Below are 52,554 nucleotides of genomic sequence, written 5' to 3'. Positions count from 1 at the left end.
TCCCGGGGTGAAGGTGGCGGGCAGGTGCTTCATGCCCTGGATGACGCCGATCGTCTCGTAGTGCTCGGTGCCGTCGGGGTCGCAGACGTAGTCGGGCATCCGGTCGAGCACGGCGGTCAACATCGACTTGAACACCGTGCGGGCCACGTTGGACCCCACGCAGCGGTGCACGCCGATGCCGAAGCTGAAGTGCCGGTTGCCTTTCCGGTCCATGATCAGCTCGTTGGGCTTGTCGAACACCGCAGCGTCGCGGTTGGCCATCGCCCACGAGATCCACAGACGCTCACCCTCCTTGAACCGGGTGCCCTCGACCTCCACGTCTTCGGAGAAGGTGCGGCCGTCACCAGGTGCGGGAGTGTAGAAGCGCAGGAACTCCTCGGTCGCGGGATTCAGCAGGGTGTCACGCTCGCGGCTGAGCAACTCGCGCTGGTCCGGGTGCTCCGACAGCCACTCCAAGGAGTGCGCGGTCAGCGCGGTGGTGGTGTCGAACCCGCCGCCGATGATCAGTCCGAGGTTGCCCAGGATCTCCAGATCGGGAGCGGGCTCGCCGTCGATGCGCAGTTGCAGCAGCGCGTTGACCAGGCCGGGGCGCGGGTTCTCCCGGATCTCCATCATCGTGTTGATCATGTCGATGCCCATCTGCCGGTTCATCTCGGCGACGCGCGCGGCGTCGGGCGAGTGCTCCGGAGTGGACACCGAGAGGTGTGCGGGCTCGCTGTAGACCGGCCACTTCGCCAGTTCGATGCCCATCATCGCGAGTGTCAGCACCGCAGGCACGATGTTGGCGAGGTCGTCGACGAAGTCGATCCGGCCCGACTCGATCTTCTCATCGAGGGCGGCGCGCACGATCTCGTCGACGAACGGCTGCCAACGTTTGATGGCGGCGGGGGAGAGGTAGGGGTTCAGCGCCCCGCGGTACAGGCTGTGCTCGGGCTCGTCCATTTCCAGGATGCCGCCGCGCACGACGGTGGCCCGTTGAGCTTTCGGAATCGTGATGCCCTGATATCCCTTGCGTTCACCGTTGATGTCGTGGTCGTTGGACACTGCCGGACAGCGCGCAAGCTCGAAAACATGCTTGCTGTCGGCGGCGACCCAGTGCCCGTTGTAAGCCTCGGTCCATGCCATCGGGCACTTGGCATGCATCTCCTGGGTGATCTCGTCGAACTGCATCCGGTACTCCGGCGTGTGCCGGTCGAAGTGGTATGAGTTCTTCTTGCGGGCATTGTCGGCGGCTGACCCTCCGCCGATGTGCTCGACGGTGCTCAAAGCGTTGTCTCCCTCATTCTTCGATCGAGATGGCCTGCTCGGGGCACGAGTGCACGGCCTCGCGCACCGCATCCTCCTGGTCGGCGGGAACAACTTCGTTCACCGGCGACGCAGTGCCGTCAATGTCGCTGAGCTCAAACGATTCCGGCGCGATCATCGCGCACAGGGTGTGCCCCTGGCAGCGCTCCGAGTCGACGAAAACCTTCACTTCAGACCTCCGTTAGACGTGGTAGTCGTACCACTTCAGATAGCCGCCCGCGTCAACGCGCTGTTGGGTGCCCGTGATGTAGCGGGCCTCATCCGATGCCAGGAACAGCACCATATTGCTGATGTCCTCGGGCTCGACCCACGGGATCTTCATCGCCTGCTGTACGTAGAACACCGGTTCGGCGTCGGCCTGCGTCGGATCATCCAGGTCCGGCCGGAAGGATTTGTACATCGGTGCACTTTGCAGCATCGGCGTATTGGTATTCGTCGGGTGCACCACGTTGGCCCGGATGCCCCGCGGTGCGAGCTCGGCCGCGAGGTTGTGCACGTATTGCGACAGCAGCCTTTTCGAGTGCAGGTAGGCGGCACCGCCGGGGTCGGTACCCGGGTTGTCGTTCTTGGCGACGTCCATCAACGCCGCGGTCGAGCCGGTGGCGATGATCGATGCGCCGTCGCTCAGATGTGGCAGCGCCGCATGGATGGCGTTGATCGTGCCGATCAGGTTGGTGTTCATCACGTCGATCCAGGCGGGTAGGTCGGCCGATCCCTTCATGCCCGCGATTCCGGCTGCGGTGACGACGATGTCGAGCCTGCCCAGCTCCGCGATACCCGCCTCGAGGGCCGACTTCAGCCCGCCGCCGTCGGCGACGTCGACCTTCGCCGTGACGATGCGCTGCCCCGTCTTCTCGACGAAGTGGGCGGTCTCCTCAAGGTCCTCCGGCGTCGCCATGGGATAGCCGACGGTGGCGAAGTCCTCGCACCGGTCGACGGCGATGATGTCGGCGCCCTCTTCGGCCAGTCGGACCGCATGGCTGCGGCCCTGCCCGCGCCCGGCGCCGGTGATGAAGGCGACTTTCCCCTGAACGCGTCCCATCGAAACGGTGTCCTTTCGTTACTTGTCTTCAGGTGTTGCGGCCACCGTTGACCCCGAGGATCTGGCCGGTGATGTAGCCGGCCTCCTCGGAGATCAGGAAGGCGCACGCGGCGGCGATGTCTTCCGGCGTGCCGACCCGGCGTACCGGCGTTCTGGCGATGTGGTCCTGCACGGTTCCACCGAGGCGCCCACGCTCCTCGGACTTGCGCAGCATCGGGGTGTCGATGAAGCCGGGCGGCACGGCGTTGACCGTGATGCCCATCGGTCCGTACTCGAGCGCCAGCGACTTGGTCAGCCCGTTCACCGCCGCCTTGGCCGCCACATATGCCGACATGTACGGCTGCCCGGACTGCGCGCTGGACGAGGAGATGTTGACGATCCGGCCCCAGCCGGCGTCGATCATGTCCGGCAGCACCGCCTGCACGCAGTGGAAGACGCCGTTGAGGTTGACGTCGATCACATGGCTGAAGTCGTCGAAGGTGAGATCGGTGAACCGCTTGAAGCGTTCCATCCCGGCGGCGTTCACCAGGATGGTGACCGGGCCGAGTTGTTCGCGGACCGTGTCCAGCGCCGCGTCGACCGCGGCGCGATCGGTGACGTCGGCGGTGTGCGCGAACTTTTCGTCGGAAGCGACGAGGTCCACGGTGGCGACGTGATAGCCGCCTGACCGCAGCCGGTACGCGACAGCCTGGCCGATGCCTGATCCACCGCCGGTGACGAGTGCCGTCTTCACGCGGCGGAGCCCGTCTCAATCATCAAGAATCAACCTTTCCGAATATGAGAACCGTACTCTCGCTGTACGCAGTATCGCAAGACAAACCAGACCGAATTGTCGCATGTGCTTGTTGCCTCGACTTTGTTATCAGGGCACATGACTAGGCCATCTTCGTTTTCTTGAGTTCTCGTGCGGCGAATGTATGATTCGCCGAAGATGAGAATGAAGTTTCCATCACATAGAGGGAGGGTGGATGACGGAAGCGTCAACGATCACGCGTGAATCATCTGAGCAGGACGCCGATCGGCGGATGTTGATCGACGGTGCTCTGGTCGATACGCCGCGGACGTTTCCCTCCATCAACCCTGCCACCGAAGAGGTCGTCGGCCACGCTCCGGATGCGTCGGTGGCCGACGCCGAGGCGGCGATCGCAGCGGCGCGACGGGCCTTCGACACCACAGACTGGTCCACCAACACCGAGTTTCGGATCCGCTGCCTCGACCAACTTCACCGTGTTCTGGTCGACCATCGCGACGAGCTCGCCGAGCTCACCGTCGCCGAGGTCGGCGCCACGCACGCGATGTGCGCGGGCGCCCAACTCGACGCGCCGATCGCGATCGTGGCCTATTACGCGGACCTGCTGAAGACGTATCCACTGACTGAGGATCTCGGCAACAGCGAGAGCCACGGCATGCAGCACCATCGCTGGGTGGAGAAGGAAGCCGCCGGGGTGGTCGCCGCGATCATCGCGTACAACTACCCGACGCAACTGGCCCTGGCGAAGCTGGCGCCCGCGCTGGCGGCAGGATGCACCGTCGTGCTGAAGGGCGCGCCGGATACGCCGTTGATCACGCTTGCGCTCGGCGAGCTGATCGCCAACCACACCGATATCCCTGCCGGTGTGGTCAACGTGCTTTCCGGTACGGACCCCGAAGTCGGCGTCGCGCTCACGACGAGCGCCGACGTCGACATGATCACGTTCACCGGCTCGACACCCACCGGGCGGGCCATCATGGCCGCGGCCAGCGAGACGTGCAAACGCGTCTTCCTCGAACTCGGCGGGAAGTCGGCCGCGATCGTGCTCGACGACGGCGACTTCGACATGGCTGCGCTCTTCACCGCGTTCGCCACGGCAAGCCACTCCGGTCAGGGCTGTGCGATCACCACTCGGATCCTGGTGCCGAGCACCCACCACGACGAGATCGTCGAGAGGTTGAAGAACAACTTCGGGGTGGTGAACTACGGCGACCCTGCCGACGACGGCACCTACACGGGTCCGTTGATCAGCGATAAGCAACGCGACAAGGTCGACGGCATGGTCAAGCGCGCCGTCGAGGCGGGCGCGACTCTGGTGACCGGCGGCGAGAAGGTGAGCCCCGGCTTCTTCTATACGCCAACGCTTCTCACCGATGTCGACCCGGACAGCGAGATCGCCCAGGACGAGGTGTTCGGGCCGGTGCTTGTCGTGATCCGATACGAGGACGACGACGACGCCGTGCGCATCGCCAACAACTCCATCTACGGCCTGTCCGGCGCGGTGTTCGGCAGCGAGGACCGCGCGCTCGCGGTGGCGCGCCGGATCCGCACCGGCACCCTCTCGATCAACGGCGGCATGTTCTTCGCACCCGACAGCCCGTTCGGTGGCTACAAGCAGTCGGGGATCGGCAGGGAGATGGGCGCCGCCGGGCTCGAGGAGTTTTTGGAGCGCAAGACGATCGCGACGGTGGTCTCGTGAGTACACCCCCACTGGACGGTATCCGTGTTCTAGAGGTCGCGATGTACGGCTTCGTTCCGTCGGCGGGCGCGGTGCTCACCGAATGGGGTGCAGACGTCATCAAGGTCGAGCACGCGATCACCGGCGACCCTCAGCGCGGGTTGCGTCAGACCGGCTTGTTGCGCGTCGAGGGAGACCCCAACCCGAACATCGAGCACGCCAACCGCAACAAGCGCAGCATCGGGCTGGACATGTCGGTACCCGAGGGCAAGGAAGTGCTCTATGACCTCGCGCGGCGCAGCGATGTCTTCCTGACCAGCTTTCTGCCGGGGCACCGGACGAAGTTCGGCATCGACGTCGATGACATCCGCGCCGTCAACCCGAAGATCATCTACGCCAGGGGCAGTGCACTGGGACCGCGCGGCGAGGAAGCGGTGAAAGGCGGCTACGACATGACCGCCTTCTGGTGCCGCGCGGGTACCGCCGCCACGATCACCCCGCCCGGCATGCCGGGAATGATCGGACCGCCCGGGCCCGCCTACGGCGACACGATCAGCGGCACGAACCTCGCGGGCGGCATCGCGGCGGCACTGCTGAAGCTGGAGCGCACCGGCGAGACGTCGATCGTGGACGTTTCGCTGCTGGGCAGCGGGTTCTGGTCGATGGGACACACCGTGGCGCTGACCAAGCACCTCGGCCAGCGCATGGAGGCCTTCCCGCCGGGAGTGCACGGCTCGCCGATCAATCCGCTTGTGGGGCTGTACCCCACCGCCGATGACCGTTACATTTCCTTCGTCATGATGCAGCCCACCAAGTTCTGGGCCGACGTGTGCAAGCACATGGATCTCGATGAGCTCGCCGACGATCCTCGGTTCGCGACTGTCGAGTCGATCGCCGAGAACACGGCCGCGGCGGCGGAGATCCTCACCGAGGCCATGGCCAAACGGCCGCTTGCCGAATGGAGCGAACGGTTCTCGAGCATGCTCGGACCGTGGGCGCCCGTGCAGGACACCCTGCAGGCCGTCGAGGACGCACAGATCCGCGCGAACGAGTATCTGGTGCAGGCGGGTGAGCTCGAATTGGTGGCGAATCCGGTGCAGTTTGATGTCAGCGCACCCCAATCCGGACCGGCACCGGCATTCGCCGAGCAGACTGACGAAATCTTGCTCGAACTCGGTTTGGATTGGGACCGCATCATCGAACTCAAGACGGCCGGTGCCGTCACCTGATTACGAAGGATCACATGCCCAACCACGAGGTCGCCCTCACGCTGTCCACACGCCTATATGCAGTGGCAGCAACGACTCGTTGTCAGGTTGATGTGACGGAAGTTCACGATTTCTTCACGGCGAGGTCCTCGATCAGCTATGAAGGGCGAGGATTCGCCGAACAGTACGGGGACTGCACATCGTCGAAGCCGAGGTCACATCGATCGGCAGGCAGTTGGCAGTGAACACACGCGACAACTTGAAAGCTCGGGGGCATCCACCGGTGGCAACGAATGTCGCCCAGTACGCTCCAGTGCCCAGTATCGGGGGGTCTGCTGTGGTGTCCACGGTTACGAGTTCAGAGGGGCCGGTTGCTCATGGCGGATAGATGGACGACAGGAGTGTCACTCGGCAAGGGCCTCTCCGGTCCTATGCAAGCCGTTGGAGGACTTTTCTCCATGGCTGCCGACGCATTCATGTTCATTTTCCGCCGGCCCTTCCAGTGGCGCGAGTTCCTGGAGCAGGCGTGGTTCGTGGCGCGGGTGTCGATGTTGCCGACTTTGTTGGTCGCCATCCCCTTCACGACCTTGGTGTCTTTCACGCTGAACATCCTCCTGCGTGAACTCGGCGCGGCCGACCTCAGCGGTGCGGGTGCCGCGTTCGGCGCGGTGACACAGCTCGGTCCGCTTGTGACGGTATTGATCGTGGCGGGGGCCGGGGCCACGGCTATGTGCGCCGACCTCGGCTCGCGCACCATCCGCGAGGAGATCGACGCGATGGAGGTTCTCGGTATCAACCCGGTTCAACGACTGGTCACGCCGCGCATGCTGGCTTCGGGCCTGGTCGCGTTCCTGTTGAACAGCCTGGTAGTCATCATCGGCATTCTCGGTGGCTACGTGTTCTCGGTTCTCATCCAGGACGTGAACCCGGGTGCATTCGCCGCAGGGATCACGCTGCTGACCGGCGTGCCCGAGGTGATCATCTCATGCGTGAAAGCGCTGCTGTTCGGTCTGATCGCGGGTCTGGTGGCGTGCTACCGCGGTTTGACGATCACCGGCGGCGGCGCGAAGGCTGTCGGTAACGCCGTCAACGAAACGGTCGTGTACGCGTTCATGGCGTTGTTCGTGATCAACGTGGTCGTCACGGCCATCGGCATCAGGCTGACGACGGGATGACGCGATGACTTTGAAGGCCGTTTATCCACGTGCTTTCCGCCAGGCGCAGCGCCCGGTGGAGTTCTTCAGCCGCATCGGTGACCAAGTCCTGTTCTATGGCAAGGCGATCCGCGGCGTGCCTCACGCAACCGTGCATTACCGCAAGGAGATCATCCGTCTGATCGCCGAAATCAGCATGGGCGCAGGCACATTGGCGATGATCGGTGGCACGGTGGTGATCGTCGGCTTCCTCACGCTGGCTACCGGTGGCGTGCTGGCGATCCAGGGCTACAGTTCATTGGGCAACATCGGCATCGAGGCATTGACCGGATTTCTGTCGGCGTTCATCAATGTTCGCATCGCCGCGCCCGTGGTGGCGGGGATCGGGTTGGCGGCGACCTTCGGCGCGGGTGTCACGGCCCAGTTGGGAGCGATGCGCATCAACGAAGAGATCGACGCCCTGGAGACGATGGCGATCCGGTCCGTTGAGTACCTGGTGTCCACCCGGATCGTGGCCGGGCTGACCGCGATCACCCCGTTGTACGCGATCGCGGTCATCATGTCCTTCGTGGCCAGCCAGTTCACCACGGTGTTTCTGCTGGGGCAATCCAGCGGCCTGTACTCCCACTACTTCGACACCTTCCTCAACCCGATCGACCTGCTGTGGTCCTTCCTGCAGGCAATCCTGATGGCGATAGCGATCCTGCTGGTCCACACGTACTACGGCTATTTCGCGTCCGGAGGCCCGTCGGGCGTCGGCGTCGCGGTGGGCAACGCGGTGCGGACTTCGCTGGTCGTCGTGGTGACCGTGACGCTCCTGGTGTCGCTGTCGGTCTACGGTTCCAACGGCAACTTCAACCTGTCGGGTTAGGAGAGTGATGAAGAGCAGTGCGGTGCGCCCGCTGGCCGGCTTGGGCCTGGTGCTGGCGGTTGTGCTGATCATTGCGCTCGCAATCGCGCTGTTCCGTGGAACCTTCACCACATCGACTCCGGTCACGGTGATCTCGGACCGGGCTGGTCTCGTGATGGACAAAGACGCCAAAGTGAAGATGCGCGGCGTGCAGGTCGGCAAGGTGGAAGACATCGAGGAGCGGCCCGATGGAACCGCGGCGCTGCACCTGGCAATGGAACCGTCGCAGATGGCGCTCATCCCGGCGAATGTTCTCGTCGACATCACGTCGAACACGGTGTTCGGCGCGAAGTACGTCCAACTGAACCCGCCGCCGGACCCGTCGTCTCAGGCGTTGCGTGCCGGCCAGGTGATCCAGAGCCAGCACGTGACCGTTGAAGTCAACACAGTTTTCCAGCAGTTGGTCGCAGTGCTCGACAAGATCGACCCGGCCAAGCTCAACGAAACGCTGGGTGCGATCTCGTCGGCCTTCAACGGCCGTGGCGAGAAGTTCGGCCAGACCTTGTCCGACCTCAACGCTCTGCTGGCCAAGATCGAGCCGAGCCTGCCGAACCTGACCCGTGACATCGAGGCCGCCGCTCCGACGCTCAATGCCTACGGCGACGCTGCGCCGGATCTGCTGTCCACGATCGAGAACACGACTCAGGTGAGCAATTCCATCGTCGATCAGCAGCAGAACCTCGACGAGTTCCTCGTCAGCGCAATCGGTTTGGCTCAGGCCGGCATTGAGGTCGTCGGCGGCAATCGGCAGGCGCTGACGGATTTGCTGCACGTTCTCGTGCCGACCACCGACCTGCTCAACAGATACCACACCCAGCTCGGCTGCGGCGTCGGCGCCCTCGTGCCTCTCACCGTGTCGCCACCGCAGTCTCCGGGAATCCTCGTCAGCGCGGGCCTGACTCTCGGCGTTGAGCGATACCGCTATCCGGGCGATCTGCCGAAGGTCGCTGCCACGACCGGCGGTCGCGACCTCTGCAAAGAGCTGGGTCTGCCGGAGGTTTCACCTGGCTTCAGGTCACCGTTCGTCGTCTCCGACGTCGGCTCGAACCCGGCGCAATACGGCAATCAAGGCATTCTGCTGAATTCCGAGGGCCTCAAGAACTGGTTGTTCGGACCGCTCGACGGACCGCCGCGCAACACCGCACAGGTTGGAATGCCAGGATGACGCGATCAACTCGCACTCTAATCAAGTTCACCGCCTTCGCGCTGGTGATGGCGGTGCTTACCGCGTTCCTGTTCTTCATCTTTGCTGAAACGAGAACCGGTTCCACCAACGGGTATTCGGCCGTTTTCAACGACGCGTCGCGACTCAAGCCCGGCGATAGCGTACGAGTCGCGGGTATCCGGGTCGGCACAGTGAAAGACGTTCAACTAGCGGCTGACAGGAAGGTCCTTGTCGACTTCGACGCCGATCGTGACGTCAAGCTGACGACGGGCACCAAGGCCGCGATCCGCTACTTGAACCTTGTCGGCGATCGCTACCTCGAACTCCTGGACGGACCGGGGTCAACGAGGATCCTCGCGGCAGGCGGACAGATACCCATCGACCGAACGGCGCCCGCGCTCGACCTGGATCTCCTGCTCGGTGGGCTGAAACCCGTTATCAGGGGCTTGAACCCAAAGGACGTCAACACATTCACGAGATCGCTGGTCGAGATCCTGCAGGGCCAAGGGGGCACGCTGGACTCGCTGTTGTCGAAGACGTCGAGTTTCACGAACTCGCTCGCAGACAACAGTCAGGTCGTCGAGCAGTTGATCGACCAACTCAAAACGGTGCTCGATACGCTCAACAGAGACGGTGACCAGTTCTCCGGCGCGGTTGATCGGCTCGAACAGCTGGTCACCGGACTTTCCCAAGATCGCGAGCCCATTGGGACGGCCATCGAGTCGCTGAACAACGGAACCACCTCCCTTGCAGATCTGCTCGGTCGAGCGCGAGAGCCGTTGAACGGCACAGTCGATCAGCTCAACAGGCTGGCTCCGATCCTCGCGAATGACAACCCGCGCCTCGACGCCACGCTCCAGCGTCTGCCTGCCATCTACGCCAAGCTCGCACGAGTCGGCTCCTACGGGGCCTTCTTCCCCTACTACATCTGCGGGATCAGTTTCCGTGCCAGCGATCTGCAGGGCCGCACCGTGGTTTTCCCGTGGATCAAGCAACTGCAAGGAAGGTGCGCGGAGTAGTGCTCAAATACCACGGATCGAAGCTGGTGCGGGCGGGGGTGATCGGCGTTGTGCTGGCCATCCTGATCATCACTGTCGGATTGCAGCCCGAGCGACTGGTGGCATGGGCGACTTCGCTGCGCTACAGCGCACTGTTCTCCGAGGCCGGTGGGCTCGTTGCAGGTAACGACGTGACAGTATCGGGCATCAAGGTCGGCTCGGTCTCATCGATCAAACTCGACAACGGCGACGCTCTCGTCGGGTTCACCGTCAGCGGCAAATACTCGCTCGGCAGTGACACCACCGCACACATCCGCACTGGCACCCTGTTGGGCGAGCGAGTGCTCGCGCTGGAATCGGCGGGCAGCGGGACGTTGTCGCCCAACGCGGTCATACCACTCTCACGGACCACGTCGCCCTACTCGTTGACCGACGCAGTCAGTGAACTCACCACAAACACGGCCGGTACCGACACCGCATCGCTGAACGAATCGTTGGACACCCTGTCGGCGACGCTCGATCAGATTGCGCCGCAGCTCGGCCCGACGTTCGACGGTCTCTCGAGACTGTCGAGGTCCCTCAACAACCGCAACGAGAGCCTGGCCGAGCTGTTGAAGACCGCAGGCGACGTGACCGGCATCCTCTCCGAGCGCAGCACGCAAGTGAACACGCTGATCCTGAACGCCAACGACCTGATCGGCGTTCTCAACGACCGTCGGTACGCGATCACCAGCCTGCTTGCGAGCACGTCGGCTGTGTCGAAGGAGCTGACCGGCGTGGTCGCCGACAACGAGAAGGAGCTGAAACCGACGCTGGACAAGCTGAACTCTGTCCTCGCGGTGCTCCAAAAGAACCGGGACAACTTGTCGAAGATGCTGCCGGGAATCAAGAAGTATCTGGTGACCCAGGGTGAAATCGTCTCCAACGGTGCCTACTACAACGCGCTTATCCCGAACATCTCACCTGCCCAGATCCTGCAACCGTTCCTCGATTACGCATTCGGCTTCCGGCGCGGGGTGAACGCCGGACAACCGCCGGACAACGCCGGTCCGCGAGCAGAGCTACCGTTCCCGGTCAACAGCATTCCGCAACCGGGAGACCTCCCTGACGATGGGGATCCGGGTGAACCGCAACCGTAAGCGGTTAACCACGCTGGCGGCGGTCGCCTTGGCCGTCGTGTTGGTGGCCGGGACCGTCGTGCTTGTTCGGCAGGCGTTTTTCGGACCGACGACCATTACCGCCTATTTTCCGACCACGACGGCGATCTACGCCGGCGACGAGGTCCGGGTGTCCGGCGTCAAGGTCGGAAGCATCGACTCGATCAAGCCCGATGGCACCCAGACGAAGATGACGCTGAAGGTTGATCACGGTGTTTCCGTCCCGGCTGACGCCAAGGCTGTGATCGTCGCGCAGAACCTGGTCGCCGCGCGCTATGTCCAGCTCACGCCCGCATATCGGGGCGGAGGCGGGCCGACCATGCGCGACGGCGGAGTCATACCCGCTGACCGAACCGCCGTCCCCGTCGAATGGGATGAGGTCAAGGAACAGTTGATGCGCCTGGCGAGTGAACTGGGACCCAAGCCAGGCTCAGGCGTTTCCGATACCTCGGTCTCCCGATTCATCAACAGCTCTGCTAACGCACTCGGCGGTAACGGGGAGAAGCTTCGACAGACTCTCGGCCAGCTTTCCGGTGCCGCAAGGATTTTCGCCGAAGGCAGCGGAAACATCGTCGATATCGTCAAGAATCTGCAGATCTTCGTGGCCGCGCTACGAGACAGCAAAGAGCAGATCGTCATGTTCGAGAACAGGCTGGCGAGCCTCACCAGTGTCGTCAATGACAGCAGGTCTGATCTGGATGCGGCGCTGTCGAACCTGTCGGTGGCGATCGGGGAAGTGCAGCGGTTCGTCGCGGGCACTCGCCACGAAACCGCCGAGCAGGTGGCCCGACTGGCCGACGTCACGCAGGTGCTGGTCGACAACAAGATGTCCCTCGAGAACATCCTTCACGTGGCGCCAAACGCGCTCGCCAACTTCGAGAACATCTACTACCCCAACGGTGGTGCGGTTTCCGGCGCCTTCTCGCTCGTCAACTTCTCCAACCCGGTCTACTTCTTCTGTGGGCTGATCGGCGGGATCGCGAACACCACCGCACCGGAGACGGCGAAACTCTGCGCGCAGTACCTCGGCCCGGTGCTGCGTCTGCTGAACTTCAACAACATCCCGTTGCCGTTCAACGCTTACCTGCGCCCGTCGATCAGCGCGGACCGGATCGTTTATACGGATCCGAAGCTCGCCCCCGGCGGCGCCGGGCCCGGTGACCCGCCCGAGCCTCCGCCGACGGTCTCCGCCTACACAGGGGCGGGGGACATACCGCCGCCGCCTGGGTGGGATGGGCCGCCCGGTCCGCGGGGCCTGTATACGACGGACAATGACGCACCGCGCACACCGTCGCCCGCGCTCTTTCCCGGTGCGGCCATCCCCGGCCCGCCCAATATTGTCTCGAATGTGCCTGCAGGCCCGCCGCCCACCGTCGACGGGATGCTTCTACCCGGGCAGGGGCCGCCGCCCCCCGGACCGCTTTTGCCTGCGGAAGGAGCGCCGCCGTCATGATGCGTACGATGAAGCGGTTGACGATACTGGCCTGCTGTATTGCGCTCTCTTCGACGGGTTGTGCGTTTCAGGGTTTGAACTCGCTGCCGTTACCCGGCGCCGTGGGGCGGGGTCCGGGCGCCACCACCTACCATGTCGAGCTCGCCAATGTGGCTACGCTGGAGTCGAATTCGCCGGTGCTGATCAACGACGTCGTCGTCGGCAGTGTGGGCCCGATGAAGGTCGACAACTGGCACGCCGACGTCGAGATCTCGGTGAAGCCCGACGTGGAAGTGCCAGCCAACGCGGTGGCCACGGTCGGTCAGACCAGCCTGTTGGGATCAATGCATTTGGCGCTCAATCCTCCGCTTGGTGAAAAGCCAAGCGGCCGAATGCAACCGGGTGCCACGATTCCGTTGAACCAGTCCGCGACCTACCCGACAACCGAACGGACATTGTCGTCTCTTTCGGCGGTGCTCAACGGCGGCGGCCTGGGGCAGATCGGCGACATCATCCACAATGCCAGCGTTGCCGTGTCCGGACGCGAACCCCAGATCCGCGAGTTGCTGACGCGCCTCGACAACTTCATCGGCGTCCTCGATCAGCAACGCGACGACATCATTACGACCATCCAGCAACTCAACCGGGTGGCCGGAACATTCGCCGGGCAGCGTGAGTTGATCGACCGGGCGCTCAACGAGATCCCGCCGGCATTGGACGTGCTGATCAAAGAGCGCCCGACACTGACGACCGCGCTCACCAGGCTTGGCGAATTCAGCGACATCGCAACTCAACTGGTCAACGACGCGGGCGACGATCTGGTGACCAACCTGCGGAACCTCGATCCGATCCTGAAGTCGCTTGCCGACATCGGCCCGGACCTGTTCAACGCGTTGATATTTGCCACGGCGTTCCCGTATGGCCCGACCTTCGCCGACAAGATCACCAGGGGCGACTACATCAACCTGTATGCGATCTTCGACCTCACCTATCCGCGGCTCAAGAGGACGCTGTTCCTCGGCACCAGGTGGGGCGACGAGAACGCGAAAATGATTCCCGCCCCGGGCGATCCCTTCTACCTCACGTACTCCTACGCCCCCATGAACGTCGGCGTTGCTCCGCCCCCGGAAGAACCTCCGCCCCCGCCCCAGACGGCTTCAGGAGAGCCGATGCCGCCGGTCACCGGACCGCTGCTACCGGTTTCGCCGCCGCCGACGATGCCGGGCGCGGCTGCGCCGGTGTCGACGGCGTCGCAGATCTTCGCGGGCCCCTACGGCCCAGGATCGGCGGCACCGCCCGCGCCGGCGGCATCGCCGACCAACACACCACCCACACCTGAAGGGGGTGGCTGATGCTGACGCGCTTTGTCCGCAACCAGCTGATCGTCTTCACGATCGCCTCGATCGTGGGTGTGGGCGTCATGTTGTTCACCTACATGCAGGTGCCGACGCTGCTGAACCTCGGGCGTATCAACGTGACGATGAATCTGCCTGCGGCGGGCGGCCTGTACAAGTTCTCCAATGTGACGTACCGGGGGGTGCAAATTGGCAAGGTCACTGACGTCAAGCTGACCGGTAATGGTGCCGAAGCCACTTTGACACTCGAAACATCGCCGAAGATTCCCGCTGATCTCGAGGCTGACGTCCGCAGCGTCTCTGCCGTGGGCGAGCAGTACGTCGACCTGCGTCCACGCACCGATTCGGGCCCCTACCTCAAAGACGGCTCCGTGATCACCCAAGAAAACACGTCGATCCCGCAGGCGGTCGGTCCGGTGTTGGATCAGCTCAACTCGTTGGTGGGCAGCATTCCAAAGGACAGGATCTCGGACCTGCTCGACGAGACCTTCAAGGCATTCAACGGGGCGGGCCCCGACTTCCAGTCGTTGGTCGACTCGGCTTCCACGGTGACCAAGGACGCCAACGGCGTCTCGGACCAGTTCAAGGCGTTGGTCGACGACAGCGGGCCACTGTTGGAATCCCAGGCCGAAACGACTGAGGCGATCCGGACGTGGGCGCGCAGCCTGGCCGGAGTAACACAGCAGCTCGCACAGGACGACCCGCAAATCCGCGCGATACTGCAAAAGGGACCGGGATTCGCCCAAGAAGTCACTCAGCTGCTGAACCAGGTGAAGCCGACGCTGCCGATCATGCTCGCGAACCTCACCACGGTGGGCCAGGTGCTCCTCACCTACAACCCGGCCATCGAACAGGTGTTGGTGGTCCTTCCGGCCGCGCTCTCGATGGAGCAGGCCTTCGGCATCCCGAAGAACAACGTCAACGGTTTGCCGCTCGGTGATTTCGCGTTGACCATCGGTGACCCCCCGTCATGCACCGTTGGCTATCTACCGCCGTCGTCGTGGCGATCACCGGAGGATGCGTCGATCATCGACACCCCTGACGGGCTGTATTGCAAACTGCCGCAGGATTCCCCCATCAACGTGCGTGGGGCACGCAACTACCCGTGCATTGAGCACCCGGGGAAACGCGCGCCAACGGTCGAACTCTGCAACGACCCCAGGGGATTCATCCCGACAGCCATCCGCGAGCACTCCTTGGGGCCATATCCATTCGATCCGAATTTGATCTCGCAGGGCATTCCCCCTGATGACCGCACCGATTTCAACGACCGGATCCACGCGCCGACACAAGGCACGCCCCGGCCTGCTGGCGCGGTGCCCTCCGGAACACCGCCGGATGCGCCGCCCCCCGGCGCGCCCCCGCCCGGACCGGTCGCCCCCGCGGAAGTCGCGCCGGCGCCGCCCGGCAATTCGCTCAACGGTGCGCCGATACCTGCGGAGCCTGCGCCGCCTCCGCCCGACGGTTTCGCCCCGCCGCTACCCGCTGACGGCGCAGTCCCGGCGGCGCCAAGTGCCTTCAACGGCAACGCAACTGGTGGACAATCGGTGGCGATCACCCACTACGACCCACGCACGGGGAATTACATGACTCCCGACGGTCAGCTGCAGCAGGTGCAGAATCTCGCGGCGGGGGGAAGCCCGAAATCGTGGAAGGACCTGCTCCCGATCTGACGCGCGCCAGGCGACCGGCGGCACTAGGACTAGACCGTATGGGGTGGCTGGGGCCTCGCTCACAAACGGTCAGGGCGCCGACGCGGCCATCGCGCGTGAACTCGCCGGCCAGTGCTGGTCGTTAGCACTACTCGACGCTGACACCCGCAGCTGTCCAGATGAACTCTCCATAGGTGTTGTCAGCAAGCATCTGGGAGTGACCCGCGAAAGCTCTATGAGCGCGGTCACGACGACGGTCGTGGCCGCCGCTTCACCCTGCCCCATTGACAAAACGCCTCCCATATCAGAGCTTGTCGAGCCGGATGGGCAGTTCGATTTGGAGGGACTTGTTGATGCCGCAGGAACCCGACGCGGACATCGTGATGTTGCGGCCGCCGAGGAGGTTTGTGAAAATCGGTCGGCGTTCGTTGGACACGGGATCAATACCCCAGAAAATGATGTTCTGTGCGCCTTCGGCGAAGGTGCCGTCGGGACACGGCTCCCAGTTGGGAACGACCCGCCTGACGTTCCACACGTCACCGTCGTAAGTGATCGGAGCTGTCCAGCCCCCCGAACTCTTCACCTCACCTGTGCACTCGATGGGGCTTTTACAGGTCGTGGCAATGTCCCAGGTCTCGATAACAGTGCGCTCGTCCTTGAAGACGTCGTTGGTTCTGGCGAACTGGCCGTTGGACAGCGCTTGGTAGGCCCCGTTGAGGTTGGGGGCTTCTGCCTGCGCCGGCGGTGCGGTGCTCAGCGCTCCGACCGCGATTGATGCCGTCGCCACAACGCTTCCGATGACCTGCACTCCGCCCATGCCGCCAGCCTAATGCCGGTTGGAGTACTGCTCTCCGAAAGCGAGAATTTCGTTCTGACGCTGTGTGAGAATAGCCGGTGTGCGATCTCTCCTCGCGGCGCTCGCCGGGGCAATGACGGCCGGATTGCTGGCCTGGTCTCCACCTGCTGCCGCCGATGAATGCAACTACCCCGACTGCACACCGGGGATAGCGCCGAACATCGTGCTCGGCTCCTACTGCGACAACCCCACCTACTACGCGTTCGGTGTCACCGACTGGGGCAGGCTGGTGTTCTGCGGGTCGCCGAGAAGGTACGAACCCCGGTGGTTCCGTTCGCCGGAGATGCACGGCGTCAAAAACGAAGGAGACCTCTGCGGCGCGCTGGACGGCGAGGTCGCCCAAGCGCCCGACGGTCTCTTCCTCACGTGTAACGCCCGTAACGGGGCGAGCCGGTGGGAGCGCGGCGACCTCTAGTGGCTCACTGCGCCGGGGTGAACCTGACGTTGATCTCGGTCAACCCCCGCAAGATGAACGTCGGCTCGTAGTTGTACGCGCGCGCGTCGGCAGGTCCGTGCTTCTCATCGTCGATTGAGATGTCGGCCAGCCGGTCGAGAATCCGTTCGATGCTGACCCTGCCCTCGACGCGGGCCAGCGGCGCGCCGGGGCAGGAGTGGATGCCGCGGCTGAACGCGATGTGCTCGCGCACGTTCTTGCGATCAAGCGAGAACTCGTGCGGGTTGTCGAAGCGATTTGGGTCCCTGTTGGCCGCTCCCGGGCTGACCATCACCGTCGTGCCAGCAGGAACTGCGGTGTCGCCCAGCGCCGTTGACTTGCGCGCCATCCGGAACACGCTCTTGACCGGGCTGTCCATCCGCAGGCACTCCTCGATGAACACCGGGATGAGGCTGCGGTCATCGCGCAGCTGTTGCTGAATGTCTGGCCGGTCACCGAGCACCCGAATCGCGGCGCTCAGCAACTTGGCGGTGGTCTCCTGGCCTGCGCCGAACAGGAAGGTGGCGGTGCGGACCACGTCGACCACCTCAGGCGTCGACCCGTCCGGGTAGAGCGCGGTGGCCAGGCCGGTGAGCACGTCGTCGCGGGGGTTCTCGCGGCGGTCCTCGATGTAATGGGAGAATTTCTCGTCGGCCCATTCCAGCGGATTGGCCGCGATCGGTTCGTGGTCGAGCCCGCCGATGCTGGTGCCGGGCCGCTGGGCGCCGAACGCCTCGCGAAACTCTTCGTGGTCTGCTTCGGGGACACCCAGCAGGTCGGCCACCACCAACAGTGAGAATGGCCGGGCGTAGGCGGCGAGGAACTCGCACTTGCCGTCGGCGATGAACTCGTCGATGTGGCGGTCGGCCAGCCGCCACATGAAGTCCTCGTTCTCCTTGAGCCGCTTAGGGGTCAGCAGCCGGCTCAGCAGTGAACGCGCATCGGTGTGGTACGGCGGGTCCATCGTGACCATGTGCTCGTACATCGGGATCTCAGCGCGATGCTCCACGAGCTGTGCGCAGATGTCGTCGCCCTCGGGGGTGAACGGGATCGGGGTGAACGGCCCCGCCACGGCGACGCAGGATGAGTAGTTCTCGGTGTCCTTGTATACCGCGTTGGCCGATTCCCAGCCGGTGACGGCCAGCACCCCGTTGCTGATGGGGCAGCCCGTCGCACCCTTGGTCCGCAGATGGTCGAAATACGGGTGCGGGTCGGGCACGAGAGACGGGTCGGTGAAGTAATCCACCGAATCAAAGTCTGTGGTCATGTGCTGTGTGCCTTCCGGGCCGGAACGGTGATCGTCGTCGAATGACGCAAATATGCTGAGCACCTGCTTAGCATGGCGCTAAGGTCAGGGTCAAGGCGACAAGCCCGGTCGCGGCTACCATCGGCGTTTCGGGCGGTCAACCTGCGGGTTGGCAGTGAGGAAGGCGAAGAACTCAGATGGCTTCGGAGCGCAGGATCGGAGCGCCGGACGCGAAGAATCGCACCGTGCTGCTCGACGCCGCCGAGCGGTTGATGCTCGAAGAGGGCTACGGCGCGGTGACGTCGCGGCGCGTTGCGGAGAAGGCGGGGCTGAAGCCGCAGTTGGTGCACTACTACTTCCGGACGATGGGAGACCTCTACCTGGCCGTGTTTCGCAGGCGAGCCGACCAGGGGCTGCAGGCGCAGGCCCTGGCGTTGGAGTCGGCGCAACCGCTGTGGGCGCTGTGGCGATACAGCTCGGATCCAAGGATCACGGCGTTCACCGTCGAGTTCATGGCGTTGGCCAGTCACCGAGACGAGTTGAGGGCCGAGTTCGCGCGCTACGGCGAATTGTTCCGCCAGAGAGAACGTCAGGTGCTGGCCGAGACGCTGCAGCGTTACGGCATCGACGCGACCGACGTGCCGCCCGTCGTGTGGGCGGTGTTTGCGACGAGCCTTTCCCGCATCCTCGTCATGGAGACGGCCCTGGGCATGTCGACGGGGCACGCCGAGACGCTGGAGTTCGTCGAGACCTGGCTGCGGCAGCTCGAGGGGGAGCCGGCCGAGGCTGCGGCGACTGTGGCGACCGCACAGAGCTGACCCCCTCACCAGGGGCGGATCGAGCAGAGCGCTCCCTTGGGCCCCTGCGCCGTCTTGACGACCACGCCGTCGACCGCGAGCACGCAATGGAAGTTCGGCTTCGCCGTGGAATCTGACGCGGTGGTGGCGATCACCATCGCCCACGAATCCGGGTTGGCCAGATACACGTCGAGGTTCCACTTCTGGTCGGGTCCGACCTGGGCCTCCACGTTGGGGCTGAAGAGATACGGATTGTGGCTGTATTCCGCCCAGTTCGGCGGGTCGGTGTCGCGGTAGTAGATCTCGCCGTTTCCGTAGGGCTGCTCCGTCCAGATCGTGTACTGAACGTGGCGCAGCGGCGGGGGAGGCGGATCTGCGGGATCGGCACGCACCACCGAGTTGGGAACCGCAATTGCGGCCGCCATCAGCATCGTGAAAACTGCTATTCCGCTGAGCACCCGGGCGCGCAGCGTCGCACAGCCTGCCGGAAACATCATTTCCGGATTTTAGAACAAGATTTCCGCGAGGAATAGCGAATCATCCAACCGACGGTATCCGGCACGGGCAATCAATACAGCTAGATCGCCAGGATCGTCACTGGGAGGCCGTGCGCGAGTGCACACAACCCGCGGACTCGGGGTCGCCGACCTCCCACGCGACCGGCAGTGAGACAGAGCCCCAGCAGGTCTCCTGGACAAGGTCCATCTGGTCGTCGTAGGTTCCGCTGTCGGGCGCCGCTAGAGCAACGGTGCCACCCGCGAAGCCGCCGAAGCCGGCCAGGCAGATTGCAAAAACGGAGAATGTAAGCAGCTTTTTGATGGTGTTCATGGCCTTCCCTTTCGATGGGTGTCGCCTCGATCGGCGTCACTACATCGGAAGCTTCGGCGGATCTCCGCGTATCGGACCAAGTAGTCCGGCACTCGTTTTCATCACGAAATCGCGGTCGGCCTATACCTGGTGGCGCGAAGTGGTACTCGCTCAGTACAGGTAGATCGCCAGGATCGTCACCCAAAGTACGACCAGCCAGCCGTCGGTGGTGACCTTCAGCCATCGCGGCGCGGTGCGGACCTCCATGAAGTACCGAATGATCATCCGCCCCTTGACGAAGCCGAGCAGCATGACGGCGACGGTGATCGGCACGCTGGCCACCGCCTGCCCGCCGGAATGGCCCGGCGCCAGCCACCAGGAAATCACCGTGATGGCCGACAGGATGAGCCATACGTAGGTGGCGGTTCTGGCGGATCGGGCCGCTGGCGCCACGGTCGCGGTCACTTGCTCACCTCATCACGTACAAGAGTCCGAAGATGACAATCCAGAGCAGGTCGACCATGTGCCAGTAGGTGGCCCCGGACTCGACCATCGAGACGCGGCGCTTGCGCGGGTTGCGCAGTTCGCGTACCACGATCCCTAGGATCAGAAGGCCGAGCCCGACGTGGAACAGGTGCACGCCGGTGAGCATGTAATAGAACAAAAAGAACTCGTTGGCCGGCATGGTGTGGCCCGCAGCGATTTCCGCCGACCACTCGTAGGCCTTGATCGCGATGAACAACACCCCGCAGGCGCCACCCAGATAGGTCAGCCGAACCGCCCCCTGGTAATCGCCGGACCGTGCCGTCGCCACGCTGCGGACGATGAACCACGAACTAGTAAGCAGTACAAGGGTATTGACCACACCGATGGTGAGGTTCAGGTGCTGCTGGGACTGCAGGAACAGCTCGGGCGCCATCGCACGATGCACCATGAAGATGATGAAGTAGGCGCCGAAGAAGACGAAGTCGCCGAGGACCATCACCCACATGGCGATGTCGCCCGGCAAGTGCGCCGTGCGTCCCGTCGATTCTGCGGGAACCGCGATATCCACGTCGGTCACGGCAGCGGCGCTTCGTCGCCGGGCTGGAGTTCGTTCGCCTTCTTCAGTAGGACGATCAGGCACGAGATCCAGATGCCGAAGATGACGGTGCCCTCCCAGAAGGCGATCGACCCGTTCCATGCGAACGGCCCTGCCTTGGAGATGAAGACCGGGATAGCCATGACTTCGGTGACGATCTGCCAAACGGTGACGTAGGCGAACCATTTCGGAAAGATCTGGTTGCGGTCGTACAGGATCGCGATCGCAAACGCGATCCACGCGGTGGTGAAGCAGCCGAGCGATCCGACGTAGGACAGCAGCCCGAGGTCATAGAGGAGGGCCATCAGCTGCGGGTCGCGGTCGGGACGGTAGACGGCGACCAGAAAGCAGAACGCGACAAGTAGGCAGCCCGGAAGTGCGCCGATGGCAAGGGAACCCATATACGCATAGCCCAGCACCGAACCGACCGTCATGCGCTTGATGTGGTACATGACGATGCCGTTGGCCACCCCTGCGCCGCCGACGATGAGGACCAGGATGCCGAAGCCGATCTTGATCGTTGTGGAGTGCTGGTGGAAGAAGTCCACCATCTGATCGGTCGTGACATCGGGCCGCGGCGGCGGCATTACCCGCGCCAGCGCGAAGAAGATGACGCCGAAGGCCGTGTAGAACGCGGGCACGATCCAGAACACGAGCCAGACGTCGCGCTTGCCCGCGTGCGGCGGCCGCTGCGCGTCAATGGGTCCGGTGGACTCCTCGGTGACCGCGCTGCTCACGCAGAAACCTTTTCGTCGGCGGCCTGCCGATGGAGCACGCCCCTCAGCACAAAGAACATCACGAGCACGAACAGTGCGAATGAACCGTTGCGCAGCCAGAACGATACGGCGCCGTCCCATGCCAACGGGCCGGACATGAAGATGGCCGCGCCGACAGCAGGAGCCATGGCAAGCCCGGTCGCCAGTGAGTAGTAACCGACCCACCGCGGAAAGACGCGATTCGGCCCGTCGTCGAAACCGATGGCGACAGCCAAGATCAGGTTCATCGCGACGAGCGCCCCGACGGGGGCGATGAAGATGATCCAGGCCATGTCGTTGAGCAACATCACGAGTTCGGGGTTGCGGCCCGGCCGGAAGGTGGCGACGAGGAAGAAGATGTCGGCGAGTGCGAACAGGGTCGCGCCACTGACGGCTGCGGTCAGATAGCAGTACGCGAAGACGTGGCTCTGTGTCGCCATCCGCTTCATCTGGACCACGATCACCATGAACAGCGGCAGCAGCATCATGCCGCAGATGTTGAAGGTGATCATGGAGAACCAGATCATGCCCCTGTTGTCTGCATAGAACGCCGCGACCTGATCGGCGCTCATCTGCGGGGACATCGGCGGGAAGAAGCCGGGAAACGCCAGAAACGCGACCAGGAGCACAGCGCCGAAGACCGGTACGGTCCACAGGCTGATCAGTTGCGTCTTGACGTTCGCCGTCTTCGGCTGGTCTTCGGCTTCGGCAAGAATCTGCATAGCCCTCCTTCGAGCTGACTAGCCGATCGGCTACCCAGTCGACAGTAGCCGATAGGCAAACGCCGATCAACGGTTGTTCGGCACGGCCCAGAACGCTCGCATCGAGGTGATCCGGGCCTGGTCATCGAATGTCATAACGTCGATCCCGTCGATCCGGGTCGCGACTTCGCCGGCGATGACGGTCAGCCGCGCCAGGAACGCAGCCTCATTGCCGTTGACGTGCATCGACAGCAGTTCGACTGTGCGGTCCTGCTTTTCGACGCCGCGATACAGATCGCGGATCTCGTCGTGACCGCGTCGCACACCGGTTCCGACCGGGTCTTCCACCGTGGCGTCCGATGTGTAGAGCGCCGTCAGCTCGTCGGCGCTGCCCATGCCGAGCAGCTCGACGTACCGGTTGACGGTGTCGGCGACGGTCGGCGTGGCCACGGCCGATGTAGCGCCGGTCAGACCGACAGGATCGTCGCCGACGCCGTGCCCGGCGCGCCGTAGACCTGGGCCAGACCGACCTTCGGTTCGCCCGGCACCTGGCGATCGCCTGCCTCACCACGCAGCTGGCGTACCAGCTCGTGCACCTGCCGCAGACCGGAGGCGCCGATCGGCTCGCCGTTGGCGATCAACCCGCCGTCGGTGTTGACGGGCATCGTGCCACTGATCTCGGTGGCGCCGTCGGCGAGCAGCTTGTCCTGTTCGCCGTCTGCGCACAGCCCGGTCTCGGCCATGTGGATAACCTCGGCACCCGCGTCGGTGTCCTGTAGCTGAGCCACGTCGACGTCCTCGGGCCCGATGCTCGCCGCCTCGTAGGCGGCCTTGGCTGCATACACGGTCGGTGACGCGTCCTCGTCGAGGGGGGCGAACGTCGCGTGCACCTCGTAGGCGCCGAAGGTGCGCGTCCGGATCTCGGTGGCCTTCACATACACCGGCTTCTTGGTGAAGCGGTGGGCAATATCGCCGCGGCACATGATCACCGCAGCCGCGCCTTCGTCGGGCGTGCAGAACATGTACTGGGTCAGCGGGTAGTTCAGCACCGGCGAGTGGAGAATTTCTTCTTCAGAAATCGGCTTGCGGCGGAACGCATTCGGATTTCTCTCTCCGTTGCGAAAGTTCTTGGCGGCGACCTTGGCCAGCGTCTCCTGTGAAATGCCGTGTTTGTGGAGGTAGTGATTGGCCTTCATGCCGAAGAACTTCGTGGTGACGAATTGGCCGTTCTCGGCATACCACTGAGGCAGCGCCAGCTTGGCCGGGTCGTCGGTGAACGCGCCGCGGGGATGCTTGTCCAGACCGATGGCGATGCCGATGTCGTACTTGCCGAGGCGGATGGTGTCGGCTGTCTGCGCGATGGCCGATGCAGCGGTCGCGCAGGCGTTGAAGACGTTGGTGAACGTGATCCCGGTCAGGCCGACCAGCCGCGTCACCGCGTCGGGGTTCGACACCTCGTGGCTGCCGCCGAAGCCGAACTGGATGTCGCGCCAGTCGACACCCGCGTCGTCGAGCGCGAACTGAATTGCCTCAGCGCCCATCTCCATCGCGGTCTTGTCGAACCGGCCGAAGGGATGCAACCCCACTCCGATGATGGCGACGTCGTTCGTCACAGCTGTTCCTCTCTAGAGCGGCTGGAAGGCGAAGGTGACGAGTTCGTTGCCGTCGTCGTCGGTGGTGAACGGAATCATGGTCAGCTCGACGTCCATGCCGAACTGGAGTTTCTCCGGATCATTCTCGGTGAGCCTGCCCTCGACGCGGATGACGTCATCGAGTTGAACGAGCCCTACGCCGAACGGCACGAAGTCCTTGCCCGTGGGGCCTTTGTAGGGCGCGCCAGGCGGAAAGCCCTGCGTCGTCCACGCGACCAGGGTGCCGCGACGGGGAAGGTCCACGTTGGACATCTCGCCGGCACTGCATCTTGGGCAGCGCTGCTGCACGGGGAACGTGGTGGCGCCGCACGCCCCGCAGCGGCTACCGATCAGCTGCGGGTTCTCGTCGGGCCAGGTAGAGATCTCGGGCGCGAGCGCCTTCTGGGGTGTCGACACCCCGCCGACACTAATCGGAAATGACATTCTCGTCTAGAGAGAACACGCGGTCCACGGCCCGCCAATCGGCTAGTCTTCCCCGCGTGGATGCCGACAACGTGCAGATCACCGAGCTGCTCCTTCGCTATGCCACCGGAATCGACTCAAAAAACTGGCCGCTGTTCCGCAGCTGCTGGGCCGACGAGATCGACGCCGACTACGGCGAGCTCGGGACATTCGCGGACCCCGGCGCGTTGACCGAACTCTTCGCCCAGATCCACGGCCCGATGGGACCGACTTATCACCGGCTGTCGAACTTCGCCATAGACGTCGACGGCGACATTGCGACGGCGCGGACCTACGTGCACGCCGTACTGATGGTGACGCCCGATGACAACGGCCCATGGGTCGATGCCATCGGCCACTACGACGACGAGTTGGTGCGCGGGCCCGACGGATGGCGGATTCGTCAAAGGACGGCTCGAACCCCCCGAATACTGACAGGAGGCGGCGGCTCGTGACGACCGGCGAGTTCGCGCAACGCTACGGTCCGTGGGCTGTCATCGCAGGCGCCTCCGAGGGAGTCGGCGCCAGTCTGGCCGACCAATTGGCCTCGCGCGGACTCCATCTCCTGCTGATCGCACGCAATGAAGCGAAGCTGAAACGGCTCGCGGCCGATGTGCGCGAGCGCCACCGCGTCGAGGTGCGCCCCGCGGTACTGGACCTGACGGTGTCGGACGTCTCAGAACGCGTGGCCAAAGCCGCGGATGGCCTCGAAGTCGGGCTCGTCATCTATAACGCCGGCGCGGCGAACCGGACGGTGGAGTTTCTCGACGAATCGTTCGACGACTCGCTGCAACAGATCAAGCTCGCATGTATCGGGCCGGTCGCGCTTGCACGGCATTTCGCCCCCGCGATGCGCGACCGCGGGCGCGGCGGCATCGTGTTGGTGGGGTCGCTGGCCTGCCTGTCCGGAGCCTCGCTGCTCGCCGTGTACTCCGCGGTGAAGGCGTTCAACGTCAACTTCGCCGAAGGTCTGTGGGCCGAACTGCGCCCCCACGGGGTCGACGTGTGCTGCACACCGCTCGGCATGACTTATACCGAAGCCTTCCAGCGGATGGGAGTCCCCTTCGACCCCGACACCATGATGCTCTCCGAGGACGCGGCCCGGGAGATCATCGAGAATATCGCGAATGGCCCGACTTACCCTGTGGGAGAAAGCAACCGGAAGATGGCTTCGATGATTTGGACTGCCGATCGCCGCACCCTTGTCGAGCTCACCAGCGCCGCCTCTCGTGATTTCGCCGCCAGGCAGGGGACTGCGAGCTGATGCGCGCGGTGGTGCTTCGCGACGGGGAGCTGCACGTGCGCGAGACGGCCGACCCGGTGCCTGGTAACGGCGAACTGCTGATCAAGCCGCTGAGTGCGGCGATCTGCGCGTCCGATGTGCACTACATGGACCATCCGGACTCGGCTGACCGCTTCGTGTGGGATTCCGACCGTGACACGGTCATGGGCCACGAGTTCATCGGTGAGGTCGTCGGCCACGGTCCGGACTGCTCGGGCGACATCCCGATCGGCGCGCGCGTCACCAGCCTGCCGATCATGATCCGGCACGGCGAGCAGCCACTCGTGATCGGGCACAATCCGGATGCACCAGGTGCGTTCGGTGAGCTGATGCTCGTGTCGGAGGTGATGGCACGGCAGGTACCCGACGACGTCCCGAATGACTCCGTCGCGGTGGTGGACGCTTTCGCGGTGGGCGAGTTCTACGTTCGCTGTTCGGGGATCAAGCCTGGCGAGCTGCCTCTGGTCATCGGCGCGGGAGCGATCGGCCTGTCGACCGTGGCCGCCCTGACCGCGCGCGGCGTGGCCCCGATCGTGGTGTCGGACTACAGCGAAGACCGGCTCGCGTGCGCCAAGAAGTTCGGGGCCGATATTCTCGTCGACCCGTCGTCGCGTGACCCGTACGAGGTCTGGCGAGACACGTTTCGCATCAACAACTTCCAGACGACCCAGGTTATCTTCGAATGTGTCGGACGCAACGGCCTGCTGCAGAGCATCGTCGAGCAATGTGAGTTCATGGCGCGGGTTTATTCCGCGGGTGGGTGGTACGACGCAGGCACGATCGACTGCACCGCTGCTACGCACAAAGGCATGACGATGCAGTTCGGCGGCGGACCGCATCCGCAGGACTGGTACGGCACGCTGGACGCGGTTTCTCAGGGTCGGCTGGATCCGTCTCCGAGCATCGGCAGGATCATCGGGCTCGACGATGTGCCTGACGCCATCGATCAGGTGCGACAAGGCCAGGGCCCACCGCGCATCATCGTGCATCCGAGCGCCTCGTGACTGTGGTGCCCGGCCCGGTTCGCCAGATGGGTTACGTGGTAGCCGATCTGGACCAGCAAGCCGCTCTGTGCACCGCGGCGGTCATCGAGATCTCCAAACTTTCCGAGGCGGCGGCTGCGAACGCGGTAGTCATCCACGACGCCGCGGCCGAGAGGTACGGCACCAGCCCGGTTCGCAACCTCCCCGGATGAGCCGGCCCGCTATTTGTCGCGCTTCATCACCTTGTCCGCGGCGGTCCAGTGCTCGTCGGAGACCCACAACCGCGCAAAGGCAGAGACCGCCTCGGTGGTGGGGACGCCGCGCATCACGCGCTTGATCTCGCCCGCAGGCCGGTGGGCCAAAGCCTTGGCGATGGTCCGCGACTCGCCGGCGAAGGACGCGCGCGGGATCAGATGATCGACCAGCCCGCTGCGCTGCGCCTCCTGCGCGGTCAGGATCATGCCCGTGCCCGCAAGAAGGAGTGCCTTGCCGAAGCCGACCAACGCGGCGAGCCGCTCTGCGCCGCCCCACGCGGGCATGATCTCGAGTGCCGCCTGGTTGAAACCGATCCTGATGTCGTCGGCGGCCAGTCGGATGTCGGCCGCCACTGCCACCTCTGCGCCACCCCCGAGTGCGTGCCCGTTGAGTGCCGCGACGGTCGGGCCGGTGAAGCCGGCGATGCGGTCGCAGATCGAGCGCATGCGCCACGCCATCGCGCCCGCGTCGCGTTCTGTGCGCAGCGCGCTGAGCTCCTTGAGATCGCCGCCCGACACGAATGCCCGGTCGCCTGCGCCGGTGATGACAAGAGCGGCAGCACCCTGCGCCCCGTCGAGTGCCTTGTCGAACTGGTCCATCGTCTCCAGCGAGATGGCGTTGCGGGCGTGCGGGCGGTCGATGGTGATGACCGCCAAACCCTCGTCCATCTCCAGGTCGACCATCGGGCGTTCTCCGTCTGCGGTATTGGCATTCTCTCTAGCGGAGAATAGCATCACGACCGAACGGAGGTGCCGCAGCGCGCGATGCGAAAAGTCCCTGTAAAGCTGACGAAACGCTACGAAGACGAAGGGTGGTGGCGGCCCGAGACACTCGGTGATCTGATCGCCGACGGCCTTGCCGCCAACCCGGCCACCGGCTTCTGGGTGCACTCGGCGGTTCGGCCCTACGAGGGCACCTTCGCCGATGTCGAGTTGGCTGCCCGCCGTCTTGCCGCCGGTCTGCGCGCGCGTGGTGTCGGGCCGGGCGACGCCGTCGCGATTCAGCTGCCGAATTGGGTGGAGGCGGCGGTGGCGTTCTGGGCCTCTGCGTTCCTCGGTGCGGTCGTGGTGCCGATTGTGCACTTCTACGGACGCAGGGAACTGAGCCACATCATCCCCGCAGCGCGGCCGAAGGTGTTCATCACCGCCGAGGAGTTCGGCCGGATGAAGTATCAGCCGGACCTGTGCACGGACGTGCCGATTGTCGGCCTTGTCGGGGCCGACGTGGCGGCGCGCGAGGAGCACGAGCACCGCTTCGACGACCTGCTGGCCGATGAGCCCCTGGCAGGCACCATCGCCGCCGACCCGGCCAGCCCGGCACTGATCGCGTTCACCTCCGGCACGACGAGCAAGCCGAAGGGCGTCATCCACAGTCATCAGACGCTCAGCTTCGAAACCCGCCAGCTGCTGGCCAACTACACGCCCGACCGCGGCAGACAGCTGACGGCCACACCGGTCGGGCACTTCATCGGGATGCTCGGCGCGTTCCTGATTCCCGTTCTGGAAGGCGCATCGATCGATCTGTGCGACGTGTGGGACCCCGGCAGGGTGCTCGAGTTGATCGACAGTGATGGCCTGTCGATCGGCGGCGGGCCGCCGTACTTCGTCACCAGCCTGCTCGACCATCCCGACTGCACTCCCGAGCACATGTCGCGTTTCAAAACCGTCGGCCTCGGCGGATCCACCGTCTCGCCAACCGTCACCCGCCGATTGGCCGACATGGGCATCTTCGTGTTCCGCTCCTACGGCAGTTCCGAGCATCCGTCGATCACCGGATCGAGTCGGGATGCACCCGAGGACAAGCGACTGTTCACCGACGGCGATGTCCGGCCCGGCGTCGAGATCCGGCTCGGTCCGGACGGCGAGATCTTCAGCCGCGGACCCGATCTGTGCCTCGGCTACACGGACGACGCGCTGACGGAGCAGGCCTTCGACGCCGACGGCTGGTATCGCACGGGCGATGTAGGTGTCCTCGACGACGACGGGTACCTGACCATCACCGACCGCAAGGCCGACGTCATCATCCGCGGCGGTGAGAACATCTCTGCGCTCGAGGTGGAAGAGGTGCTGCTGGGGATGCCGGCAGTGGCCGAGGCCGTGGTGGTTGCGACGCCAGACGACCGGCTCGGGGAGCGGACGGCCGCGGTGCTGCGACTGCGGGAGGGCCACGATATGCCGACCCTCGACGAGGTGCGCGACCACTTCAAGTCGGCGGAGATCGCGATCCAGAAATGGCCCGAGGAACTGCACCGGGTAGACGACTTTCCGCGCACCGCGAGTGGCAAGGTGCAGAAGTTTCTCGTTCGCCAGAGCATTCGTGGCTGAGCAGACGAGCACATTGCATTGAGCAGGTTGTGAGAATAGGATTCTCCCAAGACGATAAGGAGTGTTTCATGGGGCAGCTTTCGCATCGCGTTGACATCCCGTTTCCGCTGTTCGACGCGGACAACCACCTGTACGAGCCGCCGGAGGCGATGACCAAGTACCTCCCGAAGGAGTACAAGGACGTCGTCCAGTACGTGGAGATCAACGGCCGCACCAAGATCGCGTTGAACGGCCACATCAGCAACTACATTCCGAATCCGACCTTCTCGGTGGTTGCCAAACCCGGCGCCTGGGAGGAGTACTTCAAGTTCGGTAATCCCGACGGCAAGAGCAAGCGCGAACTGTTCGGTGAGCCGATGAGGGCCATCCCGGCGTTCTTCGAACCTGCTCCGCGGCTGGAGAAGATGAACGAGCTGGGGCTCGACCGCTCGCTGATGTTTCCAACCCTGGCCAGCCTGATCGAGGAGCGACTCAGCGACGACCCGGTCGCGATTCACGTCATCATTCATTCGCTCAACCAGTGGCTCGACGAGGTGTGGGGCTTCAACTACCAGAATCGGATCTTCACCACCCCGGTGATCACGCTGCCGATCGTCGAGAAGGCGATCGAGGAGCTGGAGTGGGCGGTCAAGCGTGGCGCTCGCGCGATCCTGATCCGCCCGGCCCCGGTGCCCGGTTTCCGCGGCCCACGGTCGTTCGCGCTGCCCGAATTCGATCCGTTCTGGGAGCGGTGTGTGGAGTACGACGTGTTCGTCGGCATGCATTCCAGCGACAGCGGCTACTCCCGCTACACGTCCGAGTGGGATGGCGGCGCCCAGGAGATGCTGCCGTTCCAGACCAATGCCATGTCGATCCTCAACGAGTGGCGCCCGATCCAGGACGCGGTCGCCTCCTGGGTGATCCACGGCGCGCTGTTCCGGTTCCCGAAGCTGAAGGTGGGCATCGTCGAGGCCGGCTCGAAATGGATGTTCCCGCTGCTGGACTCCATGGCCGAGGTCTACAAGAAGGCGCCGGAGGCGTTCCCCGGCAACCCGATGGAGGAGATCAAGAACCGCATCTTCGTCAGCCCGTTCTACGAGGAGGGCATCGACGATCTGATCAATCTGATTGGTGTGGACCAGGTGCTGTACGGATCCGACTGGCCGCATCCAGAGGGGCTGGCGGAGCCGACCCACTACGTGACGGCGCTCGAGCACCTCTCCATGGAGGATCAGGCGAAGATCATGGGCGGCAACCTGGGCCGGCTCGTCACGGTGTGACGTACACGTACACCCGACGCTGGGAGACCATCCCCGAGATGGTCTTGAGTGCGGCGGACCGTTTCGGCGATGCAGAGGCGGTCGTCGACGGCCCGCTTCGGTTGTCCTACACCCAGGTTGTCGACCGAATACGCTGCGCCGCAGGGGCGTTCAAGGACCTGGGGATCAACAAGGGTGAGCGGGTCGCGCTCTGGGCGCCGAACTCCGCGGAGTGGATGATCGCCGCGTTCGGTCTGCTGACCGCGGGCGGCGTGCTCGTTCCGGTCAACACGCGGTTCAAGTCGTCAGAAGCCGACGACATCATCGGCCGCAGCGGCGCCAAGGCGGTGCTGACCCAGCAGGGTTTCCTCGGTCAGGAATACACCGCGCCTGCGAACGTGCCGGTGATCGATGTGAAGTCCGGTTTCCTCGCCAGCGGTTCGCCTTTCGCGAACGACGTGAGCGGCACGGACATCTCGGACATCATCTACACATCGGGCACCACCGGCAGACCCAAGGGTGTGATGATGAATCATGGGCAGAATCTCCGCCTGTACGCAGAGTGGTGTGAGCTAGCTGACCTGCGCGAGGGCGACCGCTACCTGATGATCAACCCGTACTTCCACACCTTCGGGTTCAAGGCGGGTCTGATCTCCTCTTTCATCCGCGGTGCGACCATGGTTCCGGTTCCGGTGTTCGACATCGATGAGGTGGTGGAACTCATTGAGGCCGAACAGATCACGATGCTTCCCGGGCCGCCCACGTTGTATCACTCGTTGCTGGCGGTCGAGGACAAGAGCAAGCTGAAGACGCTGCGTGCCGGGGTGACCGGATCGGCGGACATTCCGGTCGAGCTGATCCGGCGGGTGCACGACGAGCTGCCCTTCCAGACGTTGGCGACCGGCTACGGCCTGACCGAAGCGGGCACCGTGACGCTGTCGCGGCCGGGCGATTCGTTCGCCGACATCGCCACCACCGCGGGCGTGCCGTGCGACGGGGTAGAGGTTCGCATCGCCGAGGACAGCGAGGTGCTCGTCCGCGGCTACAGCGTCATGCAGGGCTACCTCGACGATCCGGTCGCGACGGCTGACGCGATCGACGACGACGGTTGGTTGCACACCGGCGACCTCGGCAGGTTCAACGACGACGGCAGGCTGTTGATCGTGGGGCGAAAGAAGGACATGTTCATCGTCGGCGGCTTCAACGCGTACCCCGCCGAAATCGAGGGCTTTCTGCTGGAGCATCCCGCCGTCGCGCAGGCGGCGGTCATCGGTGTGCCCGACGACCGCATGGGACAGGTCGGCAAGGCATTCGTCGTGCTCAAGGGCGGTCAAGAGGACTTGTTGACTGCCGAAGACGTGGTGTCATGGAGCAGGGATCGGATGGCTGGTTTCAAGGTGCCGCGGTACGTAGAGTTTCTGGACGAGCTACCGCTGAATGCGACAGGCAAAGTGATGAAGGACCAACTGATCGAGAGTAAGCGCTAAGCGCTCGCACAGCCTGTAAATAGCATTTCCGCAGGACATGCTCAACTTCTGCAGATTTGCGCGTCATGTATCGTCGCGGCGATACCGAAAATAGAAAATGCCATTCTCATTGAGCACAGTGCTTACCGGACAGGAGGTTGCATGCGGTCCCGGAAGCAGACTCCGCCGGATTTGAAGGGCGACCACGAGGACGCCACGGCAGGAGGAACCGAATCCGTCGACGATCTCGCGGCGGAGGAGGCGGAGGCCGAAGCAGCCGAAGCCGAGGCGGTCGCCGCCGCCGCCCGTGCGCGCGCGCGGGCGCTGCGCCTACGCCGCGAGGCCGCCGAAGCCAAGGCAGCTGAGCAGGCTGAGACCACGGCGGCCCCCCAAGCAGATCCCGACGAGACCGACGGCGAAATAGGCGAAGCCGCGGAGACGCAGGACGAAACCGCTGTCGGCTTGACAGGCGAGCCTGCCCGGCGACGCGGCGGCGTGCGGATCCCGGTGCCGTCGTGGAAGGCGATTGCCGGTGCACTCACGGTCGTCGTAATCGCTGCGCTGCTGACCGCCTGCGGCTACATGTACTGGAGCCACCGTCAGGTCCAGGCCGACCAACAGCGCAGAGCCGAGTTCGAGGCAGCTGCCCGCCAAGGCGTCATCACCTTGATGTCACTGGACTACACCAAGGCCAAGGAGGACGTGCAGCGCATCATCGACAATTCGACCGGCCAGTTCAAAACTGACTTTCAGAACACCGCAGAGGACTTCATCAATGTGGCCGTCGAATCGAAGGCGATCACCGAAACCACCGTGGCAGGAACCGCCGTCGAATCGATGACCGACGACACCGCGACCGTCATCGTCGCGGCATCCTCCCGCGTCACCAACGCTGCCGGCGCGAAACAGGAACCGAGGGCTTGGCGGCTCAGCGTGAATCTGGCGCGCGACGGCGAACAGATGAAATTGGCGAAAGTCGAGTTCGTACCGTGACCGATGAGAAGGACGTCCCGGAAGTGGACGCGGCCGAGGGTGACGAGCCGGCGTCGACCGCCAAGGAGAGCGACGCCATCGAAAAGCAGAAATCGAAGGCGCCGCCGAGGCGCAGGGTCCTCGGCGGAGTCGGGCGTGGTGCCAGAAGGCACTGGGTCGCCGTGGCTTTGACGGTCGCGCTGGTCGCCGCGGCGGCGCTGACGGGGTGGATGTTCGTCTCGGTCTACCAGCAGGATCGTGGGACCGATGCCGAGGCGATGCAGTCCGCAATCCGGTCCGCATCCGACGGCACCGTGGCTCTGCTCTCGTACTCGCCGGACAGCCTCGACAAGGACTTTGCGACGGCCAAGAGCAAGCTCACCGGCAGCTTCTTGTCGTACTACACCCAGTTCACCGAGCAGATCGTCGCGCCTGCGGCGAAGCAGAAGGCCGTGAAGACGCAGGCCGCAGTCGTCCGCGCAGCCGTGTCGGAGATTCGACCGGAGAAGGCGGTGGTGCTGGTCTTCATCAACCAGACGACCCAGAGCAAGGACCGGCCCGACGCCAGCTTCATCAACAGCGCGGTGCGGGTCACCATGCAAAGGATCGACGGCGGCTGGCTCATCTCGTCCTTCGACCCGGTGTAAGCCGCGCGGGGCTGTGCTCGTCGTTGACCTAGGCGACCCGCCGACCGATTCGCAAGCCCCGACCGGGGTGGTCGTGGCGGTGGGGTCCGCCGCCGACATCGCATCACCGGCCGCCCGACCGTGGGTCGAACACGCCACCTTCACCCTGACCGAGGGCAAAGTCTCCGACCGTCGCGTCATCACCGTCGAGTCGGTCGCGGCCGCGATCACCGAACTGACCACCAGGTTTGAGATGTGGCCGCAGGCCGCGACCGTGTGCGATGACGTGTTGCGGTCGCTCGACCCCGACGCTCCAGCGCTGGCGGGGGTGATCACGGAATCGCTCGGGTACTCGACGCTGCAGTCCGGCGGCGAGTTCGCGGCGTGGTGCCGGCAGCGCGGACCCGCTTCGGCGCCGGTCATGCCGGACCCGGTGGTGGCCGAGCGGGACGGCGACTTGCTGCACATCCGGTTCAACAGGCCCGCGCGGCACAACGCCTTCTCCAACGATGCCCGTGCGGCGCTGCTCGAGGCCCTCGACATCGCCCGCCATGACCCGTCGGTCGCTGAAGTGATCCTGTCCGGCAATGGGCCATCGTTCTGCAGCGGCGGCGATCTCGCGGAGTTCGGCTCGTTGCGCGACCCGGCCAGCGCGCACGTTGCGCGCGTCCGGCACAGCCCGGCTCTGGTGCTCGACGAACTCGCCGGGAGGCTCGGACCGCGGTGCTGGGCACGGGTGCACGGCCAGGTGCTGGGCAGTGGACTGGAGATGGCCGCGTTCTGCGGCCGGGTCACGACCCACCCGGACGCGGTGCTCGGCCTGCCCGAGATGAGCCTCGGATTGATCCCCGGCGCGGGGGGTACCGTCAGCGTGGCGCGCCGCATCGGCCGTTGGCGCACGGCCTACCTGGTGTTGTCCGGTCGCACGATCGACGCGCAGACCGCACTCGACTGGGGTTTGGTAGACGCGATCGAGTCGGCACAGACCGATGCAGAATGACATGGTGGGCTCGTTAGGCATCTCCGACGCCGTGCTCGCACGTGCACAACGGATGGCCGACGGCATCCGAACGGCTGCGGCGGATCTCGGCGGCGCCCTAAGCGTCGACGCCGACGAGATACTCACCGGGCGAGCGGGACTGCTCGGGCTGACACCGGCCGGGCGGGTCTCGGCAGGCGGCTCGACGCGGCTGCTGTCCAGCCGGGACGGCTGGTGCGCGCTCACGCTCTCCCGCCCCGATGACATCGAGACAGTTCCGGCACTACTCGAACTAGCCGAGCAACCGACCGACGTGTGGACGGCAATGGCCACCTGTGTGGCGGGGCGGGACGCCGGCGAGTTCGTGGCGAGGGCACGGATGCTCGAACTGCCCGCCTCAATACTTGGCGAAGTCGGTTATGCCTCAACGCGTTTCGTTCCTGTCGGGCAGCGGGCGGCGCGGGCGGTGTCGGACCTTTTGGTCGCTGATCTCTCATCGATGTGGGCCGGCCCACTGTGCGGGCACCTACTGGCTGCGGCCGGGGCGACCGTCGTCAAGGTCGAGGGCCGCGGCAGACCCGACGGTACCCGCCGGGGAGACCCTCGATTCTTCGACTGGATGAACTCGTCGAAGTTGTCCTACGCCATCGACTTTCTCGACGATGACCTGCGCCCACTGCTGGAGGCCGCCGACGTGGTGATCGAGGGATCGCGACCTGCCGCGCTGATCCGCCGCGGCCTCGGACCCGACCAGGTGCGAGGCCGCCACGGTCGGATCTGGCTGCGCGTCACGGGTTACGGCACCGAAGGGGAGTGTGCCGACCGGGTCGCTTTCGGCGACGACGCCGCCGTTGCCGGAGGCCTCGTCGGCGCGGGCGTCGAGTTCGTCGGCGATGCCATCGCCGACCCCTTGACCGGCCTGGCTGCAACCGGCGCTGTGCTCGATTCGCTCGGGCGTGGAGGCGGCGAGATCGTGGAGATCGCCCTCGCAGAGGTGGCCGCCGACTATGCCACGTTGCCGCTCACCGTGAACTCGAAAAGCGCTCGGCCGCCTCGCATTCCGAGACTGCCGCGTGTGCCTGCACCTGACCTCGGAGCGGACAACGGGCGTGTGCGCGAGTTGGTCGAAGCCAGGCTGACCACGTGCTGATTCGCCATGCCGCTGTGCCGGACGGTCGGATCGTCGATATCCGGGTCGCGGAGCGGATCGTCGAAATCGCCGATCGGCTCGACCCCCTCGACGCCGAGCAGGTGATCGATGCCGCCGCCGGTGCAGTGCTGCCCGGGCTGCACGACCATCATCTGCATCTGCGGGCGATGGCCGCCGCACTCGATTCTCTGGTGGTCGGGCCGCCGGCCGTCCGAACGAAAGCGCAAATGGCGCAGGCCTTGAGGCTGGCCGAGCCCGGGCCGGATGGGTGGATTCGTGCCGTCGGGTACCACGCCTCGGTCGCAGGCGAGCTCGACCGCGAGCAACTCGACGCCCTCGTCGCAGACTTACCGCTACGGATCCAGCACCGCAGCGGTGCGATGTGGATCCTGAACTCGGCGGCGCTGACCCGCGTCGGGCTCAGCGATCATCCGGACGGCAGGCTGCACAGCGCCGACGACTGGGCGGACGCACTCCCGCGCCGGGCGACGGCGCTGGCCGATATCACCCGTCGGCTCGCCGGCTACGGCGTCACCGGAATCACCGATGCCACACCGGATCTCACCACCGAAGACGTAGCGTTGCTCTCGGTGGCACATAGGCGGGCGGAGATCCCGCAACGGCTGCACTTCCTTGCGCCAGGAAAGCGGATCCTGCACGACGACCGGCTCGATGTCGACGAACTCATCGATTGGGTGCGCGGTATCCACGACGACGACGTGCCGGTGGCGCTGCATTGCGTCACCCGCGCCCAACTGGTCGTCGCGCTCGCGGCCTTGCGGTCGGCGGGCGGTCATCCGCGCGACCGCATCGAGCACGCGGCCGTGGTCCCCGACGACATGGTCGCCGACCTGGCTGAGGTCGGGGTCACCGTCGTCACCCAGCCGAACTTCGTCGCCGAACGCGGCGAACACTATCTGCGCGACGTGCCGACCGGCGATCATTCTCAGCTGTGGCGGGTGGGATCGCTTCTGCGCGCGGGTATTCCGCTGGCCGCGAGCACCGATGCACCGTTCGGCGGGATGGACCCGTGGGCAGCGATGCGAGCCGCGGTTCGCCGCAGCACCGCGGGGGGAAAGGTGCTCGGACCCGACGAGCGGATCTCCGCCAGGGAGGCATTGCGTCTGTTTCTGGGGCATCCCGATCGGCCGTCTGTGCCACGCACCGTCGAGGTCGGTCAGCCGGGCGACCTCATCGTGCTGACACCGGGCGCCGACGTCGAGGCGCTGGCGTCCGATATGGTCGCCACCACCGTCATCGGGGGACGGGTCAGTTAGCGTCGGCCGGGTGTGGCGGCCGATAGAAGAGCACGAGTTGGCCGATCCCGCCCGCGAGTCCCAGGCCGGCCGCGATCAGCAGCCCCCACCAGCCATGCAGGAAGTCATAGACACCGGTGCCGGAGAACAAGACGTGATCGAGGCTGAACCGGCCCGCGCCGAGCCCGCCGAGGGCGACCGCACTGACCGCGAGAATGAGGTTGTACTCCCAGCCCTCCTTGACGATGAAGAAGCCGTTCGCGCGGTGCACAGTCCACGCCGCCACCAACATCAGCGCGACGAAACCCGCAGCGGGAATCGGGGTGAGCAGCCCGACGGCCAGGCCGAGGCCAGCCGCCATCTCGGTGGTCGCGGCGATGCGGGCGTGCAGCACGCCGGGTTTCATCCCGATGCTCTCGAACCAACCGGCGGTCCCGGCTATCCGGCCGCCACCGAAGAATTTGTTGTATCCGTGTGCCGCCATGGTGAGGCCGAGGCACACGCGCAGAATCAACAGCGCAGTGTCATAGGCATAGCCGTCCATAGCTGACAAACCTAGTTCATTGTGTAAACCACCGCGTGCAGCCCCACTACTGCGCCAGGTCGAACGCCTTCAGTACTTTCGTCGGCTGCAGCCGGACCACCACCTCGCCCGGCACGCCGTTGCGGCGGCCGTACTCGTCAGCGCGGTCGGCACCCATGTAGCGGGCGCCGGTGCGGGTGGCGATGTCGACCAGATCGACCGGATCCTCGCTGATCGTGACGGTGCCCTGCACTTGGACGAACGAATACGGCGGCCGCTCGTCGTCCACGCAGATCACCGCTCGTGAGTCACGGGCGAGTGCACGACCTTTGGCGGTGTCCTTGCCGGTGTTGAAGGCAAGAGTGCCGTCGTCGACGACGAACCAGACGGGTGCGACCAGCGGGCGGCCGTCGGATGCCGTGTAGCCGAGCTTCCCGGTCCTGGTGCCCTCGGAGATGAAAGCGATGACATCGTCGGTGAGTTCGTTCACCAAACCGAGGCTAGTCTTCGGCGTGCCGCTCGTAGTCCCAGCGTTCGAGCCGGGCCTGCAGCTCGTGTACGCCGAGCGCGGCGATCGGCGCCGCCAGGCTCAAGCAGGTCACGAGGAGGGCGTTCACGGCTGTCGTCCAATCTCTTTGGTGTGTATCTATTTGACGACAAAAGCGTACGAATCGTTCACACCGACACGCACGCGTAATTGACTACCCGTCTTGCGCGCACGAACCCGTGAGCGCTTCGAGCGCGTCGAGTCGCAGCTCACGGTAGGTCTCGCGGGCGCAGGCATTCCAGTCGTCGGTCCACCCGTCGAGCAGCGCGCCCGCCCGCAAGAGGGGGTGCAGTTCGGCTGCGAGGTCGCGGTCCGGGTCCGCCGGTTCACAATGGCCCACCAGCTGCCCGATCAGATCCACCGAGTCATGCCAGTCCACCGACACATCCGGCGCGATGGCGATCGATTGCGGCGTCACAACGATCAGCGCCTCAGCGCCGAGTGGCCGCAGCCGCCACAGGGTGGTGCGTAGCCGGGCCGTCGCCCGATCCGGCCGTGTCGTCGGCCACAGAGTCCGACACGTCCAACTGCGTGGCACTGCTCGGCGTTTCAGCGCCGCGAGCGCAACAAGACGCTGACACGAGGGTGGCAGGTCGAGCAGCTGACCGTCGCGATAGACCTCGAACCCACCCAGCATCGTGACTGTGAACTGTTCTGACATTGCGACCTGCCTTCCGCCTGATCGGGCTTCTGCAGTTGATGATGCGAAACCCGGGTCGCAGTGGCATGCGTAGTCGACTACCTGTTCCTGCGTTGCTCCGCGTAAAAGATTGCGCGTGTATATGACGCGCGGGCGCCTGGACAGTGCCGCTCAGGCTGGGCAAACTCTGCAGATCATGAGTGAGGTTGAGTCGCACCGGCCGGAAAAGGTCGAGGTGCATCGAGTCCGCAAGATGTCCGGGCGCGACCCCGACGAGACGCATCGGGCGGCGACACCGCTCGAGTTGCTCTTCGACCTCACGTTCGTGATCGGATTCGGCATCGCGGCCTCTGAGTTCGCCCACCAGCTTGCAGAAGACCACGTCGGGATGGGGTTGGCCTCCTTCGTGTTCGCGACGTTCTCCATCTGCTGGGCATGGATCAACTTCAGCTGGTTCGCGTCGGCCTACGACACCGACGACTGGATCTACCGGCTGACCACGATGCTGCAGATGGTCGGCGTCATCATCCTGGCGCTGGGCCTTCCCGCGATGTACGCCTCGATGGCCGAAGGAGAGCATGTCGACAACCGGGTGATGGTGGCCGGCTACGTGGTGATGCGAATCGCATTGGTGGCGCAGTGGTTACGCGCGGCCAGGCAGGATCCGCTGCGCCGAACGGCGTGCCTGACCTACGCCACGGTCGTCACCGTCGCGCAGATCGGCTGGATTGCGATGATCCCCGTGAGTACGTCGGTCGTCACCACATTCGTGTGGGCAGCGCTGTTGATCGCCTTCGAGATGTTCGGGCCGTGGCTGGCCGAACGACGCATGGGCGGCACGCCATGGCACGCCCATCACATCGCGGAACGCTATTCGCTGCTCACGATCATCGCGCTGGGCGAGGGTGTCGTCGGCACCGTCGCATCGCTGTCGGCCGTCGTCTCGGCGCAGGGCTGGAGCGTGGCCGCCGTCCTCGTCGCGGTGGCGGGCACGGGTCTGACGTTCGGCATGTGGTGGGTGTACTTCATCGTGCCGCAGTCGCAGCTGCTGGCTGCTCGGCGCGAGCTGTCCTTCCGGTTCGGTTATCTGCACCTTGTCGTGTTCGGGGCGATCGTGGGCACCGGCGCAGGCCTGCACGCGGCGGCCTACTACGTCGAGCACCACTCAAAGCTCGATGCGGTGGGCACCGTGCTCTCGGTGGCGATACCGGTGGCCGTCTACATCGTGGCCGTTTATCTGCTCTACGCATCGTTGGTACGCGCGCGCGACGCCTTCCACCTGCTGCTTGTCGGGCTCACCACGGCGGTGCTTGTGGTGGCGGTGATTCTGGTCGACAGGGGCATGTCGATGGCCAACGCGCTGCTAATCGTCATGCTGGCGCCTGCTGTGACGGTCGTGGGGTACGAGCTGCTCGGTTACCGGCACGCCGAGGAAGCCATCGCAGCGCGTTTAGCCGATGACGAGCCGGGTAAGTCCTCCTAGTAGCCGTCGAAGTCGCGCGGGTATGCAAGCGGCACCATTGTCTCGCGAGGGCGAGTACTGGAGTCTCCTGGTCAAGAAGCGGCCGTGGCTCATTTGAGGTCGACGAACCAACCCGCGCCTTCGGCGGCTACCTGAATGTCGGCCACGACGCAGGAGTACGCCATGCCGAAGACAACGTCACGGGGCACCGCGAAGAAGAGCGAGTTGCCGAGCACACTGCTGAAGTCGCCTGCGAAGGCGCAGCGCACCTTCGCCAAGGCGCATGATGCGGCCGTCGAGCAGTACGGCGAAGGCGAGCGGGCGTACCGTGTGGCCTACGACGCGCTGAAGCACAGCTTCGAGAAGGTGGGCGACCACTGGGAGGCGAAGGCCGAGAAAGGCCCGTCCGACACGCGAGCCCGCAGCGGTGGCCCGAATCCCTCGGGCACGTCGGCCGAAGGTGTGGACGCCAACGCCTCGAAGGCGCATCTGATGGAAATTGCACGGCGCCTCGATATTTCGGGACGCTCGACCATGACGAAAATCCAGTTGGTAAACGCGATCAAAAAGGCCAACCGGCGGGAAAGCGCCCGCAACAGGTAATCGCTAGCCCGTCGCCGCTGGCGTCGAGGGGTGGGCCTCGAATCCCTCCAGCAGATTTCGTTCGTCACGCATCTGTCTCCGCGCCTTCGTGCGGGTGATCAAGATGCCGACCGTCGCCAGCGCCCAGATCGCGTACTGGACCGTCCAGGCGAGCCGGAACGACTCGAACGAATAACCACCGACCGCCCCGATCATCAGGCCCATCGCCTGCATCACCAGCAGGGAGGCCAGGAAGCCGCCCATGTTGACCATGCCCTGGGCGGTGCCGAGCGTTGCACTCGGATTGAACGTGCGCGCGAAGTCGAAGCCGACCATCGAACCGGGTCCGCCGACCGAGATGACGATGACGAGCAGCGTCAGCAGCCAGAGTGGGGCGTCCGACGGCAGCGCCAGCACGACTGTCCAGACCGCGGCATTGCTCGCGATGATCGCCAGCACCAGCCGTGACCGCCGGTGAGGCTTGCGCCCAGTGAAGATGCCGATGACGATTCCCGAAAGGATGGCTGCGACGACCGAAAGACTCAGCAGGGTGCCTGCGACGTGAACCGAGAGCCCCTGCCCGACCGTCAGGTAGGGCAGGCCCCACATCAGCGCGAAGACGGTCACCGAGAATTGCGTGCCCATGTGGGTGAAGAATCCCAGTCTGGTCCCGGGTCGCAGCCAGACGATCTTGACGCTGACCAGGATTTCGCGCACGGAGGTCGACGGAGGCGGGGCGACCTTGCCGTTCGGGGTGTTCTTCACCAGAGCAAGCGTCAGCGCAATCGACACCACACCGAGCGCGACCACCGACAGATATGCCGCGGTCCAGCCCCGGCCAGCGAGCAGCGCCAGGAACGGCACCGCAGAGAGCACCTGTCCGAGCTGGCCGCAGATGCCGGTCAGCTGGGTCACCAACGGAACCTGGTCCGGCCTGAACCAGTGCGGCACCAGCCTCAGCACCGAGATGAATGTGACCGCGTCGCCCAGTCCCACCACCGCGCGGGCCGCGATCGCGGCGGGCAGCGACTCGGTGAACGCCAGCGTCAGCTGGCCCGCGGCCATCAGCGTGGCGCCCGAAAGTATCAGCACCTTGGAGCCGAAGCGATCGAGCAGTAGGCCCGCGGGCACCTGCGCACCCGCGTAGACGACGATCTGCAGCACGACGAACGACGACAGCACGCCGGGGCCTGCGGTGAACCGGTCCCCGGCCTCCAGGCCGGAGACGCCGAGAGTGGTGCGGTCCAGTACGGCGACGATGTAAGCCAGGAGTCCGGCGGCCCAAACGATCCAGGGACGCACGCGGAACCTCTCGAAGAAACTTGTCTGGGCAAACTTGCTCTTTCATCGTCCCGTAGCGGCGTGCCGATGCGCCAATTCATTAGCGGTGAGATCACTCACCGGGCCGCCGGGAATAGCCCGCGGCCACCCTGAAAAATTGGCTGAAACTGCACACTCGTGTAGTACTCGTTAGCTCGACTGGGCCATATCTGCAGATGGATGGGCATGGCTAACCTAACCTCGGCATTCTGACCGAACCGCTCGAAACTTCGCTCAAGATCACGCATGGCGTACTACAGTGTCGTCATGCGAGGAGGCCGCCCCCGTCGCCGTTTGGTGCGCCGCTTTGGCTGAGTACCGACTCGACGACCTTGCGCGCATCTCTGGAGTCAGCTCGCGCAACATCCGCGCGTATCGCGAACGCGGCCTGCTCGACCCGCCGCGGCGCCAGGGCCGATCGGCGTTCTACGACGACTATCACCTGTCTCAGCTGAACACCATCAATCAGTTGCTCCGCAAGGGGTTCAACAGCGCGCACATCGCCGAGTTTTTCGCCCGTATGCGCGAAGGCCACGACTTGGCGGCCATCCTCGGCGTCCAGCAGGCGATTCTGGGCAGCAAAGCCGACGACTCCGTGGCCGAAACCGTAGCTCTCGATCTCGATCCGGCAAGTGACGAGGCGCAGCGGCTTGTCTCGTGTGGACTCGCTGAACTCGTGGAGAACTCGGTCTCCCTCGTTCATCCGGGGATGGCCGAGATCGTCACGCGGTCAACGGATCAACTCTCCTACGTCCAGATGATCCTGCGGGTGGTCGACTCCACCGGCGGCACGATCGACGAACTCGCGGCCACGCTCGTCGGTGCGATCGAGGACGCCCTTGCGGCCCGCTACGGGTCCGGGTACGTGCCGAAGCCCGAAGAGTCCGACGAGGTAGCCGGGCTCATCGCGGACTATCGCGATCTCGGCATCGCGGTGGTCACACACCTGCTCGACAAGGGGTTGCGACGGCAATGGTGTCTGCCGTCTCGGACTATACGACCGGGGTCGTCGCGCGCGAAAACCGGCTAACGGCCAACTCGTAGATCACACCCGTGTCGTCGCGGGATCGCCGCCGAACCTCTGGGCCAGCCACACCGGGATGATCGCAACCAGGGTCAACGCCGCCGCGACGACGTTGATGACCGGTGCCTGGTTGGGCCGGAACAGGTTTCCGAAGATCCAGATCGGCAGGGTCTGCACGGTCGGACCCGCAGTGAACGTCGTCACCACGATTTCGTCGAAGCTGAGCGCAAAGGCCAGAATCGCGCCCGCGACGAGCGCGCCGCGCATCATCGGGAAGGTCACGTATCGAAATGTCTGCCACGGCGAGGCGCCGAGGTCGGCCGATGCGTCCTCGAGGCTGGCCCCGAGCCGCCGCAGCCGCGCCTGCGTGTTGTTGAAGACGATGACGACGCAGAACGTGGCATGGCCGACGATCACCGTTGCCAGGCCCAGCGTGACGCCGAGTGCCGACGTGAAGGTCGCGTTCAGCGCGATACCGGTGACGATGCCGGGCAGCGTGATCGGCAGCACCACAAGGAAACTGACGACTTCGCGGCCGAAGAACCTGTACCGCTGGACGGCGAAGGCGGCCATGGTACCGAGGACCAACGCGATCGCCGTGGCCCCGAGGCCCACCACCACCGAATTGGCGAGCGATTTCCACATTCCCTCGCTATGCCATGCGACCACCCACCACTGCGTCGTGAAACCGCTCGGCGGGAAGGCGAAGGTGCGCGACGAATTGAACGCGTTCACGAGCACCAGGGCCAGCGGGACGTAGAGGAACAGCAGAATCAGAACCGTCCACGCCCGAACCGCGCGTCGCGCGCCGCCGGACAGCATCAGACGTTCTCCAGCGCGCCGGTGCGGCGCATCGCGAGCAGGTACAGGATGATCGCGGCAAGCGGAATGATCGACAGCGCCGCGGCCAGGGGCTGATTGTTGGCGGTCACCAACTGGCCGTAGATGACGTTGCCGAGCAGTTGCGTCTTGCCTCCCACGATGGTCACCGCGATGTAGTCACCCAGTGACAGCGAGAAGGTGAAGATCGATCCCGCCGCGATACCGGGAAAGACCAACGGCGCCATCACCATCCGCAGCGTCGACAGGTCGGAGGCGCCGAGGTCGGAACTGGCGTCGATCAACGAGTCTGGCACTCGGTCGAACGCCGCGAACACCGGGATGATCATGTAGGGCAACCACAGGTACGCCAGCGTGATCACGGTGGCCGTGAGGCCGTATCCCGGCGTGTAGCCGCCGGCCCACGCCAGCGGTCCCTCGGGGGAGAGCAGCATCCGCCACGCGTACGCCTTCACCAGGTAACTGGCCCACAGCGGCGTCGTCACCGCGATCACCAGCAGTAGTCGCATCCGCGGTGAGGCCACCTTGGCCATGTACAGCGCCAGCGGCACCGCCAGCACGATGCAGATCGCCGTCACCAGGAGGGCCACGCCGAGCGTGCGCAGCGTGGTGACCCGGAACACCGTCTCGGTGAACGCCTGCACGATGTTGTGGGTGGTGAACTTGTGTACCACCGCGCCGGTGAAGCTGTTGGTGCTCCAGAACGCCGAGACAAGAAGCACGGCAAGCGATCCCAGGTAGGCCAGCACCAGCCAGGCCATCGGCGGTATCAGGAGGAAGGCAAGCGCTATCCGGCGCCGGAGCCGAGTTGGCGGCGACATTCGAGTGGGCGTCGACACCGAGATGGGCGCGGCCTCTGTTACCCCTTGATCTGCTGCCACTTGGTGACCCACTCGTCGTAGGTCGTGCAGTTGTCACCGCTGCCGTCGACGCAGTTCTTCTGCGGCGTCGTCCAGTAGTGGATCTGCGCCGCGTAGTCGGCGTCCGTCGCGTGGAAGATGTCGCAGAAGTCCTTCTCGGTGGTGAACTCGCACGCCTTGGTCTGTGCCGGCGCCTCGCCGAAGTATTCGGCCACCTGCGCGTTGATCTTGGGCGACGTGATCCAGTCCATCCACTTGTACATGCAGTTCGGATGCGCGGACTTCGACGAGATCATCCAGGTGTCAGACCATCCCGTGGCACCTTCCTTCGGAAGCACGGTGTTCACCTGAACCTTGTTGTCGGTGCCGATCAAGTTGGCGATCACCTGCCATGTGGTGCCGATCACCGATGTACCGGACTCGAACGCCTGCACTGCTTTGGTGTAATCCGCCCAGTACTCGCCGATGTTCTCGCGCTGCTTCTTGAGCAATTCGACTGCGGCGTCGAGCTGTTCAGGCGTCAGCGAATACGGGTCCTTGATGCCCAGCTCCGGCTTCGACTTCATCAGATACAGCGCCGCGTCGGCGATGTAGATGGGAGAGTCGTATGCGGTCACCTTGCCCTTGTACTTGTCGCCGCCTTCGAAGACCGCACTCCACGAGTTGGGCGCATCCCGCACGACGTCGAGGTTGTACATCAACAGGTTGGCGCCCCAGCCGTGGGGGATCCCGTACATCTGGCCGTTGACCGAGTTCCACGACTTGTCCTTGAGGAAGTCGGAGATCGTCGCGTAGCTCGGCACAAGGTCGGTGTTCACCGGTGCGACATCACCGGCGTAGATCAGCCGCAGCGTCGCGTCACCCGATGCCGACACCCCGTCGTACTGCCCGCTGCGCATCAGCTGGACCATCTCGTCAGATGTGTTGCCCAGCTTGACGTTGACCTGACAGCCGGTCTGCTTCTCGAACGGCGTCACCCAGTCGACGGTCTTGTCGTTGGAGCCGTCTTCGGCATAGCCGGCCCATGCGATGAGGTTCAGCTCACCCTCGCCGTCACCGACCGAGCTCAGCTGTTCCAGCTTCGGCGGGGACTCACCGGTGCCGCCGGAATCCTCGGAGCCCGAACACGCGACGATCAGTGCGGCGCACGCGCCGAGCACAAGACCCATCCGGACGGTTGCTTTCATGGCTACTCCTCGATTGACAGTTGATGAAGGGCTTTTTCGGGCCACGCCAACGTGATTGGGGTGCCGTGCGCAAGATCCGGCGGTAACCAGGTGCTGGCCGTGAGCACGGTGGCGGTCAAGGTGGCCCCCGAAGGGGTCGACGCCGCGATCTTCGTGGTGGGGCCGGCGTAGATGACTTCGAGCACCGTCGCGTCCACCGTCCGAACGCCGGGGACGGGGTCGGTGCCCGGAGCGAAGACCGCGATGCGTTCGGGCCGCACGACGAACGTGCCCGCCCGGCCGACGAGAGCCTCGGCGTCGGGCCCGTCGAGCACGTTCGAGGTTCCGACGAAGTCGGCGACGAACCGGTTCGCCGGGTTCTCGTAGACGTCGCGGGCCCTTCCGATCTGCTCGATCCGGCCGTTGTTGAACACCGCCAGCCGGTCGCACAGGGTCAGTGCCTCGTCCTGATCGTGGGTCACGATGACGAACGTGATGCCGACCTCGCGCTGAATCTCCTTCAGCTCGATCTGCATCTGTTCGCGCAGTTTGAGATCGAGTGCGCCGAGCGGCTCGTCGAGCAACAGCACCCGGGGGCGTCCGACCAGTGCGCGCGCCAAGGCCACCCGCTGCCGCTGACCGCCGGACAACTGCGCGGGACTCCTGGACGCCTCGCCGCTCAACCGGACCATGTCCAGCGCATCGGAAGTGCGCCTGCGGCGTTCGTCGCGCGCGACTCCCTTGACCTTGAGCCCGTACTCGACGTTCTGGGCAACGGTCATGTGGGGGAACAGGGCGTATTCCTGAAAGACGGTGTTGACGTCGCGACGCCGCGCGGGCAGGGCGGTGACGTCCACGCCGCCAAGGCGGATCGTGCCCGCCGTCGGTTGCTCGAAGCCCGCGACCATGCGCAGCACCGTGGTCTTGCCGGAGCCGGATGGGCCGAGGATCGCGAACAGCTCGCCGTCGCCGACGGTCAGGTCTGCGCCCTCAACGGCGACCACCTTGTGACGGCCGTCGCCGAACTCTTTGCAGACGCCGGTCAGCTCGATTTGCGGATCGCCAACGGCGGCGGCGGGATCTGAGCGCTGCTGGCCGCCGGCCATCCCCGAGGGCATTGGGAGATCCTACGAATTCCGCGGTGTACCCGCAGCCTCATGCGCGATTTCGGCGTGCTCACCCACGCTGAGCGCGTGTTTCCGCGCCGAAATCGCTCCTCAGGTCACCGTTGCGAAGAAAGTCCGGATGTCGGAGACGAGCAACTGCGGTGTCTCCATCGCCGCGAAATGGCCGCCGGTGTCGAAGTCGCTCCAGTGCGTGACGTTGTGCCACTTCTCGCCGACGCTGCGGATTGCTAGATCCTCGGCGAACACCGCGACCCCGGTGGGCACGCCCGACGGCGGCGGCATCGCCCTGGCGTGGGTGGTCTCGTAATAGAGGTTGGCCGACGAGCCTGCGGTTCCGGTGAACCAGTACACCGACACGTTCGCGAGCAGGCGGTCGCGCGGGACCGCATCATCGGGCAGCTGCTTGCCGGCGTTCGTCCACTCCTTGAACTTCTCCACGATCCACGCGAGCTGTCCTGCGGGCGAGTCGGTGAGCCCATAGCTCAGGGTCTGCGGTCGGGTGCCCTGGAGTTTGAAGTAGCCGGCCTTCTCGGCGGCCCAGTCCTGCGCCCGTGCCACCCGGTCGCGTTCGAGTTCGGTCATCGATGCCAGGTCCGCGGCGGTCAGGCCCTTGCCGGGCATGAAGCCGAACGCGACGGCATTGACGTGCACACCGATCACGCGGTCCGGGGCGATGCTGCCCATCACCGGGCCGATGAACGAGCCGTAATCGCCGCCCTGTACGCAATACCGGTCGTAGCCGAGGGCGGCCATCAGCTCGGTGAATGCAGCAGCGATGCGGGTCGCGGTCCAGTCGGCGCCGGACAGCGGGGTCGAGAAGCCGAATCCGACGAGGGACGGGACGACGAGGTGATACGCCTGCGCGGGGTCCAGCCCGTGGGCGCGGGGATTGCTCAGCGGGCCGATCACGTCGAGGAACTCCACCACCGATCCGGGCCAGCCGTGCAGAAGGATCAGCGGCCGCGCGCCCGGTTCCGGTGACTCGATATGCAGGAAGTGGACCGTCTGGCCGTCGATCTGGGTGCGGAATTGCGAATGGTTGTTGAGCTCGGCCTCCTGCCCGCGCCAGTCGAAGCCGTCGGCCCAGTAGCCGGCCAGCTGTCTGAGGTAGTCGACGGGTACGCCGCGCTGCCACGGTGTGCCCGGCAACTGCTCGGGCCAGCGGGTCGCGGCCAGCCTGGCCTTCAAATCGGCGAGGTCGGCGTCGGCGATCGCGATGCGGAACGGCTCGAAGGTGAGCTGTGCGGTCATCCCGCGATCATGCGGCATGCCTGCCGCGTCTGGTAATTCTGCGAATCTTGATGCAAGTGTGACCAGTGGCGTTGAAGTGAAAGCAGAGGTTTCTGTCGTACTCTGTGGCACGTGTCCGAGCGCAATTCGACCTCCCGCTCGGTGTCCCGTCGGACGGTCCTGAAGTATGCGGCCGCGGCCCCGGCGGTCCTCGCCGCGTCGTCCTTGGTGCCGCCGCCACAGGCGCAGGCAGCGCCGCTGGGCATCCTGCTGGACTATGCGGCAGGCGTCATCAAAGCGGCCGATATCCGCGCCGCCGGTGCGCACGGAGCTATCCGCTATGTCTCCGATCGGCGGCCCGGCGGCGGCTGGATGCTTGGCAAGCCGATCCAGCTTCCCGAGGCCCGCGACCTGTATCAGAGTGGCCTGAAGATCGTCTCCTGCTATCAGTTCGGCAAGCAGGACACCGCGGACTGGCTCGGCGGACAGAACGCCGGTGTGCTGCATGCCAAGCGCGGCTGGCAATTGCACGTAGCCGCGGGCGGCTCCTATGGCGCTCCGATCTACGCGTCCATCGACGACGACCCGTCATATGAGCAGTACAAGCAGCAGGTTGAGCCCTATCTGCGGGCCTGGGAGACGGTCCTCGGCCATCAGCGGGTGGGTGTTTACGCCAACTCCAAGACCATCGACTGGGCGCTGCAGGACGGGCTGGGGGCCTACTTCTGGCAGCACAACTGGGGTTCGCCGAAGGGTTTCGTCCATCCCGCAGCACACCTGCATCAGGTCGAGATCGACAAGCAGAACGTCGGCGGCATCGGCGTGGACATCAACCACGTCCTCAAGCCCCGGTTCGGTCAGTGGGACTAAAACTTACCGATCGGTAATAAGGGCCAGCAAACTTTCTTCGGTGGCTGGCGCGCCCGACTAGACAATTTTCGTCGATGTGTCGCTTCCGAAGCTGTCCGCGAAGCGCCGCGAGTGAGGCGAAATTTCTACATAACGATTTGATAACAGTCATGCTTTGATCTGCGCTGTTTCGCCTACTCGACCGTAACCACGTGCATGCAGGACGTTTGTCTTGGAAGGCTTCAGCCGTTGTCGGAGTCGCTGTTACCGAACGCGTGGTTACCCGAGCGTAGAACTCGCCAGTAACCATTTAGGGCGGAAAAATGACACTCACTCTTATGACACTCTTAGTGGGGCTGGAGTGTCCGAGGGACGGTCCCCAAAGGGCCGTCAGACCGTTCGCCCCGCGGGACGTGTCCAACGCCAGTCGGGATTCGACGACGAATCACGTGTGGCCCCCCGCAGGGGCCGGGCCGCGCAACCCACCCGACGACAGCCCACAGACGACGAAGTGCGACGCAAGACGTGCGAGAAGCAGGACTGAGGAGATTACAAAACGTGACGATCAATGAACATGACCGCGTGTCCGCCGGCCACGACGACGAGTCGGGTGCCCCACAGGCCAGCCACGCCCTTGTCGATCGTCTGACCGCGGGCGAGCCCTACGCGGTCGCGTTCGGTGGCCAAGGCAGTGCCTGGCTGGAAAGCCTGGAGGAACTGGTGTCCTCGGCCGGTATCGAGGCCGAGTTGGCGACGCTGGTGGGTGAAGCTGAGCTCCTGCTTGAGCCGGTCGCTCGAGAGCTGATCGTCGTGCGGCCGATCGGGTTTGCGCCCATGCACTGGGTCCGCGCGCTGGCGGCCGAGGAGGCCGTGCCGAACGCCAAGCACCTGACGTCGGCCGCTGTCTCCGTGCCCGGCGTGCTGCTCACCCAGATCGCCGCAGTGCGCGCGCTGAGCCGCCAGGGCATGGATCTGGCCGCGACACCGCCGGTCGCCGTCGCAGGGCACTCACAGGGCGTGCTGGCAGTGGAGGCGCTCGCAGCCAAGGGCGCCAAGGATGTGGAACTGCTGGCGATGGCACAGCTGATCGGCACCGCAGGCACCCTGGTGGCCCGACGCCGCGGAATCTCCGTGCTCGGTGACCGCCCGCCGATGGTGTCGGTCACCAACGCCGACCCCGCGCGCATCGCCGAGCTTCTCGAGGAGTTCGCGCAGGACGTCCGCACCGTCCTGCCGCCGGTGCTGTCGATCCGCAATGGCCGCCGGTCTGTCGTCATCACCGGAACCCCCGAGCAGCTGTCGCGCTTCGAGCTCTACTGCCAGCAGATCGCCGAGAAGGAAGAAGCCGAGCGCAAGAACAAGATTCGCGGCGGCGCGGTGTTCAACCCGATGTTCGACCCGGTCCAGGTCGAGGTCGGCTTCCACACCCCGCGGCTGTCGGACGCCATCGACATGGTCGGCAACTGGGCACAGGCCGTCGGACTCGACGTCGACCTGGCCCGTGAGATGGCCGAGGCCATCCTCGTCCGCCGCGTGGACTGGGTCAGCGAGATCGGCGAACTGCATGAGGCGGGCGCCCGCTGGATCCTCGACCTCGGACCTGGCGACATCCTGACCCGGCTGACCGCGCCGGTCATTCGCGGACTCGGCGTCGGCATCGTGCCCGCCGCCACCCGGGGCGGCCAGCGCAACCTCTTCACCGTCGGGGCCGTGCCCGAGGTGGCCAAGCCGTGGTCGAGCTACGCCCCGACGCTCGTCACCCTTCCCGACGGATCGGTGAAGCTGTCGACGAAGTTCACCCGGCTGACCGGGCGGTCGCCGATCCTGCTCGCGGGCATGACCCCGACCACCGTCGACGCCAAGATCGTGGCGGCCGCCGCAAATGCGGGCCACTGGTCTGAGCTCGCAGGCGGCGGGCAGGTCACCGAAGAGATCTTCGACGGCCGCGTCGCCGAGCTGACCAAGCTGCTCGAGCCTGGCCGCGCCGTCCAGTTCAACTCGCTCTTCCTCGACCCCTACCTGTGGAAGCTCCAGGTCGGCGGCAAGCGGCTGGTGCAGAAAGCGCGCCAGTCCGGTGCGCCCATCGACGGCGTCGTGGTCAGTGCGGGCATCCCCGAACTGGAGGACGCCGTTGCGCTGATCGAGGAGCTCAACGAGGTCGGGATCAGCCACGTCGTGTTCAAGCCGGGCACCATCGAGCAGATTCGTTCGGTCATCCGGATCGCCGCAGAGGTGCCGACCAAGCCGGTCATCATGCACATCGAGGGCGGACGCGCCGGCGGACATCACTCCTGGGAGGACCTCGACGACCTTCTGCTGGCCACCTACTCCGAGCTGCGCTCGCGGTCGAACATCACCGTATGCGTCGGCGGCGGAATCGGCACCCCCGAGCGGTCGGCCGAGTACCTGTCCGGCCGTTGGGCCCAGGACTACGGCTTCCCGCTGATGCCGGTGGACGGCATCCTCGTCGGCACCGCCGCGATGGCGACGCTGGAGGCGACGACGTCGCCCGCCGTCAAGCGGATGCTGGTCGAGACCGGCGGCACCGATCACTGGATCAGCGCAGGAAAAGCGCAGGGCGGCATGGCTTCCAGCCGCAGCCAGCTCGGCGCCGACATCCACGAGATCGACAACACCGCTTCGCGTTGCGGCCGGTTGCTCGACGAGGTCGCCGGTGACGCCGAGGCCGTCGCCGACCGCCGCGACGAGATCATCGCCGCGATGGCCAACACCTGCAAGCCGTACTTCGGCGACATCGGCGAGATGACGTACCTGGGGTGGCTGCAGCGCTACGTCGAGCTGGCCATCGGCGACGGCAACAGCACCGCCGACACCGCCGCGCCCGGCAGCCCGTGGCTCGCCGACACCTGGCGTGACCGGTTCTCCGAGATGCTCAAGCGCGCCGAGGCCCGCTTGCACCCGAAGGACTTCGGGCCGATCGACACATTGTTCAATGATGAAGCGCTGCTGGAGAAGCCGCAGCAGGCGATCACCGCCCTGGAGGGCCGCTACCTGGACGCGGGCACCATCAAGCTGCACCCGGCCGACGTGCCTTTCTTCGTCCAGCTCTGCAAAACGCCGGGAAAGCCGGTTAACTTCGTGCCCGTCATCGACAAGGACGTGCGGCGCTGGTGGCGCAGCGACTCGCTATGGCAGGCCCATGACGCCCGCTACGACGCCGACCAGGTGTGCATCATTCCCGGTACTCAGGCCGTCGCAGGCATCACCAAGGTGGACGAGCCCGTCGGCGAACTGCTGGACCGTTTCGAGAAGGCGT

Annotated in this window: 54 protein-coding genes; 29 read left to right on the top strand and 25 right to left on the bottom strand. The window is 65.0% G+C overall.

From position 1 onward, the window contains the following. From QOJ24_RS05715 to QOJ24_RS05700, 4 genes are all read right to left on the bottom strand, one after another. Window positions 1-1,266: cytochrome P450 (locus QOJ24_RS05715; protein ID WP_526259960.1), on the bottom strand; the 1,266-nt coding region annotated here is incomplete at its 3' end. Window positions 1,267-1,279: 13 nt separating this feature from the next. After that, window positions 1,280-1,474, bottom strand: a complete 195-nt coding sequence (locus tag QOJ24_RS05710) for a ferredoxin (RefSeq protein WP_526259958.1) — start codon at window positions 1,472-1,474, stop codon at window positions 1,280-1,282. Between the two features lie 12 nt (window positions 1,475-1,486). After that, a complete protein-coding gene (locus QOJ24_RS05705; protein ID WP_526259956.1) occupies window positions 1,487-2,347 on the bottom strand; it encodes a mycofactocin-coupled SDR family oxidoreductase in 861 nt (286 codons plus the stop codon). A gap of 28 nt (window positions 2,348-2,375) precedes the next feature. Then, window positions 2,376-3,080 (bottom strand): SDR family NAD(P)-dependent oxidoreductase, encoded by a 705-nt coding sequence (locus QOJ24_RS05700; RefSeq protein ID WP_526259954.1) that lies wholly within the window; start codon window positions 3,078-3,080, stop codon window positions 2,376-2,378. Window positions 3,081-3,315: 235 nt separating this feature from the next. Here QOJ24_RS05700 and QOJ24_RS05695 point away from each other — a divergent pair, with 235 nt between their 5' ends. The 10 genes from QOJ24_RS05695 (at window position 3,316) to QOJ24_RS05650 (ending at window position 15,828) form a co-directional block, all read left to right on the top strand. Continuing rightward, window positions 3,316-4,797, top strand: coding sequence for an aldehyde dehydrogenase family protein (locus tag QOJ24_RS05695; protein WP_526259952.1), 1,482 nt, complete (start codon window positions 3,316-3,318; stop codon window positions 4,795-4,797). Next, window positions 4,794-6,005, top strand: a complete 1,212-nt coding sequence (locus QOJ24_RS05690) for a CaiB/BaiF CoA transferase family protein (protein ID WP_526259950.1) — start codon at window positions 4,794-4,796, stop codon at window positions 6,003-6,005. Before QOJ24_RS05695 ends, QOJ24_RS05690 begins: the two co-directional genes overlap by 4 nt. A 356-nt stretch (window positions 6,006-6,361) precedes the next feature. After that, entirely contained in the window at window positions 6,362-7,159 is a 798-nt protein-coding gene (locus tag QOJ24_RS05685) for an MlaE family ABC transporter permease (protein ID WP_526259948.1), read from the top strand. A gap of 4 nt (window positions 7,160-7,163) precedes the next feature. Continuing rightward, window positions 7,164-8,009 (top strand): MlaE family ABC transporter permease, encoded by an 846-nt coding sequence (locus QOJ24_RS05680; protein ID WP_526259946.1) that lies wholly within the window; start codon window positions 7,164-7,166, stop codon window positions 8,007-8,009. 7 nt (window positions 8,010-8,016) lie between these two features. Then, window positions 8,017-9,213, top strand: a complete 1,197-nt coding sequence (locus tag QOJ24_RS05675) for an MCE family protein (protein ID WP_526259944.1) — start codon at window positions 8,017-8,019, stop codon at window positions 9,211-9,213. After that, on the top strand, window positions 9,210-10,232 hold the full coding sequence (locus tag QOJ24_RS05670) for an MCE family protein (protein ID WP_526259942.1): 1,023 nt from the start codon (window positions 9,210-9,212) through the stop codon (window positions 10,230-10,232). Before QOJ24_RS05675 ends, QOJ24_RS05670 begins: the two co-directional genes overlap by 4 nt. Beyond that, window positions 10,232-11,350 (top strand): MCE family protein, encoded by a 1,119-nt coding sequence (locus QOJ24_RS05665; protein WP_526259966.1) that lies wholly within the window; start codon window positions 10,232-10,234, stop codon window positions 11,348-11,350. The genes QOJ24_RS05670 and QOJ24_RS05665 overlap by 1 nt, the downstream gene beginning before the upstream one ends. Further along, window positions 11,334-12,821, top strand: coding sequence for an MCE family protein (locus tag QOJ24_RS05660; RefSeq protein WP_526259940.1), 1,488 nt, complete (start codon window positions 11,334-11,336; stop codon window positions 12,819-12,821). Before QOJ24_RS05665 ends, QOJ24_RS05660 begins: the two co-directional genes overlap by 17 nt. An 8-nt stretch (window positions 12,822-12,829) precedes the next feature. After that, complete coding sequence (locus tag QOJ24_RS05655) at window positions 12,830-14,152, top strand: MCE family protein (RefSeq protein ID WP_526259938.1); 1,323 nt, start codon at window positions 12,830-12,832, stop codon at window positions 14,150-14,152. Then, window positions 14,152-15,828, top strand: a complete 1,677-nt coding sequence (locus QOJ24_RS05650; protein WP_526259936.1) for an MCE family protein — start codon at window positions 14,152-14,154, stop codon at window positions 15,826-15,828. The genes QOJ24_RS05655 and QOJ24_RS05650 overlap by 1 nt, the downstream gene beginning before the upstream one ends. 283 nt (window positions 15,829-16,111) lie before the next feature. Here the strand turns inward: QOJ24_RS05650 and QOJ24_RS05645 are convergent, their stop codons facing one another. Beyond that, window positions 16,112-16,624, bottom strand: a complete 513-nt coding sequence (locus QOJ24_RS05645) for an Rv2253/PknI dimerization domain-containing protein (protein WP_526259934.1) — start codon at window positions 16,622-16,624, stop codon at window positions 16,112-16,114. Window positions 16,625-16,703: 79 nt separating this feature from the next. Here QOJ24_RS05645 and QOJ24_RS05640 point away from each other — a divergent pair, with 79 nt between their 5' ends. Beyond that, window positions 16,704-17,078, top strand: coding sequence for a hypothetical protein (locus tag QOJ24_RS05640; protein WP_526259932.1), 375 nt, complete (start codon window positions 16,704-16,706; stop codon window positions 17,076-17,078). Window positions 17,079-17,082: 4 nt separating this feature from the next. Here QOJ24_RS05640 and QOJ24_RS05635 read toward each other — a convergent pair whose 3' ends face one another. Then, window positions 17,083-18,363, bottom strand: coding sequence for a cytochrome P450 (locus tag QOJ24_RS05635; protein ID WP_526259930.1), 1,281 nt, complete (start codon window positions 18,361-18,363; stop codon window positions 17,083-17,085). Window positions 18,364-18,539: 176 nt separating this feature from the next. Between QOJ24_RS05635 and QOJ24_RS05630 the strand changes: the two genes are divergently transcribed. Beyond that, complete coding sequence (locus QOJ24_RS05630) at window positions 18,540-19,160, top strand: TetR/AcrR family transcriptional regulator (RefSeq protein WP_526259928.1); 621 nt, start codon at window positions 18,540-18,542, stop codon at window positions 19,158-19,160. Between the two features lie 5 nt (window positions 19,161-19,165). Here QOJ24_RS05630 and QOJ24_RS05625 read toward each other — a convergent pair whose 3' ends face one another. The 9 genes from QOJ24_RS05625 to QOJ24_RS05585 form a co-directional block, all read right to left on the bottom strand. Beyond that, the gene (locus tag QOJ24_RS05625; protein WP_526259964.1) at window positions 19,166-19,633 is read right to left on the bottom strand and encodes an Rv2576c family protein; all 468 of its coding nucleotides are present in this window, start codon (window positions 19,631-19,633) and stop codon (window positions 19,166-19,168) included. Window positions 19,634-19,733: 100 nt separating this feature from the next. After that, on the bottom strand, window positions 19,734-19,967 hold the full coding sequence (locus QOJ24_RS05620) for a hypothetical protein (protein WP_526259926.1): 234 nt from the start codon (window positions 19,965-19,967) through the stop codon (window positions 19,734-19,736). A gap of 150 nt (window positions 19,968-20,117) precedes the next feature. Beyond that, window positions 20,118-20,411: a cytochrome C oxidase subunit IV family protein gene (locus QOJ24_RS05615; RefSeq protein ID WP_526259924.1), complete on the bottom strand. Its 294-nt coding sequence runs from the start codon at window positions 20,409-20,411 to the stop codon at window positions 20,118-20,120. A 4-nt stretch (window positions 20,412-20,415) separates the two neighbouring features. Next, a complete protein-coding gene (locus QOJ24_RS05610) occupies window positions 20,416-21,009 on the bottom strand; it encodes a cytochrome c oxidase subunit 3 family protein (RefSeq protein ID WP_526259923.1) in 594 nt (197 codons plus the stop codon). Continuing rightward, window positions 21,006-21,764 (bottom strand): hypothetical protein, encoded by a 759-nt coding sequence (locus QOJ24_RS05605; RefSeq protein ID WP_526259921.1) that lies wholly within the window; start codon window positions 21,762-21,764, stop codon window positions 21,006-21,008. Before QOJ24_RS05605 ends, QOJ24_RS05610 begins: the two co-directional genes overlap by 4 nt. Continuing rightward, on the bottom strand, window positions 21,761-22,504 hold the full coding sequence (locus tag QOJ24_RS05600) for a hypothetical protein (RefSeq protein ID WP_526259919.1): 744 nt from the start codon (window positions 22,502-22,504) through the stop codon (window positions 21,761-21,763). Before QOJ24_RS05600 ends, QOJ24_RS05605 begins: the two co-directional genes overlap by 4 nt. A 66-nt stretch (window positions 22,505-22,570) precedes the next feature. After that, window positions 22,571-22,933 carry a nuclear transport factor 2 family protein gene (locus QOJ24_RS05595; protein ID WP_526259918.1) on the bottom strand — a complete coding sequence of 121 codons (363 nt, stop codon included), beginning with the start codon at window positions 22,931-22,933 and terminating at the stop codon, window positions 22,571-22,573. A gap of 17 nt (window positions 22,934-22,950) precedes the next feature. Further along, window positions 22,951-24,096: a thiolase family protein gene (locus QOJ24_RS05590; RefSeq protein ID WP_526259916.1), complete on the bottom strand. Its 1,146-nt coding sequence runs from the start codon at window positions 24,094-24,096 to the stop codon at window positions 22,951-22,953. Window positions 24,097-24,108: 12 nt separating this feature from the next. After that, window positions 24,109-24,558, bottom strand: a complete 450-nt coding sequence (locus QOJ24_RS05585) for a Zn-ribbon domain-containing OB-fold protein (protein WP_526259914.1) — start codon at window positions 24,556-24,558, stop codon at window positions 24,109-24,111. 56 nt (window positions 24,559-24,614) lie between these two features. On the opposite strand from QOJ24_RS05585, the gene QOJ24_RS05580 reads away from it, so the two are divergent. The 4 genes from QOJ24_RS05580 to QOJ24_RS05565 are packed head-to-tail and all read left to right on the top strand — an operon-like array spanning window position 24,615 to window position 27,053. Then, entirely contained in the window at window positions 24,615-25,031 is a 417-nt protein-coding gene (locus QOJ24_RS05580) for a nuclear transport factor 2 family protein (RefSeq protein WP_526259912.1), read from the top strand. Beyond that, window positions 25,028-25,840, top strand: a complete 813-nt coding sequence (locus QOJ24_RS05575) for an SDR family NAD(P)-dependent oxidoreductase (protein WP_526259910.1) — start codon at window positions 25,028-25,030, stop codon at window positions 25,838-25,840. The genes QOJ24_RS05580 and QOJ24_RS05575 overlap by 4 nt, the downstream gene beginning before the upstream one ends. Then, window positions 25,840-26,862 (top strand): zinc-binding dehydrogenase, encoded by a 1,023-nt coding sequence (locus tag QOJ24_RS05570; protein ID WP_526259908.1) that lies wholly within the window; start codon window positions 25,840-25,842, stop codon window positions 26,860-26,862. Before QOJ24_RS05575 ends, QOJ24_RS05570 begins: the two co-directional genes overlap by 1 nt. Beyond that, window positions 26,859-27,053, top strand: a complete 195-nt coding sequence (locus QOJ24_RS05565; protein WP_526259907.1) for a hypothetical protein — start codon at window positions 26,859-26,861, stop codon at window positions 27,051-27,053. Before QOJ24_RS05570 ends, QOJ24_RS05565 begins: the two co-directional genes overlap by 4 nt. Window positions 27,054-27,062: 9 nt before the next feature. Here QOJ24_RS05565 and QOJ24_RS05560 read toward each other — a convergent pair whose 3' ends face one another. Next, window positions 27,063-27,779, bottom strand: a complete 717-nt coding sequence (locus tag QOJ24_RS05560; protein ID WP_526259905.1) for an enoyl-CoA hydratase/isomerase family protein — start codon at window positions 27,777-27,779, stop codon at window positions 27,063-27,065. An 81-nt stretch (window positions 27,780-27,860) separates the two neighbouring features. Here QOJ24_RS05560 and QOJ24_RS05555 point away from each other — a divergent pair, with 81 nt between their 5' ends. The 8 genes from QOJ24_RS05555 to QOJ24_RS05520 all read left to right on the top strand — a co-directional run bounded on the left by QOJ24_RS05555 (window position 27,861) and on the right by QOJ24_RS05520 (window position 37,128). After that, window positions 27,861-29,420 (top strand): AMP-binding protein, encoded by a 1,560-nt coding sequence (locus QOJ24_RS05555; RefSeq protein ID WP_526259903.1) that lies wholly within the window; start codon window positions 27,861-27,863, stop codon window positions 29,418-29,420. A 68-nt stretch (window positions 29,421-29,488) separates the two neighbouring features. Next, window positions 29,489-30,679, top strand: coding sequence for an amidohydrolase family protein (locus QOJ24_RS05550; RefSeq protein ID WP_526259902.1), 1,191 nt, complete (start codon window positions 29,489-29,491; stop codon window positions 30,677-30,679). After that, entirely contained in the window at window positions 30,676-32,145 is a 1,470-nt protein-coding gene (locus QOJ24_RS05545) for a FadD3 family acyl-CoA ligase (RefSeq protein ID WP_526259900.1), read from the top strand. The genes QOJ24_RS05550 and QOJ24_RS05545 overlap by 4 nt, the downstream gene beginning before the upstream one ends. 141 nt (window positions 32,146-32,286) lie before the next feature. Further along, window positions 32,287-33,117 (top strand): Rv1363c family protein, encoded by an 831-nt coding sequence (locus QOJ24_RS05540; protein WP_526259898.1) that lies wholly within the window; start codon window positions 32,287-32,289, stop codon window positions 33,115-33,117. After that, on the top strand, window positions 33,114-33,743 hold the full coding sequence (locus QOJ24_RS05535; protein WP_526259896.1) for a hypothetical protein: 630 nt from the start codon (window positions 33,114-33,116) through the stop codon (window positions 33,741-33,743). The genes QOJ24_RS05540 and QOJ24_RS05535 overlap by 4 nt, the downstream gene beginning before the upstream one ends. 13 nt (window positions 33,744-33,756) lie before the next feature. Further along, window positions 33,757-34,722 (top strand): enoyl-CoA hydratase/isomerase family protein, encoded by a 966-nt coding sequence (locus QOJ24_RS05530; RefSeq protein WP_526259894.1) that lies wholly within the window; start codon window positions 33,757-33,759, stop codon window positions 34,720-34,722. 1 nt (window position 34,723) lies between these two features. After that, window positions 34,724-35,851, top strand: coding sequence for a CoA transferase (locus QOJ24_RS05525; RefSeq protein ID WP_526259892.1), 1,128 nt, complete (start codon window positions 34,724-34,726; stop codon window positions 35,849-35,851). Continuing rightward, entirely contained in the window at window positions 35,845-37,128 is a 1,284-nt protein-coding gene (locus QOJ24_RS05520) for an amidohydrolase family protein (protein WP_526259890.1), read from the top strand. Before QOJ24_RS05525 ends, QOJ24_RS05520 begins: the two co-directional genes overlap by 7 nt. On the opposite strand, the gene QOJ24_RS05515 is transcribed toward QOJ24_RS05520, so the two are convergent. From QOJ24_RS05515 to QOJ24_RS05505, 3 genes are all read right to left on the bottom strand, one after another. After that, window positions 37,121-37,651, bottom strand: a complete 531-nt coding sequence (locus tag QOJ24_RS05515) for a DoxX family protein (RefSeq protein ID WP_526259888.1) — start codon at window positions 37,649-37,651, stop codon at window positions 37,121-37,123. The genes QOJ24_RS05520 and QOJ24_RS05515 overlap by 8 nt on opposite strands. 46 nt (window positions 37,652-37,697) lie before the next feature. Continuing rightward, window positions 37,698-38,120, bottom strand: coding sequence for a PPOX class F420-dependent oxidoreductase (locus tag QOJ24_RS05510; protein WP_526259886.1), 423 nt, complete (start codon window positions 38,118-38,120; stop codon window positions 37,698-37,700). Window positions 38,121-38,331: 211 nt separating this feature from the next. Beyond that, the gene (locus QOJ24_RS05505) at window positions 38,332-38,838 is read right to left on the bottom strand and encodes an AfsR/SARP family transcriptional regulator (RefSeq protein WP_526259885.1); all 507 of its coding nucleotides are present in this window, start codon (window positions 38,836-38,838) and stop codon (window positions 38,332-38,334) included. Between the two features lie 175 nt (window positions 38,839-39,013). Here QOJ24_RS05505 and QOJ24_RS05500 point away from each other — a divergent pair, with 175 nt between their 5' ends. Both QOJ24_RS05500 and QOJ24_RS05495 read left to right on the top strand, forming a co-directional pair. Next, entirely contained in the window at window positions 39,014-40,300 is a 1,287-nt protein-coding gene (locus QOJ24_RS05500) for a low temperature requirement protein A (protein ID WP_526259883.1), read from the top strand. A gap of 162 nt (window positions 40,301-40,462) precedes the next feature. Next, a complete protein-coding gene (locus tag QOJ24_RS05495) occupies window positions 40,463-40,882 on the top strand; it encodes a ChaB family protein (RefSeq protein WP_526259881.1) in 420 nt (139 codons plus the stop codon). A gap of 3 nt (window positions 40,883-40,885) precedes the next feature. Here QOJ24_RS05495 and QOJ24_RS05490 read toward each other — a convergent pair whose 3' ends face one another. Then, window positions 40,886-42,163, bottom strand: a complete 1,278-nt coding sequence (locus tag QOJ24_RS05490) for an MFS transporter (RefSeq protein ID WP_526259879.1) — start codon at window positions 42,161-42,163, stop codon at window positions 40,886-40,888. Window positions 42,164-42,488: 325 nt separating this feature from the next. Between QOJ24_RS05490 and QOJ24_RS05485 the strand changes: the two genes are divergently transcribed. Next, window positions 42,489-43,211 carry a MerR family transcriptional regulator gene (locus tag QOJ24_RS05485; RefSeq protein ID WP_526259877.1) on the top strand — a complete coding sequence of 241 codons (723 nt, stop codon included), beginning with the start codon at window positions 42,489-42,491 and terminating at the stop codon, window positions 43,209-43,211. Window positions 43,212-43,226: 15 nt separating this feature from the next. Here the strand turns inward: QOJ24_RS05485 and QOJ24_RS05480 are convergent, their stop codons facing one another. The 5 genes from QOJ24_RS05480 to QOJ24_RS05460 all read right to left on the bottom strand — a co-directional run bounded on the left by QOJ24_RS05480 (window position 43,227) and on the right by QOJ24_RS05460 (window position 48,449). Further along, the gene (locus tag QOJ24_RS05480; RefSeq protein ID WP_526259875.1) at window positions 43,227-44,027 is read right to left on the bottom strand and encodes an ABC transporter permease; all 801 of its coding nucleotides are present in this window, start codon (window positions 44,025-44,027) and stop codon (window positions 43,227-43,229) included. Further along, window positions 44,027-44,866 carry an ABC transporter permease gene (locus QOJ24_RS05475; protein WP_526259962.1) on the bottom strand — a complete coding sequence of 280 codons (840 nt, stop codon included), beginning with the start codon at window positions 44,864-44,866 and terminating at the stop codon, window positions 44,027-44,029. Before QOJ24_RS05475 ends, QOJ24_RS05480 begins: the two co-directional genes overlap by 1 nt. A gap of 38 nt (window positions 44,867-44,904) precedes the next feature. Further along, window positions 44,905-46,092 (bottom strand): ABC transporter substrate-binding protein, encoded by a 1,188-nt coding sequence (locus QOJ24_RS05470; protein WP_526259873.1) that lies wholly within the window; start codon window positions 46,090-46,092, stop codon window positions 44,905-44,907. Window positions 46,093-46,094: 2 nt separating this feature from the next. After that, window positions 46,095-47,189 carry an ABC transporter ATP-binding protein gene (locus QOJ24_RS05465; protein WP_526259871.1) on the bottom strand — a complete coding sequence of 365 codons (1,095 nt, stop codon included), beginning with the start codon at window positions 47,187-47,189 and terminating at the stop codon, window positions 46,095-46,097. Window positions 47,190-47,288: 99 nt separating this feature from the next. Then, window positions 47,289-48,449 carry an alpha/beta fold hydrolase gene (locus QOJ24_RS05460; RefSeq protein WP_526259869.1) on the bottom strand — a complete coding sequence of 387 codons (1,161 nt, stop codon included), beginning with the start codon at window positions 48,447-48,449 and terminating at the stop codon, window positions 47,289-47,291. Between the two features lie 111 nt (window positions 48,450-48,560). Here QOJ24_RS05460 and QOJ24_RS05455 point away from each other — a divergent pair, with 111 nt between their 5' ends. Then, the gene (locus QOJ24_RS05455) at window positions 48,561-49,298 is read left to right on the top strand and encodes a glycoside hydrolase domain-containing protein (RefSeq protein WP_526259867.1); all 738 of its coding nucleotides are present in this window, start codon (window positions 48,561-48,563) and stop codon (window positions 49,296-49,298) included. A gap of 537 nt (window positions 49,299-49,835) precedes the next feature. Beyond that, window positions 49,836-52,554 (top strand): fatty acid synthase subunit beta domain-containing protein (locus QOJ24_RS05450; protein ID WP_526259865.1); only part of this gene is annotated, 2,719 nt, incomplete at its 3' end.

This window comes from Mycobacterium sp., assembly GCF_032159775.1.
Classification (GTDB): Bacteria; Actinomycetota; Actinomycetes; order Mycobacteriales; family Mycobacteriaceae; genus Mycobacterium.
Note: the sequence above shows the minus strand (reverse complement) of the source record. Positions and strands in the feature narration are given on the sequence as shown.

What these genes read in the sequence shown, in the direction of transcription:
- QOJ24_RS05630 (WP_526259928.1), top strand. Translation starts at nt 18,540, where the DNA reads ATGGCTTCGGAGCGCAGGATCGGAGCGCCGGACGCGAAGAATCGCACC.
- QOJ24_RS05695 (WP_526259952.1), top strand. Translation starts at nt 3,316, where the DNA reads ATGACGGAAGCGTCAACGATCACGCGTGAATCATCTGAGCAGGACGCC.
- QOJ24_RS05550 (WP_526259902.1), top strand. Translation starts at nt 29,489, where the DNA reads ATGGGGCAGCTTTCGCATCGCGTTGACATCCCGTTTCCGCTGTTCGAC.
- QOJ24_RS05505 (WP_526259885.1), bottom strand. Translation starts at nt 38,838, where the DNA reads ATGTCAGAACAGTTCACAGTCACGATGCTGGGTGGGTTCGAGGTCTAT.
- QOJ24_RS05705 (WP_526259956.1), bottom strand. Translation starts at nt 2,347, where the DNA reads ATGGGACGCGTTCAGGGGAAAGTCGCCTTCATCACCGGCGCCGGGCGC.
- QOJ24_RS05645 (WP_526259934.1), bottom strand. Translation starts at nt 16,624, where the DNA reads ATGGGCGGAGTGCAGGTCATCGGAAGCGTTGTGGCGACGGCATCAATC.
- QOJ24_RS05650 (WP_526259936.1), top strand. Translation starts at nt 14,152, where the DNA reads ATGCTGACGCGCTTTGTCCGCAACCAGCTGATCGTCTTCACGATCGCC.
- QOJ24_RS05540 (WP_526259898.1), top strand. Translation starts at nt 32,287, where the DNA reads ATGCGGTCCCGGAAGCAGACTCCGCCGGATTTGAAGGGCGACCACGAG.
- QOJ24_RS05620 (WP_526259926.1), bottom strand. Translation starts at nt 19,967, where the DNA reads ATGAACACCATCAAAAAGCTGCTTACATTCTCCGTTTTTGCAATCTGC.
- QOJ24_RS05475 (WP_526259962.1), bottom strand. Translation starts at nt 44,866, where the DNA reads ATGTCGCCGCCAACTCGGCTCCGGCGCCGGATAGCGCTTGCCTTCCTC.
- QOJ24_RS05470 (WP_526259873.1), bottom strand. Translation starts at nt 46,092, where the DNA reads ATGAAAGCAACCGTCCGGATGGGTCTTGTGCTCGGCGCGTGCGCCGCA.
- QOJ24_RS05585 (WP_526259914.1), bottom strand. Translation starts at nt 24,558, where the DNA reads ATGTCATTTCCGATTAGTGTCGGCGGGGTGTCGACACCCCAGAAGGCG.
- QOJ24_RS05635 (WP_526259930.1), bottom strand. Translation starts at nt 18,363, where the DNA reads ATGACCACAGACTTTGATTCGGTGGATTACTTCACCGACCCGTCTCTC.
- QOJ24_RS05515 (WP_526259888.1), bottom strand. Translation starts at nt 37,651, where the DNA reads ATGGACGGCTATGCCTATGACACTGCGCTGTTGATTCTGCGCGTGTGC.
- QOJ24_RS05500 (WP_526259883.1), top strand. Translation starts at nt 39,014, where the DNA reads ATGAGTGAGGTTGAGTCGCACCGGCCGGAAAAGGTCGAGGTGCATCGA.
- QOJ24_RS05495 (WP_526259881.1), top strand. Translation starts at nt 40,463, where the DNA reads ATGCCGAAGACAACGTCACGGGGCACCGCGAAGAAGAGCGAGTTGCCG.
- QOJ24_RS05655 (WP_526259938.1), top strand. Translation starts at nt 12,830, where the DNA reads ATGAAGCGGTTGACGATACTGGCCTGCTGTATTGCGCTCTCTTCGACG.
- QOJ24_RS05680 (WP_526259946.1), top strand. Translation starts at nt 7,164, where the DNA reads ATGACTTTGAAGGCCGTTTATCCACGTGCTTTCCGCCAGGCGCAGCGC.
- QOJ24_RS05480 (WP_526259875.1), bottom strand. Translation starts at nt 44,027, where the DNA reads ATGCTGTCCGGCGGCGCGCGACGCGCGGTTCGGGCGTGGACGGTTCTG.
- QOJ24_RS05685 (WP_526259948.1), top strand. Translation starts at nt 6,362, where the DNA reads ATGGCGGATAGATGGACGACAGGAGTGTCACTCGGCAAGGGCCTCTCC.
- QOJ24_RS05670 (WP_526259942.1), top strand. Translation starts at nt 9,210, where the DNA reads ATGACGCGATCAACTCGCACTCTAATCAAGTTCACCGCCTTCGCGCTG.
- QOJ24_RS05600 (WP_526259919.1), bottom strand. Translation starts at nt 22,504, where the DNA reads ATGCAGATTCTTGCCGAAGCCGAAGACCAGCCGAAGACGGCGAACGTC.
- QOJ24_RS05625 (WP_526259964.1), bottom strand. Translation starts at nt 19,633, where the DNA reads ATGTTTCCGGCAGGCTGTGCGACGCTGCGCGCCCGGGTGCTCAGCGGA.
- QOJ24_RS05560 (WP_526259905.1), bottom strand. Translation starts at nt 27,779, where the DNA reads ATGGTCGACCTGGAGATGGACGAGGGTTTGGCGGTCATCACCATCGAC.
- QOJ24_RS05460 (WP_526259869.1), bottom strand. Translation starts at nt 48,449, where the DNA reads ATGACCGCACAGCTCACCTTCGAGCCGTTCCGCATCGCGATCGCCGAC.
- QOJ24_RS05675 (WP_526259944.1), top strand. Translation starts at nt 8,017, where the DNA reads ATGAAGAGCAGTGCGGTGCGCCCGCTGGCCGGCTTGGGCCTGGTGCTG.
- QOJ24_RS05465 (WP_526259871.1), bottom strand. Translation starts at nt 47,189, where the DNA reads ATGCCCTCGGGGATGGCCGGCGGCCAGCAGCGCTCAGATCCCGCCGCC.
- QOJ24_RS05555 (WP_526259903.1), top strand. Translation starts at nt 27,861, where the DNA reads ATGCGAAAAGTCCCTGTAAAGCTGACGAAACGCTACGAAGACGAAGGG.
- QOJ24_RS05570 (WP_526259908.1), top strand. Translation starts at nt 25,840, where the DNA reads ATGCGCGCGGTGGTGCTTCGCGACGGGGAGCTGCACGTGCGCGAGACG.
- QOJ24_RS05525 (WP_526259892.1), top strand. Translation starts at nt 34,724, where the DNA reads ATGGTGGGCTCGTTAGGCATCTCCGACGCCGTGCTCGCACGTGCACAA.